Annotated in this window: 42 protein-coding genes and 2 riboswitches (2 of these 44 only partly in view); of the genes, 20 read left to right on the top strand and 22 right to left on the bottom strand. The window is 67.0% G+C overall.

Going from position 1 to position 57,671, the window contains the following annotated elements; genetic code table 11:
- From BN3560_RS11000 to BN3560_RS10970, 7 genes are all read right to left on the bottom strand, one after another.
- Window positions 1–217, bottom strand: partial view of an energy-coupling factor transporter transmembrane component T family protein gene (locus BN3560_RS11000; protein ID WP_087191470.1) — the start only. Its footprint begins 665 nt before the window's first position; 217 of the gene's 882 nt are visible here — the first part of the coding sequence; the start codon lies at window positions 215–217; the stop codon falls past the left edge of the window.
- A gap of 15 nt (window positions 218–232) precedes the next feature.
- Window positions 233–1,126: a DUF4430 domain-containing protein gene (locus tag BN3560_RS10995; protein WP_096228079.1), complete on the bottom strand. Its 894-nt coding sequence runs from the start codon at window positions 1,124–1,126 to the stop codon at window positions 233–235.
- A gap of 2 nt (window positions 1,127–1,128) precedes the next feature.
- The gene (locus BN3560_RS10990) at window positions 1,129–6,672 is read right to left on the bottom strand and encodes a DUF4430 domain-containing protein (RefSeq protein WP_161959453.1); all 5,544 of its coding nucleotides are present in this window, start codon (window positions 6,670–6,672) and stop codon (window positions 1,129–1,131) included.
- A gap of 72 nt (window positions 6,673–6,744) precedes the next feature.
- Window positions 6,745–6,834, bottom strand: a riboswitch (adenosylcobalamin-variant (AdoCbl-variant) riboswitch).
- Between the two features lie 197 nt (window positions 6,835–7,031).
- Complete coding sequence (locus tag BN3560_RS10985; protein WP_096228077.1) at window positions 7,032–7,769, bottom strand: DUF1847 domain-containing protein; 738 nt, start codon at window positions 7,767–7,769, stop codon at window positions 7,032–7,034.
- Window positions 7,770–7,862: 93 nt separating this feature from the next.
- Window positions 7,863–9,056, bottom strand: coding sequence for an ABC transporter permease (locus BN3560_RS10980; protein ID WP_096228076.1), 1,194 nt, complete (start codon window positions 9,054–9,056; stop codon window positions 7,863–7,865).
- Window positions 9,053–9,739, bottom strand: a complete 687-nt coding sequence (locus BN3560_RS10975) for an ABC transporter ATP-binding protein (RefSeq protein ID WP_096228075.1) — start codon at window positions 9,737–9,739, stop codon at window positions 9,053–9,055. The genes BN3560_RS10980 and BN3560_RS10975 overlap by 4 nt, the downstream gene beginning before the upstream one ends.
- A 4-nt stretch (window positions 9,740–9,743) precedes the next feature.
- Window positions 9,744–11,393: an efflux RND transporter periplasmic adaptor subunit gene (locus BN3560_RS10970; RefSeq protein ID WP_231897386.1), complete on the bottom strand. Its 1,650-nt coding sequence runs from the start codon at window positions 11,391–11,393 to the stop codon at window positions 9,744–9,746.
- Window positions 11,394–11,634: 241 nt separating this feature from the next.
- On the opposite strand from BN3560_RS10970, the gene BN3560_RS10965 reads away from it, so the two are divergent.
- Window positions 11,635–12,036, top strand: coding sequence for an MGMT family protein (locus BN3560_RS10965; RefSeq protein ID WP_096228074.1), 402 nt, complete (start codon window positions 11,635–11,637; stop codon window positions 12,034–12,036).
- 142 nt (window positions 12,037–12,178) lie between these two features.
- Complete coding sequence (locus BN3560_RS10960; protein WP_096228073.1) at window positions 12,179–12,706, top strand: cob(I)yrinic acid a,c-diamide adenosyltransferase; 528 nt, start codon at window positions 12,179–12,181, stop codon at window positions 12,704–12,706.
- On the opposite strand, the gene BN3560_RS10955 is transcribed toward BN3560_RS10960, so the two are convergent.
- The 6 genes from BN3560_RS10955 to BN3560_RS10930 form a co-directional block, all read right to left on the bottom strand.
- Entirely contained in the window at window positions 12,703–14,565 is a 1,863-nt protein-coding gene (locus tag BN3560_RS10955; RefSeq protein WP_096228072.1) for an NAD(P)/FAD-dependent oxidoreductase, read from the bottom strand. The genes BN3560_RS10960 and BN3560_RS10955 overlap by 4 nt on opposite strands.
- 11 nt (window positions 14,566–14,576) lie before the next feature.
- Complete coding sequence (locus BN3560_RS10950; RefSeq protein WP_096228071.1) at window positions 14,577–15,827, bottom strand: aminoacetone oxidase family FAD-binding enzyme; 1,251 nt, start codon at window positions 15,825–15,827, stop codon at window positions 14,577–14,579.
- A gap of 177 nt (window positions 15,828–16,004) precedes the next feature.
- Window positions 16,005–18,491: an HAD-IC family P-type ATPase gene (locus tag BN3560_RS10945; protein ID WP_227115191.1), complete on the bottom strand. Its 2,487-nt coding sequence runs from the start codon at window positions 18,489–18,491 to the stop codon at window positions 16,005–16,007.
- 327 nt (window positions 18,492–18,818) lie between these two features.
- Window positions 18,819–19,232, bottom strand: a complete 414-nt coding sequence (locus BN3560_RS10940; protein WP_087191293.1) for a hypothetical protein — start codon at window positions 19,230–19,232, stop codon at window positions 18,819–18,821.
- Between the two features lie 213 nt (window positions 19,233–19,445).
- Window positions 19,446–20,861 carry an alanine/glycine:cation symporter family protein gene (locus BN3560_RS10935; protein ID WP_096228070.1) on the bottom strand — a complete coding sequence of 472 codons (1,416 nt, stop codon included), beginning with the start codon at window positions 20,859–20,861 and terminating at the stop codon, window positions 19,446–19,448.
- 271 nt (window positions 20,862–21,132) lie between these two features.
- Complete coding sequence (locus BN3560_RS10930) at window positions 21,133–21,423, bottom strand: hypothetical protein (RefSeq protein ID WP_087191295.1); 291 nt, start codon at window positions 21,421–21,423, stop codon at window positions 21,133–21,135.
- A 103-nt stretch (window positions 21,424–21,526) separates the two neighbouring features.
- Here BN3560_RS10930 and BN3560_RS10925 point away from each other — a divergent pair, with 103 nt between their 5' ends.
- Both BN3560_RS10925 and BN3560_RS10920 read left to right on the top strand, forming a co-directional pair.
- A complete protein-coding gene (locus tag BN3560_RS10925; RefSeq protein WP_096228069.1) occupies window positions 21,527–21,973 on the top strand; it encodes a hypothetical protein in 447 nt (148 codons plus the stop codon).
- Window positions 21,963–22,292: a helix-turn-helix transcriptional regulator gene (locus BN3560_RS10920; RefSeq protein WP_087191297.1), complete on the top strand. Its 330-nt coding sequence runs from the start codon at window positions 21,963–21,965 to the stop codon at window positions 22,290–22,292. The genes BN3560_RS10925 and BN3560_RS10920 overlap by 11 nt, the downstream gene beginning before the upstream one ends.
- 25 nt (window positions 22,293–22,317) lie before the next feature.
- Here BN3560_RS10920 and BN3560_RS10915 read toward each other — a convergent pair whose 3' ends face one another.
- Window positions 22,318–23,739 (bottom strand): alanine/glycine:cation symporter family protein, encoded by a 1,422-nt coding sequence (locus tag BN3560_RS10915; protein ID WP_096228068.1) that lies wholly within the window; start codon window positions 23,737–23,739, stop codon window positions 22,318–22,320.
- Between the two features lie 178 nt (window positions 23,740–23,917).
- Window positions 23,918–24,103, top strand: a riboswitch (FMN riboswitch).
- A gap of 156 nt (window positions 24,104–24,259) precedes the next feature.
- Between BN3560_RS10915 and BN3560_RS10910 the strand changes: the two genes are divergently transcribed.
- The 4 genes from BN3560_RS10910 to BN3560_RS10895 all read left to right on the top strand — a co-directional run bounded on the left by BN3560_RS10910 (window position 24,260) and on the right by BN3560_RS10895 (window position 28,321).
- Complete coding sequence (locus tag BN3560_RS10910; protein WP_087191299.1) at window positions 24,260–24,856, top strand: ECF transporter S component; 597 nt, start codon at window positions 24,260–24,262, stop codon at window positions 24,854–24,856.
- 65 nt (window positions 24,857–24,921) lie between these two features.
- A complete protein-coding gene (locus BN3560_RS10905) occupies window positions 24,922–26,970 on the top strand; it encodes an energy-coupling factor transporter ATPase (RefSeq protein WP_096228067.1) in 2,049 nt (682 codons plus the stop codon).
- A complete protein-coding gene (locus tag BN3560_RS10900; RefSeq protein ID WP_096228066.1) occupies window positions 26,967–27,764 on the top strand; it encodes an energy-coupling factor transporter transmembrane component T family protein in 798 nt (265 codons plus the stop codon). Before BN3560_RS10905 ends, BN3560_RS10900 begins: the two co-directional genes overlap by 4 nt.
- Before the next feature lie 146 nt (window positions 27,765–27,910).
- Entirely contained in the window at window positions 27,911–28,321 is a 411-nt protein-coding gene (locus BN3560_RS10895) for a pyridoxamine 5'-phosphate oxidase family protein (protein ID WP_015539951.1), read from the top strand.
- A 90-nt stretch (window positions 28,322–28,411) separates the two neighbouring features.
- Here BN3560_RS10895 and BN3560_RS10890 read toward each other — a convergent pair whose 3' ends face one another.
- A complete protein-coding gene (locus tag BN3560_RS10890; protein WP_041239536.1) occupies window positions 28,412–28,633 on the bottom strand; it encodes a helix-turn-helix domain-containing protein in 222 nt (73 codons plus the stop codon).
- A 138-nt stretch (window positions 28,634–28,771) separates the two neighbouring features.
- Between BN3560_RS10890 and BN3560_RS10885 the strand changes: the two genes are divergently transcribed.
- A complete protein-coding gene (locus BN3560_RS10885) occupies window positions 28,772–28,966 on the top strand; it encodes a hypothetical protein (protein WP_015539953.1) in 195 nt (64 codons plus the stop codon).
- A 126-nt stretch (window positions 28,967–29,092) separates the two neighbouring features.
- Here the strand turns inward: BN3560_RS10885 and BN3560_RS10880 are convergent, their stop codons facing one another.
- Entirely contained in the window at window positions 29,093–29,416 is a 324-nt protein-coding gene (locus BN3560_RS10880) for a DUF1292 domain-containing protein (RefSeq protein WP_087191305.1), read from the bottom strand.
- Window positions 29,417–29,829: 413 nt separating this feature from the next.
- On the bottom strand, window positions 29,830–30,744 hold the full coding sequence (locus tag BN3560_RS10875) for a LysR family transcriptional regulator (protein WP_161959458.1): 915 nt from the start codon (window positions 30,742–30,744) through the stop codon (window positions 29,830–29,832).
- Window positions 30,745–31,187: 443 nt separating this feature from the next.
- Between BN3560_RS10875 and BN3560_RS10870 the strand changes: the two genes are divergently transcribed.
- From BN3560_RS10870 to BN3560_RS10855, 4 genes are all read left to right on the top strand, one after another.
- On the top strand, window positions 31,188–32,423 hold the full coding sequence (locus BN3560_RS10870; protein WP_197702185.1) for an MFS transporter: 1,236 nt from the start codon (window positions 31,188–31,190) through the stop codon (window positions 32,421–32,423).
- 178 nt (window positions 32,424–32,601) lie between these two features.
- Window positions 32,602–33,498 carry a carbon-nitrogen hydrolase family protein gene (locus tag BN3560_RS10865; RefSeq protein WP_096228064.1) on the top strand — a complete coding sequence of 299 codons (897 nt, stop codon included), beginning with the start codon at window positions 32,602–32,604 and terminating at the stop codon, window positions 33,496–33,498.
- A gap of 322 nt (window positions 33,499–33,820) precedes the next feature.
- Complete coding sequence (locus tag BN3560_RS10860; protein WP_227115190.1) at window positions 33,821–34,108, top strand: GMP synthase; 288 nt, start codon at window positions 33,821–33,823, stop codon at window positions 34,106–34,108.
- A gap of 29 nt (window positions 34,109–34,137) precedes the next feature.
- Window positions 34,138–34,401: a DNA-directed RNA polymerase subunit beta gene (locus BN3560_RS10855; protein WP_227115189.1), complete on the top strand. Its 264-nt coding sequence runs from the start codon at window positions 34,138–34,140 to the stop codon at window positions 34,399–34,401.
- A gap of 497 nt (window positions 34,402–34,898) precedes the next feature.
- Here the strand turns inward: BN3560_RS10855 and BN3560_RS10850 are convergent, their stop codons facing one another.
- Complete coding sequence (locus tag BN3560_RS10850; RefSeq protein ID WP_096228062.1) at window positions 34,899–44,942, bottom strand: fibronectin type III domain-containing protein; 10,044 nt, start codon at window positions 44,940–44,942, stop codon at window positions 34,899–34,901.
- A 67-nt stretch (window positions 44,943–45,009) separates the two neighbouring features.
- Window positions 45,010–46,341: a hypothetical protein gene (locus BN3560_RS10845; RefSeq protein WP_096228061.1), complete on the bottom strand. Its 1,332-nt coding sequence runs from the start codon at window positions 46,339–46,341 to the stop codon at window positions 45,010–45,012.
- 342 nt (window positions 46,342–46,683) lie between these two features.
- Between BN3560_RS10845 and BN3560_RS10840 the strand changes: the two genes are divergently transcribed.
- The 3 genes from BN3560_RS10840 (at window position 46,684) to BN3560_RS10830 (ending at window position 50,558) form a co-directional block, all read left to right on the top strand.
- The gene (locus BN3560_RS10840) at window positions 46,684–48,117 is read left to right on the top strand and encodes an ATP-binding protein (protein ID WP_096228060.1); all 1,434 of its coding nucleotides are present in this window, start codon (window positions 46,684–46,686) and stop codon (window positions 48,115–48,117) included.
- A 284-nt stretch (window positions 48,118–48,401) separates the two neighbouring features.
- On the top strand, window positions 48,402–49,121 hold the full coding sequence (locus tag BN3560_RS10835) for a LytR/AlgR family response regulator transcription factor (RefSeq protein WP_096228059.1): 720 nt from the start codon (window positions 48,402–48,404) through the stop codon (window positions 49,119–49,121).
- A 6-nt stretch (window positions 49,122–49,127) separates the two neighbouring features.
- Window positions 49,128–50,558 (top strand): sensor histidine kinase, encoded by a 1,431-nt coding sequence (locus BN3560_RS10830; protein WP_096228058.1) that lies wholly within the window; start codon window positions 49,128–49,130, stop codon window positions 50,556–50,558.
- 180 nt (window positions 50,559–50,738) lie between these two features.
- On the opposite strand, the gene secD is transcribed toward BN3560_RS10830, so the two are convergent.
- The 3 genes from secD to BN3560_RS10815 form a co-directional block, all read right to left on the bottom strand.
- Window positions 50,739–53,516: a protein translocase subunit SecD gene (secD, locus tag BN3560_RS10825; RefSeq protein WP_096228057.1), complete on the bottom strand. Its 2,778-nt coding sequence runs from the start codon at window positions 53,514–53,516 to the stop codon at window positions 50,739–50,741.
- A 173-nt stretch (window positions 53,517–53,689) separates the two neighbouring features.
- Entirely contained in the window at window positions 53,690–54,835 is a 1,146-nt protein-coding gene (gene tgt, locus BN3560_RS10820; protein ID WP_096228056.1) for a tRNA guanosine(34) transglycosylase Tgt, read from the bottom strand.
- A 2-nt stretch (window positions 54,836–54,837) separates the two neighbouring features.
- Window positions 54,838–55,710 (bottom strand): HAD family hydrolase, encoded by an 873-nt coding sequence (locus BN3560_RS10815; RefSeq protein ID WP_167380496.1) that lies wholly within the window; start codon window positions 55,708–55,710, stop codon window positions 54,838–54,840.
- Between the two features lie 82 nt (window positions 55,711–55,792).
- Between BN3560_RS10815 and BN3560_RS10810 the strand changes: the two genes are divergently transcribed.
- The 4 genes from BN3560_RS10810 to queA all read left to right on the top strand — a co-directional run.
- Window positions 55,793–56,566, top strand: coding sequence for an epoxyqueuosine reductase QueH (locus tag BN3560_RS10810; RefSeq protein ID WP_096228054.1), 774 nt, complete (start codon window positions 55,793–55,795; stop codon window positions 56,564–56,566).
- A 119-nt stretch (window positions 56,567–56,685) separates the two neighbouring features.
- Window positions 56,686–56,919, top strand: a complete 234-nt coding sequence (locus tag BN3560_RS10805) for an antitoxin (protein WP_096228053.1) — start codon at window positions 56,686–56,688, stop codon at window positions 56,917–56,919.
- A gap of 9 nt (window positions 56,920–56,928) precedes the next feature.
- Window positions 56,929–57,378 (top strand): type II toxin-antitoxin system VapC family toxin, encoded by a 450-nt coding sequence (locus BN3560_RS10800; protein WP_096228052.1) that lies wholly within the window; start codon window positions 56,929–56,931, stop codon window positions 57,376–57,378.
- Between the two features lie 48 nt (window positions 57,379–57,426).
- Window positions 57,427–57,671, top strand: partial view of a tRNA preQ1(34) S-adenosylmethionine ribosyltransferase-isomerase QueA gene (queA, locus tag BN3560_RS10795; protein ID WP_096228051.1) — the start only. Its footprint extends 835 nt past the window's final position; only the first 245 of its 1,080 coding nucleotides appear in the window; it begins with the start codon at window positions 57,427–57,429; the stop codon falls past the right edge of the window.

Raw genomic sequence — 57,671 nt, 5'->3', positions numbered from 1 at the left:
CCAGGATGAGCGGCATCTGCCACAGCGCCGTGCGCAGCGTGGCGCGCACGCCCCGCAAAACGATGCTGTACGAGAGCGCCGCCGCGAGCGAGAGGGCGAGGTAGACCGGCTGCATCGCCGCCATGCCGAACGCGAGCACGCAGGCGAAGTAGCCAAACGCCACTGCCGGGTGGTACCGGTCGAACGCCGTGGGCTTCGCGCCCCCGCTGCCGAGCATCGCCGCACCCCCTTCCTATCGAGCGTAGAACCAGAGCACGACGTCGCCGTCCTGCAAAACGACGCTGTCGCAGGACCTCATGATAACCTCGCCGTTGACGGAATACTTCCACCCGCTCTCGCCGGGGTACTCCTTCTCCGCCAAACCTCCGATGGCGTTGACGTAGATACCGAGCGGCGTGCTGGACGCATTGACGGATAGGCCGCATGCCATGAGCGCATCGTAGACGGTGGCGCCCTGCTCGAACGTGGGGTTGGCGCCGCCCGACACGCGCCCGTCGGCGGCCGACGAGTCCACGGTCACGCTCACGGTTACGGTGGCCGGCCGCGCGGATGCGCTCGACGAGGCGGATGCGGAGCCTTCCGACGCCGCTCCGTCGCCCGCCGCGCCGTTGGGCAGCGGCGCGGGCGCACCGGCTGCAGGTGCCGACGCGTCCGCACCTGCGGAGTCTCCGGCCGTTGCCCCGTCTGCTCCGTCCGCCCCATCCTGCTCCTCCGCCTGCTGCTGCTCGTCCGCAGCGGCAGGCTCGTCCGCCTGGTCCGCAAGGCCAGCCTCCTGCGTGGTGGCGAGCAGGTCGCCGGCCTGGGACCCCTCGACCGCCGGAGCGGCGACGAAGTACGCCGACACGGCGATGAGGGCGACGGAGAGCGCGGCCGCCACGCCGACGCCCACCTTCTGCGCAGCGCTCAGCGGGGCGCGCTTCGCCCGCGGGGCCTCGGCAGCGTGCTCGCCGGCGCCATCGAGGCAGGGGCGCACAGCCTCATCCTCGCGCGGAGGAGCCGCCTCCTCCGCTTCGCCGCTATGGGCGAGGGGCTTATCGTCCCGCACCTCAAGGGGCGCAGCCGCCTCGCCCGCCGTGCGCGGGGCTCGCGGGGCAATGCGGTCGTCCGGCTTCCTGTCTTCGGCCATGGCTAGCTCCTTCCCTTCCCCTGCGGCGCGGAAGCGCTCACCCTCCGGCGTCCCAGCACGGCGTACGCGACGGCGCCCGCCAAGCCGGCGGCGCCCACGGCGATGCCCCCGACGGCCCACGGGTTCACGCCGCCGGGCACGCCGGGCGTCGAGGGTCCGTCGTCGGCAGCGAAGCCTCCCGCAGCCGACGAGGCCCCGGCGCGCGTCGACGCCTTCGCCGCTCCCGCGTCTGCCTTCTCCTCCGCCTTGGCGGTGGCCTCCTGCACAAGCGGGGCATGCGCGGCCGCCGGCGCACCGCCGAGCGGCGTGCGTTGGCCGGGTGCCCCGCCCGACGAGGTCTCGCCATCCGTCGAACCTTCCTGCTGGCCCGATTGCTTCTCCCACTTGGCGTACAGCGTGAGAGCCGACCCGACCGGCGTCGCGAAGTCCCACGCCGCCGTGCACGCCTCGTCGGAGAACCAGCCCGCGAACGTGTAACCGCTGCGCACCGGATCGGACGGGCGCAGCACCGGCTTGCCCAGCGCCACGAAGACCGACGGCACGAACGAGCCGCCCTGCGCGTCGAACGTCACCCGCACGCCGTCCAGCCCCTTCAGGGCGAACAGCCGGCCCGCGTCGTTCGTATAGTACAGGTTGCCAGCGCCGTCGGCCACGACGGAAGCGAAGCAGTAGTTCTGCTCGCCGGCGTCAGGCGTGAACAGCGTGTAGGCCGCCTCATCGCCCAGCCGGTAGCCGTACACCCCGCCGGGCAACCCGTTGCAGGTGAAGTACGCGTACGTGCCGTCGCCCTGCACCGACACGAGCGGTGACGACTGCGCCTCGCCCTTTCCGCCGCGCACCGTGCGCTCCACGGAAAGCGACGCCAGGTCGATGACCGAGAGCGTGCCGTACCCCTGGTCGTCGGCACCGCATACGAACGCCTTGCCACCCGACACGGCCGGCGTGGAGGTGGACTTGCCGGCGAACCTCACGGAACCCGCCTCGGCCAGATGGTCGCCCTCGCGGGCGACGAGATGCAGCACGCCGTCGCTCGACACCACGGCGAACCGGTCGCCCGCGCCGGCCCGCGCCGTCTCGGGAAGGGCGACGACGCCCGCGCGGATCGGGGCGCCCACGTCGACCGTCGCCTTCACCGCGCCCGTCTCGCCGTCCACCAGCTGCACGAGCCCCGCGTCGTTGCCCACGACGAGGTCGGCCCCCGACACGGCGGCGCCGGCCCAGTAGTAGCCGGCCGCGCCGCCCTGCTCGGCCGGCTCGTCCCGCTGCAGCCACCTCACCGATCCGTCGCGCACGTCCACGCACAGGCGCACGCCGCCCGTGCCCACGCTGCCGGCGCCGACCGTCGTGAAGGCGGCAAACACGTACGATCCATTCACCGTCAGCGACGAGAGCGACTGGTAGCCCTGCGCGCCGTCCGCCTCGAGCGGCTTCGTCTTCCACACGCACACTAGCTCGTCGGCCGTGAAGGCGGCGAGGCTCCCGTCATCGGACGGAACGATGACCACGCCCTCCGTGTAGACCGGACGGTTGCAGTAGGCGCTCCTTCCCCCGACGTTCGCGCGCAGCTCCCTCCCGTCGCGGTTCTTCTTGACCGTCCCGGTGGCCGCGTCGATCACCCGCAGCTCCCCGTTCACCACGAGGTACACGTCACCGTTCACGATAAGCGGCTCCGACACGCCCACGTCGCCGCTCGCGCCCTCGCGGAAATCGTAGGACCACGCCTGCTCCGCCGATTGCGTGGGCGTGGGCGCTTCCACCGCGCCGTCCCCGCCGAAGCCGGGCCAGGCGGCATCGTAGCTTGGACGCGGGGCATCGGGGTCGGTGACGACGGCGTCCAGGTCGGGAAGGCTCGCACCGTATTCGGAGTAGAACCACGATACCTCGTCGCCCGGTTGCAGCACGATCAAGCCAGCGCCAAAATCCGTGGGCTTGCCGTTCACGAAGAGCTGCCAGTAACGGTACGGGGGTGCGGATTCCATCGCCAGCGTGAGCGACGGATCGAAAGGCGAGGTGATGGAGTCGAGGAACCAGCCGTACGTACCGTTGGGATCGTAGTCCGCCTCGATGCGCTGTGCTGCGAACACCTGCTCCGTGAGATCGGCCGCCGTGGCGCCTTCCACCATCGTATAGGTTGCGGGGGCGGCCCACCGCTGCGCGTTGCCGTTCGCGTCGAGGCCGACGATCTCGCAGGAGGCCGCCACCTGGCCAGGCAGCGTGCCGTCAGAGCCATAGCACCAGACAACCTCGTCTCCCGCCTCGAGCACGTGGCCTCCGGCGCCTACCTTCGCCAGCTCCCCGTTCACGAACAGCTGCCAGTACGACCACACGCCCGGGGACGTCTCGACGCTTCCCAATTGCTCGCCGGTGTACGGTGAGGCGATGGAATCGAGGAACCAGCCGTATTGGCCCACACCCGTCTGGGCGGACAGACCCGCCTGCTCGAACAGCGCCTCGGAGAGGTCGGCGGCCGTCGCGCCCTCGTCCAGGGCGAACGACGTCGCGGAGGCCCACGTCTGCGCGGCCCCGTCGGCGTCCGCGCCGATGACCTCGCACGTCACCGACAGCTTGTCGGTGGGAGCCGGGTCATCCCAGGCGCCGTAACGCCAGATGACGCGGTCGCCCGGCTGGAGCACGCACTTGTCCGCTCCCTCGCCGAGGTCCTGGCCGTTCACGTAGAACATCCAGCCCAAGCCCTGGAACGTGCCCCACTTGAGCGTCAGCCCGGCGTCGAAAGGCGAGGTGATGGAGTTGAGCGACCATCCCCATGCGCCGATGCCGAAGTCAGCCGTCATCCCGGTTCTCGCGAACAGCGCCTCGGCCAGATCGGCCACCGTGGCTCCCGCGTCGAGCGTGTACGGCTCGGCCGCCGCCCAGGTCTGCGCCGCGCCGTCCTTGTCCATGCCGATCACCGAGCACGTGGCCGTGACGTAGGGGTCCTCCTGCCCGCTCGTGCCCTCGACCGTGAACTCGGCGGCCACGGTGCGTCCGGCCAGCTTCTGGAAGACGGGGTCGTCCGGATAGCGCTCCGCATAGCGCGCGTACTTCTCGCTGGCCAGGCGCGACTCGACGGTGACTTTCGCGCTGTATGCGGGCTGGGTCACCAGCAGGTTCTCATGGGACACGACAGAGGGGTTGCTCGACTTGAACAGGCGCCAGCCGGCCGAGCCCAGGGGATCGTAGCCCTCGAGGTCCACCGGCACGATGCCGCTGCCCGCAGCGTCGGCCGCCTCATGGTCGTACGCCCAGGCCAGATTGCCGTCCGCGTCGAGGTACGCCTTCTGGAACGCGTGCAGGTCGCCCGTGACCGCGCCGGCGTCCTGGCCTTTCGCAAGCGCGGCGGCATAGCCGACCACGGCCTGCTCCATGAGCGCGGCCTCGCGGTCGAGGTCGGCCTGATCCATGGGGGAAACCGTGAACGAGAGCGTCTTGGAGGCGCTGATCTCGGCGTTCGCCTTGTCGGTCACGGTAAGCGTGATATCCACCTGCGCCGGAGCCTCGCCGGGCAGCGGGCGGTACACCTTGCCGGCCCACCCGTTCGGCACCACCGCGTCGGTCGAGGCCGTGTACTTCACCTCGTAGTACTTGCCGTCTACGCCGATCGTAGCCGGCTTCGGCAGGCTCACGTCGCCCGTCAGCGCGCTCGCGCCGACAGGCTCCCCCGTCTCGGCCAGCGTGATGCTGTCGCAGGTGAAGTTCTCCCCCACCTTCTGCTCGAGCGCCGCCCTCTCCGCCGCCACCTTGTCCGGGTCGCCCTTCACGGTGACTTCGAACGTCTTCTCGATAGTCGTCTCCGGGCCGCCGGACGTTACGATACCAACGGCGGCTGTCAGCTGCACTGTGCGGTCGGCAGCGCTGCGCACTACCGTGCCCGTGTAGTTTGACCAGCTGTATCCGCTGACTTTCACCACCGAGGGGTCGGACGACGTCCACGACACCTCGGACCACGGTTTCCCCTCCAGCTTGTTCGGCAGCGTCAGATTCTGCGTGACGGCGTCGGTCTCATCATCCAAGGCGAAGCCCACCACAAGGGATGCAGCCTTCTCCCCCAGCATGCGCTCGACCCGGCCCTCGTCCCATGCGAGCGCCGTGGGCTTGCTCGGCGCGTAGGTATTGGACGCATCGCCGCAGGCGAGCGAGAACTCCAGGTCGAGGCGGCGGATGACGCTGTAGTCGAGTGCGCCCTTCTCGTCGGGGGAGACATAGAAGTACGTGATGTCGCCGTTGGAGGAGCCGCTCGACGTATCGATACCGCCGGTCTGCTTGGGGTCAGGACTCTCGAACGTGGCCGAGGAAACCTGCGAGGTTACATCGGAGAATCCAAGCTTTGCGAGCTCCGCCTCCATCACGACGTTGAGGTTGGTATCGCTTCCGTACACGGGGTTGGGACACCAGCCGCTGAAGCCGTCGTTTTTCAGCGCCTCGACGGCCGCGGCGAGGCGCGCCTCGTTTTCCGGCGATCCTGCCGCAACAACGGGCCCGACTGCAGCCTCAACCGCATTCGAGGAGGTGGCAACCACCTTCAGGTAGCTGCCCGCATCCTCTGCCGTCACTTCGTAAACTGCACCCGTCGCGTCCTCGATGAGGGTGAACTCGCCGTCTTCGGCCGCGCTGCGCAGCCACTGGTATGTCACCCCAGCCGTGACCGGTTCGGGGTCTTGCCAACTGTACTGCGGCTCGCCGTAGGCCGTGGCAACGAGCGTCTGGCCCGTCTTCGCCTTACCGGCCACCCCAACCGATGCCAGCTTCGTCTTGCCGTCCGTCACCTGGGATGTCGAGGCCTTCGACCAGAACTCGCTTCCTCCCGGCAGCGTCACTTTAACTGCGAGGTAAGAGCCCTGGTCGGGTTCACTTGCCTGGTAGGTTTGGAACGTCGCTCCGTCGATGAGGACGTAGTCGCGATAGCTAGAAGTGCCGGAGGCATAGGTTACCTTCTTCGCACCTCGATACCACTGGAACGTCGCACCGGTGTAGTCGTCTATCTCCACCTCTTCGGTATCCCAGCCCCAGTCGTCCTCTTCTTCGATGAACGCCCAAGCATAGAGCGATTGTCCCACGCCGATCTTGCTCGGCAGGTCAGCTGTCGCCGATGCCTTGATACGCACACCATCGAGGGAAGCCGGGGCTGCGAGCAGGGACGGCGACGCCCCGGGAACGGAAGTGACCTCCGCGCCAATCGGGGTGCCGGCAGACTCCTCGTCGAGCTGCTGCCGGCCAGCCTCCTCCTCAAGTGCCTGCTCGGTAGAGGCGCCCGGTTCGGCACCCTCGCTGGGGGCGCCCGGTTCGGCGTCCTCATCGGGAGTGGTCGCATCTGGCAGGGCGATATTCGCCGGCTCCTCCGTTGGAACGGCGGCCGGCTCCTCTTCGAGCGCTTCGTCCCGCCCGGCGACTCCGGCAGGTGCGGAGGGCTCGGAGGCCGCGTCCGCCGCCCAGGCGGCGCTCGGCACGAGCGAGAACGCCAGCACCATAGCCATGAGCAGGGAGAGTAGTTTCTTGGGTAGTTCCGCACCGTCCGAACCGGAGCGCGCAGATTGAGAACCGATGGTCATCGGAACCTCACTTTCCAGGGCTTCGAGGTGTGATGGACAGGTAGTCCGACTTTGCCTCATCTGAGACGGGCGATGCTGCGGGGCATCGCGGGTTCCGCTCATCGGCGTTTACGGTTACTGGTATAGCGCGGGATTCTCACCCGCATTCCCCTCGGGCAGCCTCGTCGGCGGCCCGGCGCCGCGCCCGGCGCGCTCCATCCTAGCCAATTTCTATTGCTGACGCATTCTAGCACCAAACCGACGCCGCGGGGACGGCGCGGAAAGACTCGCGGACAAATAAGGTCTGGCGGGTTACGCCCCGGGCAGCGAGCGCAGCGGCGCAGACGCCCCCTCACGGACGGCGGCTTCCCGCGCGCCGGCTACTCGACCTGGGCGGCGTCCCCCGGCGTCGGAGTACCGCCTTCCTTCCCTGCACGCGGGCGCGGCTCGGGAAGGTCGGGCGACAGGAGGCGCTTGTAGTACGAGCCCTTCGTGTAGAGCGCGGCTGCGGGGTTGTGGGCGAGCACGCGGTCCTTCACCACCAGGTAGGTCACGGGAGCTTCCGCATGCTTCATGAACAGCGTGTCGTGGCCCACGCACAGGCCCACGATCACGTTCAGGTCGCAGCCGGCTTCGTTCAAGATGCGCGCCTGCATGATAGGGTTGCACGTGGGTTCGAAGCAGCCGGGATGCACCTTCACGTCGTCGGCGATGCCCGCACGCTCCTTCGCCACGGCACCTACCTTGCAGGCCACGGCGCACACGTCTTCGAATCCCTTGGCGCGCAGGATGCGGGCGAACGCCTGGGCCTCGTCGATGAGCCCCATGCACGTGGCGATGCCGATCTTGCGCGCGCCTATGCGCCGGGCGAACACCATGACCTCCTCCACGCGCGTGAGCTGGCTGTAGAAGAGGCCCTCCACCTCGGCGGCTGCTTGGAAGATGCGCGCCGTCTCGGGGTCGTCCCGATAGAGGGCGGCCGCGTCTTCGAACTCCTCGTCGGGCGTGCGCTGCGTCAGGCAGAACGAGGGATAGGCCCGCGCGGCCCCCTCGGCGCTACGGTCGTCGCAAGCCCGCACGGCGCAGTTGGCGCAGCTGCGCGGATCGTCGTTTTCCATATGCTCCCTTTCCAAGCCTTCCAGCCCTGCGTTTGCGGCGCACCGGGGTGCGGCGCGCGTTGCCGAACGCAACGGGTCGAGCTTTTCCTTCCGCTACTGGTAGCGCAGCGACTCCACCGGGTCGAGCTTGGCGGCGCGGCGGGCCGGGTAGTAGCCGAACACGACGCCGATGAGCACGCACACGGCCACGGCGCCGAACACCACGCCCGGCGCGAGCACCGGCGTGACGGTCATGCCCGCCTGCACCGCCCCGATCACCTGGCCCAAGCCCCACGCGGCCAAGAAGCCGAACACGATGCCGAACGCGCCGCCGGCCACGCACAGCATGATGGCCTCGAGCAAGAACTGCTTCGTGATGTCGCGACGACGCGCGCCGAGCGACTTGCGCAGACCTATCTCGCGTATGCGCTCGGTGACGTTCGTCAGCATCATGTTCATGATGCCGATGCCGCCCACGAACAGCGAGATCGACGCTACCGATCCCATGAGCAGCGAAAACGACGTCATCATCGTCTCCATCTGCTTGATGACGGCATCGAGCGACGACACGTACACGTTTTCGGGCTCCAGGTTGAAGTATTGCGCCACGAAGGTTTGAGTCGTCTCGACGAGACGATCCATGTCGGTGCCCTCGCGCGCGAAGCCGACGATCTGCTGGATGCCCCCGGTATTGCCGATGCGCGTCTCCACCGTGGTGTAGGGCGCGTAGAACGTCCCGCCCCCGCCCATGAACGTCGATGTCTCCAGCACGCCGATCACCGTGTAGTCGTCGTTGCCGAGGCGCACCGTCTTGCCCACCGCCTCGGTGTCGGGAACGCCGAGCATCTGCACGGCCATCTCGCAGCCGCCCATCACCACGAGCCGCGCGGCGTTCTGCTCTTCGCTCTCGGTGAAGAAGCGGCCCTCCTTGAGCTTCGTCCCGTTCGCCGTGAAGTACTCGGGGCGGGCACCGATGATGCTCGTGTAGTTCTTCTGCCCGTCGGCCGTCGAGACCTCGGCCGATGCGTACGACGCGCCGGTGATGACCTCGTACTCCGGCATGCCCTGCGCGAGCTTGTCCAGGTCGTCGAACGTGATGCCCTGCGGCGAGTAGGCGCTGATGGACACCTGGCGCGCCTGGGAAAGCCCCATCTCGCCCATGAGCATGTTCTGCACGCCCGCGATGAGCGAGGTCATGGCGATGACGGCCGCGATGCCGATGACGATGCCGAGGATGGTGAGCAGCGAGCGGCCCTTGTTCGCGGACAGCGCGTGCCAGGTTTCGTAGAACAGGTCTCCGATCCTCATGCGCGCTCCCCTTCGTACAATCGCCCGTCGCGAATGTGCACCACGCGGTCGGCATGGGCGGCTACGTCGGGCTCGTGCGTGATGAGCACGATGGTCTTGCCCGCATCCCGCAGACGCTTGAACGTGTTCAGCACCATGTCGCCCGTGGCGGTGTCGAGGTTGCCGGTGGGCTCGTCGGCCAGGATGAGCGCCGGGTCGTTCACGAGGGCGCGCGCGATGGCGACGCGCTGCATCTGGCCGCCGGACAGCTCGTTGCTGCGGTGGTCGTACAGCCGCTCGTCGAGCGACACGCTGCGCAGCGCCGCATGGGCGCGCAGCTCGCGCTCCTTGCGCGGGCAGGCCGTGTAGATGAGCGGCAGCACCACGTTGCGCAGCACGGTGGCGCGCGGCAGCAGGTTGAACGACTGGAACACGAAGCCGAGGCGCGTGGCGCGGATCTCGGCGAGCTCGTCGTCGCGATAGTCGGCCACGTCGATGCCCTCGAGGAGGTAGCGCCCGCGCGTGGGCGTGTCGAGGCAGCCCAGCAGGTTCATGAGCGTGGACTTGCCCGAGCCCGACGGGCCCATGATGGCGAGGAACTCGCCCTGCGCCACCGTCAGCGACACGCCGCGCAGGGCGTGCGTGTAGCCCGAAGCGCTCTCGTAGATGCGGTGCAGGTCGACGGCTTCAACCACGTTGGCCATGACGCTACCCCACCATGACGCTGCCGGCGGAGTCGGCCGCGGCCATGCCGCCGGCCTCCATGCCCATGTCGCCCGGCGCGCCGCCCGCGCCTCCGCTCACAACCACCTCGTCGCCGGCCTTCACCTGGCCCTTCACGACAGACGTGAGACCGTCCGACGCGACGACCTCCACCTCGCGCATGTCCATCTCCTGCGTCTCGGGGTCGGTGAGCACCATCACGAAGCTGCCGCCCGCGCCGTCGGACTGCACGGCCGAGATGGGCACCATGAGCGCGTTGTCGATGGTGGTCGTGGTGATGGTGGCCTTGGCGGTCATGCCGGGCTTGAGGCGCGGGTCGGGCTCGGCGATGAGCAGTTTCACCGCGTACGTGACGGCGCCGCCCATGCCGCCGTACATGGCGCCGCCCGACGGGTCGCCGGAGCCGGCCGACGTGGTGGCGATGCTCACCACGGTGGCGGGCAGCGTGAGGTCGGGGGCGGCGGTGAACGTGACTTCGGCGGTCTGGTCGGCGCTGATCTTGAGGATGTCGATCTCGTTCACGTTGATGGAGACGGTCATCTGCGACAGGTCGGCGATCTGCACGGGCGAGGTCGCGGCGCTCGCCGTGGCCCCGAGCGCCTTGCCGGGCTCGATGTTCACCGCGACGACGCTGCCGGCGATGGAGGCGGTCACCGTGCGCTTGGCGGCGCGCGCGACGGCCTCGTCGTAAGCGCTCTGCGCGTTCTGCAGCGCGAGGTTCGCGTTGCTCAAGGCGAGTTCGGCCGACCTGATGGCGGAATCCGCGCTGGACTCGTCGAAGGACGCCTGCTCGCCGGCGAACGATTCGACCGCAGCTCCCCCGGCCTCCTTGGCTGCCGCCGCGGCGGCTTGCGCTTGGGCTTGCGCGGTCGCGGCCGCCTGCTGGCCGGCGGACTTGGCGTGGTAGGCGTCGTTCACGGCGTTCTGGGCTTGGGCCACGCCGTTCTTTGCCTCCTCGATCCCCTGGGCCGCCTGGTTCACCGCTTTGTCCAATTCGTCGTTGACCACGGTGAACAGTGTCTGGCCCTCTTCCACCGCATCGCCTTCGGCCACGAGCACCTCGCCCACGATGCCGTCCACCTCGGGCGTGGCGCTCACCGACGCGACGGGTTGCAGGTTGTCGGAGGCCGACACCGTCTCGACGAAGGTGCCCTGCTCCACGAAGCCGGTCTGCGGGGCCATGTTCTGCAACGCCTTGGCCGCCTGGTCGGCCGTGTACCATGCGAACGCGCCGCCCGCGACGGCGAGCACCGCCACGGTCGATGCGACGCCGATGATGATCTTGCGCTTGCGCTGCTTCTTGCGCTTCGCCTTGAGGTCGTTGAACGCCCGCATGTCGGCGAGCGCCTCGGCGTCGACCAGGTCCGCGGGACCCAACGGGTCGGTTGAGCCGGGGACGTTAGCATGCGGGATGCCGGCGAGCGCGGCGGTCGCGCCGGGGGCCGCCTGCGGCGCGGGCTCGGCGGCGGGCATCGCGGGGGCGGCGGGCGCCGCAGGAACGATGCGCGCGGAGGCGTCCTCGCCCGCCGCTGCACCGATGGGATGCGCAGACACCGGCGCCGTCGCCCCGCCGTCGCTCCAGGATGCGCGCTCGTCCGCGCCGTCTCCCCGCCGGTTGCGTCGCAGTGCCATCATGAACCTCCCGTGTGAAGAAGCGATCAGTCCCCAAGGCATCGAGCATAAGCCTCTCCGTTTCAGCATAGGGTGCGGAAGAGGAAAAGGGAAGCCGAATTGGGCGGGTATGCACCGAGCCGTCGAAACCACATATTCCTCAAACTGCGGTTGAGGCGAGCGGGCGGGCTACCCTTTGCGCGGCCGCGGGCAATGCGATACCCTAGCAGGGAAAGGCGCGGGGCGCGGGCGGAAGGATGGTGTCATGGGCGATTTCTCGGAGCGGGTGTTCGCGGTGGTGCGGCAGGTGCCGCACGGCAAAGTGGCATCGTACGGGCAGGTGGCGCGCCTGATAGGCGCTCCGCGGTCGGCCCGCTACGTGGGCTACGCGCTGCACGCGAACACCGACCCGGGCGCCGAGGTGAACCACATCCCCTGCCATCGCATCGTGTTCAAGGACGGAGGCCTGTGCCGCGGCTACGCCTTCGGCGGCCCCGACGTGCAGCGCGAGATGCTGGAAGAGGAGGGCGTCACGTTCTCCGATGACGAGCACGTGGACATGGGCGCCTGCCAATGGGACGGCCGGCTGGACTCCGACGGAGGCGATGGGAACGTGCCGCTGGCGCCTCCCCCCGACTTCGACTGGGAACGCGAGCTGGGCGACTGACGGAGCAGGCACCGCGCCGATTGGGCCCGTCAGCGTGACGCGCGGGCGTCGACGGCACGCGGGCGGGAACGCGCGACGCGCGCCCTCGAGCGCGGCAGGCGAACGGGAGCGCCCGGAACGGACGCTCCGCGAAAGGAGCGGCATGGAGCAGGGCAAGGTGCAGGTGTACACGGGCGACGGCAAGGGCAAGACCACGGCCGCCGCCGGGCTGGCCCTGCGCGCGGCGGGCGAGGGCCTGCGCGTGTACTTCGGGCAGTTCATGAAGCACGGCGAGACCGGCGAGGTCAGCGCGTTCAGGGCGATGCCCCTGCCGGGCGCGCCGGTGACGACCGAGCAGTTCGGCACGGGCGACGAGCTGTCCGCCCCCGACCCGCTGCGCGACGCGCAGGCGGCCTGCGACGGCCTAGCCCGCACAATCAAGGCCATGAACAGCGGAAACTACGATGTCGTGGTTCTCGACGAGGCGAACGTGGCCGATTCGCTCGGCTACTTCGAACCGGGCGCCCTGCTGGACGCCATCCGCGAGAAGCCCGAGGGGGTCGAGCTCGTCGTCACGGGCCGCGGCGCCAGCGACGAGGTCATGGCCGCAGCCGACCTCGTGACCGAGATGCGCGAGGTGAAGCACTATTACCATGACGGCGTTCCCGCGCGGCGCGGCATCGAGTTCTAGCAGGCGACGTCGCCCGCCACCGCCTGGGCCACGCGCAGGCCGTCGCAGGCGGCGCTCATGATGCCGCCGGCATAGCCGGCACCCTCGCCGCAGGGGTAGAGGCCGCTGCCGCAGGGCTCGCCGGCGACGGACGGGCGCGAACCGGAAGCCGCATCGCCGGCCGTGCGCCGGGCGCTTGCAGCCCCGACGCCGCCGCGTTGCGCAGCCGCGGCCCCGCTGCCCGCCATCACGGCCTGCAGACCCTCGTCGCGCACGATGCGCACGGGGCTGGAGCTACGCGTCTCCACGCCGGTCATGACGGCGTCGGCATCGGCGAAGCCGTGCATCCTTGCGTCGAGAAGCGGCAGCGCCTCGGCCAGCGCGTCGGCCACGAACGGCGGCAGGCAGTCCCGCAGGTCGCACCACGCCACGCCACGCGCGTACGTGGGGCGCACCGCGGCGCTCGGACCGCCCGCACGGCCGGCCAGGAAGTCGCCCACCGTCTGCGCGGGGGCCTGGTACGGCGCGCCGCCGGCCGCCACGGCCGCCTCGTAGGCCGCCCGCTCCATGCGGCGCTGCAGCTCCACGCCCGCCAGCGGGTGGTCGCTCCCGAAGTCCTCCGGCCCCACGCCCACCAGCAGCGCGCTGTTCGCGTTCTCGCCGTCGCGCGCGAAGCGGCTCATGCCGTTCACCACCACGCCGCCCGCCTCGCTGGCCGCGCACACCACCTGCCCGCCCGGGCACATGCAGAACGTGTACACGCCGCGGCCCTCGCCGCCTGCGCCGCCGCCGCGGCTCCTGCCGAAGCCGCCGTCGGACCCTGCGTCCTCGCCCCCTCGCGCGGGCAGGTGCACCGCCAGCTTGTAGTCGGCCGCGCCGAGCGCCGGGTGCGCGGCGGCCGCTCCGTACTGGGCCTCGTCCACGGAGCGCTGGAGGTGCTCGATGCGCACGCCCACCGAGAACGGCTTCTGCTCCAGCGCCAAGCCCGCCTCGTGCACGAGCTCGAACGTGTCGCGCGCGGAGTGCCCGCATGCCAGCACGACGCGCCGCGCCGGCATGCGCTCTGTGCGGCCCGTGCGCACGTCCCGCGCCTCCGCCTCGACAAGCGCGCCGTCCTCGAACCGCAGGCCCGCGAGCTGCGCGTTGAACCGCACCTCGCCGCCCGCCGCGATTATCTGGCCGCGCAGCCGCCGCACCACGTCAACCAGCAGGTCGGTCCCGATGTGGGGCTTTGCCTGCCAGAGTATCTCCTCGGGCGCGCCTGCGTCCACGAACCACCGCAGCACGTGCGGCGCGAGCGGGTTCTTGATGTTCGTGGTGAGCTTGCCGTCCGAGAACGTGCCGGCCCCGCCCTCGCCGAACTGGATGTTCGTGTGCGGGTCCAGGTCGCCGCCCGCATCGAACGCGGCCACGGCGGCCAAGCGCTCGTCCACGTCGCTGCCGCGCTCCAGCACGAGCGGTCGCAGCCCGGCCCGCGCCAGGTAGAGCGCGCAGAACAGCCCCGCCGGCCCCGCTCCCACCACCACCGGGCGCGGCTCCGCCCCGGCGGCGGCCCCCGCGCGCGGCACCGCGAGCGGCTCGTAGGGGACGCGGCGCTTGACGTGCGTGCCCTTCGCGGCGCCCGCCCCACCGCGGGCCTGCGCCGCCGCGAGCGCACGGTCCTCGGCCGCCGCGTCCGCCAGCTCCACGCCAAGGGCGGCCACGAAGCGCACGTCGCGCTTCTTGCGCGCGTCCACGCTGCGCTTGAGCACGCGCACTGCCGCCACCTCGGCCGCCGGCACGCCCAGCGCCTGGGCTGCCGCCTCGCGCACGAGCCGTTCGCCCGCCGCACCCGGCAGCCCTGCGTCGAGCGGCAGCCTCATGTTGGACACCTCGAGCATGCGCTACCCCCCTATCGTCCCTCGCCCTGCGCCACGTCATCGGAGCCCATCAGCCGCGCGGCGGCAGCGCGCCCTGCCAGGATGCCGCTCGCCCAGGCCCAGTGCAGGTTGTAGCCGCCGCAGGGGGCATCGACGTCCAGCGCCTCGCCGACCACGTGCAGCCCGGGCACGGCGCGGGCCTCCAGCGTGCGCGGGTCGAACGCGGCCACGTCCGCGCCGCCGCGCCGCACCTGGCATTGGCGCTCGTCGCCTATGCCGCGCACCTCCAGCGGGAACGCCTTGAGCGCGGCGGCCAGCGCCGGCACATCGCGCTTGGCGAGGGGCGCCCCGGGCGCAAGCCCTGCTTCCTCCAGCACGGCGCGCGCCACCGCCGACAGCAGCATGCCGCGCAGGAACGCCTCGCGCGAAAGCGGGCGGCCGTCGGCCGAAAGGCGCCTGCGGCGCGCATGCAGGAAACCCGCGCAGTCTCCTTCGGGCATCTGCGGCAGCAGGTCCACGAGCAGCCGGTCGCCCGGCTCGGCAAAGCGCGACAGGTTGAACACCGCGATGCCCGACACGCCGTAGTCGCGGAACAGCAGCTCGCCCGCCTCGCGCGCCTTGGGCGCGCCGTCGGGCCCCGCAAGCGTCACGGCGCAGCGCACGCGCAGGTTGTTCAGGTGCCTCACCACGTCGGTGGCGGTGCGCAGCGGGCCGAGCACCGGGCGCGCGGCGGCAAAGCCGATGCCCTCCGGCAGCAGCTCGCGCGCCGTCCGGCCGCCGGTGGCGAGCACCACGGCGTCGGCATGCCCCACCGTCCCGTCGGCGAAGCGGATGTGAAAGCGACCGCCCGGACGATCGGGCACGTCAAGCCGCACGGCGCGCCGCCCGCACGCCTCCCGCACGCCGAAGTCCGCCGCAGCCGCCCGCAGCACGTCGAGCACGCTCGTCGCCTTGTTGGCCAGCGGGTAGAGCCTCCCTTCGCCCTCCTCGCGCCACACGAGCCCCAGGTCGGCGAAGAACGCATGCACCGGGTCCGAGCCGGCCGTCAACGCACCGAGCGCCGAGCCCACGAACGCCGCGTTGCGGTAGGCTCCTGCATCGATGCGCGCGTTCGAGAAGTTGCACCGCCCATTGCCCGTGGCCAGGATGGAGCGCCCCACCCGCTCGTCGGCCTCGTACACCGCCACGTCGCCGGGAACGCCGAGCATGCGCAGCTCGCAGGCAGCCGTCACGGCCGCCGCCAGCCCCGCCGCCCCGCCGCCAATGATCGCCAACCGGCCCATGAGCCCACCGCCTCCCTTCCTCGCTTCCTTCGCCCGCCATCATACCGCAACGCCGCAGCAGGAAGAACGCCGCTCACGCCGTCGCCACATGAGGCGCCGGCAGGAAGCAGCGCAGGGCCTCGGCGTTTCCGGCCGTCGGAGCACCGGTCTGCGCCGTTCCGCCCAGCAGGGCACCGTTTACGCCCAGCGGGCGAGCCTGGCCTCGTGCCAGCGGCCGAACACGCCGTACAGCCAGTGGAACAGCGCCGACGCCGCAACGGCGCAGACGGCGAGCAGCACGGCCATAGGCACGGTGAACGGCTCGATGCCGAACAGCCCGTGCAGCAGCGTGGCGCCCAGCACGGTGCCACCCACCACCACGACCAGAAGCGCGGTGCGGATGGGCGTGAACGGCACGGACAGCCGGATGATGAGCATGACGCCCACCCAGGCCGTGAGCAGCACGCACAGCGTTGACACCTGGCCGTAGTCCAGCCCCAGCGCCAGGCGGCCCACCGCGTTCACGGCCAGCACGCCCAGCACCGCGCACACGGCGCCGGGGATGGACTTCACGATGACGTTCTCCAGGAAGCGGCCGCGTATGCGCTCCTTGTTGGGCTCGAGCGCCAGCACGAACGACGGGATGCCGATGGTGAACGCGCTGATGAGCGTCATCTGGATGGGCTGGAACGGGTACTGCCACGGCAGCAGCACGAACAGCACCGCCAGCGTCATGGACAAAAGCGTCTTCACCAAGAACAGCGACGCCGAGCGCTGGAGGTTGTTGATGGAGCGCCGCCCCTCGGCCACCACCTTGGGCATGCTGGCGAAGTCGTTGTCCACGAGCACGAGCTGGGCCACGTTGCGCGCCGCGTCCGAGCCGGCCGCCATGGCGACCGAGCAGTCGGCCTGCTTGAGGGCCAGCGTGTCGTTCACGCCGTCGCCGGTCATGGCCACCACATGGCCCTGCTCCTGCAACGCCACGACGAACTGCTTCTTCTGCTCGGGCTTCACGCGGCCGAAAACGTGGTAGCGACGCAAGGCGTCGGCCACCTGCTCGGGAGTCTCGAGCGTCGTGGCGTCCACGTACTCTTCCGCGCCCTCGACGCCCACCTGGGCCGCAATGCCCGCCACCGTGCGCGGGTCGTCGCCGGAGATGACGTTCACGGAAACGCCCTGGTCCTTGAAATAGCCGATCGTCTGGGCGGCCGTGGCGCGTATCTGGTCGTGGATGCACACGAACCCGAGCAGCGCCGGCGCGCCCACGATGGCGCCGTCGGGGTCGAAGCCCTCCACGCGCGCCACGGCGAGCACGCGCGCCGTGGCGGCCAGCTCGCCCGCCTGCTCCTCGAACGCGTCGAACGCGTCTCCCATCACGAACCTGCCGGCACCCATGACGTAGGCGCGGCCTTCGAAGGCCGCGCCCGACCACTTCTTATCGGAGGAGAACGGCACCGTGCGCATGGGCGCGAGCGGGCGCACGGCGGGGCGCGCAGCATAGTACGCGGCGACGGCCTGCGCCGTCTCGTTCGGGTCGTCGTCCGCCGCGGCGAGCGAGGCCAGCGCCACGTCGAGTTCGGCCGCGTATCCGGCACTCCGCGGCGAGGCGGGAACCGCCCCCACGCCGCCGCCCCCCGACGCCGCCATGTCCGCCGCGGCACCCCCGGACGCGCCATCGCCCGGAGCACCGTCCGCGCCCGCCCTCTTCACGCCAGCATCCGCCGCACCCGCGCCTGCAACCGGCACCACGGCCGCCACCTCCATGGCCCCCGTGGTGATGGTGCCCGTCTTGTCCAGGCAGAGCGTGTCCACGCGCGCAAGCGTCTCGATGCAGTAGAGCTGCTGCACCAGCACCTTGCTCTTGGCCAGGCGCACCACGGCCACCGCCAGCACCGTGGACGTGAGCAGGATGAGCCCCTCGGGGATCATGCCCACGAGCGCCGCCGCCGTTGACAGGATGGCCTGGTTCAGCGCCACCTCCTCGCCGCTGAAGAACATGCGCGCGAACAGCAACGCTCCCACGGGGAAGATGACGCAGCTCACGAACTTGATGATGCCGTTCAAGCTGTTCATGATCTCGGAGTTGACCTTCTTGTGCTGCTTGGCCTCGGCGCTGATCTTCGCCGCGTAGTTCTCGTGGCCCACGTGCACCACCCGGGCGCACACGGTGCCGGCATTCACGAACGAACCGCTCATGAGCTCGGCGCCGGAAGCCTTCTTTATGAGGTTGCTCTCGCCGGTGAGCAGGCTCTCGTTCACGTCGGCCTCGCCGGATACCACCACGGCGTCGGCCGGCACCTGGTCACCGCGGCCGAGCACCACCACGTCGTCGCGCACGATGTCATGCAACGCCACCTGGGTGCGCGCGCCGTCGCGGATGACCGTGGCGTGCGAGCCCGCCACGATGCTCAAACGGTCGGTGGTGATCTTCGAGCGGATCTCCTGCACGATGCCTATCACGACATTGCACACGATGACGATCATGAACAGCATGTTCTTGTACGAACCGGTGAGCAGCACGAACGCCGCTAAGATCACGTTGATGGCGTTGAACAGCGTGCAGACGTTCTCCCGCACGATCTGGCCCACGGAGCGCGTCTTCACGTCCACGTCGGCGTTCACGTCGCCGCGCGCCATGCGCTCGGCCACCTCCGCGGCGGTCAGTCCCCAGGGTTCGTCGGCCATGTTCTGCTCCTGCTTTCTTGCTCGTCCAGCAGACGGCCCGTTCGGGAAGCCGCCCGCCTGCTTGCGCCCATTCTACGGCACCTCCACGCGAAACGGCCTCCGCTTCGCTGGGAAGGGAGGCCGTTCATGCGAAACCCTCAAACGCCTGCGGCGCCTGCCGGAAGCAGGGGCGCCCGCAGATGCGCCCGACCGGCAGGGGCGCACGCTGCGCCGTGGGCCGGCAACCGCCCTCGCCGACGAGGCTGGCCGGCTGCCGCGCTCTCGGGCACCGGGCTCCCACGCCCCGCAGGCGCAGCAGCCCCGAGCCCCCGCCGCGTCGCGCGCCGCCTATGCCTGCTTCTTCACCTGCGCAGACAGGTACAGGCAGACGGCGATGATCACCAGGCTGACGAGCGACCACGGGTTGAACGAGCCCTGCGCGATGGACATGCCCAGGCTCACGAGCCCCAGCACGAGCCCTATGATGCACAGCACGAAGAACGGCCCCACCTTGCGCGGGTTCTTGGCGCCGCGCAGGCCCAGCAAGCCGATGATCAAGTCGATGACGCCGCCGGCGATGGTGCCGGCGCCCAGCGCCGCGGCCATGACGTTGGCCGCCTGCGCGGTGCCGTCCACATCGACGGTCTCGCCGACCAGAAACGAGCCGCCCGCCACCATGAAGATGCCGAAGGCCGCCATGGCCACGGCATAGATGATAAGGAGGACGGAAACGACCTTCAAGGCCTTCTGAGAACCGGACATGCTGGACTTCCTTTCCGAAACGCGAGTAGGGTTCCCTGTCCCGGAATGGCGCGACGGTCGGCCGGGGGGCAGGGCGCGCGACGTCCCCTCTCGGCCGGCGCGCTGCAAAGCGCTTCGATTATAAGATGAGGGAGGACGACCGCTCGCCCTCCCTCCGTGATTCAGCATATCATTGAACGTGCCGGCCCGACGGCCCGCGACCTGCGCCGCAGGCTACTTCGATTCCAGCACGGGGATGGGCGTCTCGTCCACCTCGTCCAGGTTCTTGTCCCACACGTAATGCTTCGTCTCCCGGGCGATCAGGCCCGACAGCATGAGCACCACGATGATGTTAGGCACTGCCATGAGCGCGTTCGTGATGTCCGAGATGGTCCACACCAAGTCGCCGATGCCGATGGCGCCCAGGAACGCCACGATGACATAGAGCACCTGGTAGGGGCGCACGGCATGCTTGCCGAACAGGTACGCGGCGCAACGGTTGCCGTAGTACGACCAGCCGAGGATCGTGGAGTACGCGAACAGGATCATGCCGATGACCAGGATGGGCGTGCCCACGTAGGGAATGGACGCGAAGGCGGCGCTCGTCAGGTCGGCGCCGGCTTTGATCTGCCCGGACTCCAGGATGCCGGGATTCGCGATGAGCGTGGACACCAGCACGATGCCCGTGAGCGCGCAGATGACCACGGTGTCCCAGAACGTGCCGGTCATGGACACGAGCGCCTGGCGCGCCGGGTTGCGCGTGGATGCCGCCGAGGCCACGATGGGCGCCGAGCCCAGGCCCGACTCGTTGGAGAACAGGCCGCGCGCGCAGCCGAACTGCAGGGCCATCATGATGCCGCTGCCCACCGCGCCCCCGAACGCCGCCTTCGGCGTGAAGGCGCACTCGAAGATGAGGCAGATGGCGGGCCATACGTACTCCCAGTTCATGCCGATGATGACGATGCAACCCCACGCGTAGGCGATGGCCATGAAAGGCACGAGCTTCTCGCACACCTTCGAGATGACCTTCACGCCGCCGAAGATGACGATGGACACCATGATGACGATGGCCAGGCCGATGCCCCATGCGGGAATGCCCGGGAAGTTCGACGTGATGATGCCCGTCATGGCGCTGGACTGCACGGCCGAGCCGATGCCGAACGACGCGACGGTGGCGAACAGCGCGAACGCGCCGGCGCCCAGCAGGCCCCACCACGGCGTCTTGCCGTCCTTCTCGAAGGCGCGGCGCCACGCGTACATCGCGCCGCCGAGCATGTTGCCGTTGTGGTCCTTCACGCGGTACTTCACCGCGGCGAACGTCTCGGAGTACTTCGTGGCCATGCCGAACACGCCGGTTAGCCACATCCACAGCACGGCGCCGGGCCCGCCCGCCAGGATGGCGGTGGCCACGCCCACGATGTTGCCCGTGCCGATGGTGGCCGACAGCGCCGTGCACAGCGCGCCGAACTGGCTGATGTCGCCCGGGGCGTCCGGGTCCTTCGTCACCGACAGCTTGATGGCCGTGGGCAGCTTGCGCTGGATGAAGCCCGTGCGGAACGTCAGGAACAGGTGCGACCCCAGAAGGATCACGATCATCGGCGGACCCCACACGAACGCGTCGATGTCGGTGATGAGCTGGACGATGTCCATTGGCAACCTCTTTTCTGCTGGTGAATCCCCCTCGCGCAGTGCCGTTGCCGAAACAGATTCCGTCTCCGGGAAGCCCTGGCAATTCGATGAAGCCGTTTCGGCACGGGCGCTTTCGCGCACTAAAGTGGTTGGATTATAGGTGCAGGATCCGGCAGAACGCGCCGTAAACCGCGAAATTCCCAGCGAGCGGAGCCCCGCCGCCCGGCCGCGGCCGACGCGCGGGTGCGGGGAGCGGCAAAGCCCCTCGCGGACACGCCCGGCACCACGGCGTTCAGAAGGCCACGAGCATGACCTCGATGCCGTTGCGCTTGAACAGCGGCTTCATGTATTCCGGGTCGCGCAGCTCGGGCAGCACCTGCTGCAACGCGAAGAACACATCGGCCGAGGGCGCGCGGCTCGCATCCTCGAGCGTGTAGATGGCCCGCTCCGATATCCGCATCCCCGTCTTCTCCTCCACCGCGTCGGAGAGCGCCCGCCCCCGCGTGTATCCGTTCGCCAACCGGGCCGCCTTCAGCAGCACCCCGTACGCCTCCCAATCGATCACGCCGTCTTCCCGAGGCATCTTCTCCGCCCTTCCATTGCACTATCGTGCGAATACGTGTTAGTATCATTTTTGCATTATAGTGCAACTTTGGCGCTTGCCATGGGGAAAAGGGCGTGATAGTATGAGTTCACTTAAAAATGAACTAAAGAATGGATCGGGAAGGAGGCTCATCAAGCGTCGACTGGATGACGGCGTATTCTATTATGTCCTATCCGACGGAAGCGGCACGAGCAGCTTTCTTGACGATTGGCTGAACGACCCACGATCGAGGGGCAAGGCGAAGCGCCTCCTCTCGACGGTGCAGAAAATCACGACAAACGGGCTCGAATGGGCAACGGCCGCCAGGCGCATCCGCCGCATCTCGCCGGAGCTGTACGAGATCAAGAACTTTTCCGGAGCGGCCAGGGTTATGGCGCATATCCGCACGGTTGAGGCAATCGTGATACTCCGGCCGTTTCAAGGGCACAGTGGAACCGGGAGCGTTCCGGCCACTCTTATTGCAAGCGCAACCCGGCAACAGCGCCTTGTCGTCGAGTTGCTTGAACAGGAGGAATACGATGGCGATTGAGGAACGCGACGATCGCGCCTTCATGCGGGACTTCCACACGCCGGGCACGCGCGCCTATGACCATGCGCTCGACATCAGCGTCATGATCTGGGAGCTCATGCAGGAGCAGGGGCTCTCGAAGACCGAGCTGGCGCGCCGTATGGGCATATCGAAGTCGCACCTGTCCAACCTGCTGAACACCCAGCCGAACATGACGCTGGAGACCATCGCGAAGTTCGAGCTGGCGCTCGGCGTGGAGTTTAAGTTCAGCTTCGTCCCGGCCCCCGCCCCCCTTGCCGAGGCAGCCGTGGAGGACGCCCCGGCATCGAAGCGCGCATAACCGCCGGCATGCGGGGCGGGTGCCGCTACTTGCTCTCCACGACGGGGATGGGGTCCTCGTCCACCTCGTCGAGGCAGCCGTCGTAGACGTAGTGGCGGGTACCGCGGGCCACGAGGCCCGACAGCAGCAGGATGGCCACGATGTTCGGGATGGCCATGAGCGCGTTGCCGATGTCCGAGACCGTCCACATGACATCGCCCACGCCGATGGCCCCCAAGAACGCCACGGCCACGTACAGCACCTGGTACGGCCTGATGGCGCGCTTGCCGAACAGGTACGTGACGCAGCGGTTGCCGTAGTACGACCAGCCCAGGATCGTGGAGTACGAGAACGCCACCATGCCCAGCACCAGGATGGGCGTGCCGATGTAGGGGATCTTCGAGAACGCGGCGCTGGCCAGCTCGGCGCCCGAGAACAGCGTGGGGTTCGCCAGGACGTCGGCCTGGATGCCGGGGTTCGCTATCATGGTGGACACGAGCACGATGCCCGTGAGCGCGCAGATGACCACGGTGGACCAGAACGTGCCGGTCATGGCGATGAGCGCCTGCTCGGCCGGGTTGCGCGTCTTCGCGGCGGCCGCGATGATGGGCGCCGAGCCCAGGCCCGACTCGTTGGAGAACAGGCCGCGCGCGCAGCCGAACTGCAGCGCCATCATGATGCCGCTGCCCACCGCGCCCCCGAAGGCCGCCTTGCCCGTGAACGCGCACTGGAAGATGAGCGCCACGGCCTCCCCCACCACCGGGGCGTTGAGCGCCAGGATGACCAGGCAGCCGCCCGCGTACGCCACGGCCATGACGGGCACCAGCTTCTCGCACACGTTCGAGATGGTGCGCACGCCGCCGAAGATCACCACCGACACCAGCACGACGATGCCGATGCCGATGGCCCAGGCGGGCACCGGCACGCTCGACGCGATGATGCCCGTCATGGCGGACGCCTGCACGGCCGACCCCGTGCCGATGGTGGCCACGGTGGCGAACGCGGCGAACGCCACGGCGCCCAGCTTCGCCCACCAGGGGGTGCGGCCGTCCTCCTTCTTGAACGCGCGCTCCCACACGTACATGGCGCCGCCGAGCATGTTGCCGGCATGGTCGCGCACGCGGTACTTCACCGAGGCGTACACCTCCACGTACTTCGTGGCGATGCCGAACACGCCGGTGATCCACATCCAGAACACCGCACCCGGCCCGCCCGCCAGGATGGCGGTGGCCACGCCCACGATGGAGCCCGTGCCGATGGTGGCCGCCAGCGCCGTGGCCAGCGCGCCGAAGTTGGAGATGTCGCCCTTGCCCTGGGGGTCCTTGCGGAACGACAGGCGGATGGCCTGCGGCAGCTTGCGCTGGATGAAGCCGGTCTTGAAGGTGAGGAAGACATGCGTGCCCAGAAGGAGCACGATCATGGCCGGCCCCCAGACGAACGCGTCGATACTGTTCAGTATTTCAAGCATACGGCGCGGTATTGTACCCGATCGGCGAGCACCGAGCGCAAAACTGTAGCCGACGCACACATATGGGAAGCCTCATGCCGGCGTGCCCGCGTTTCTGACCACTTCGACGTTTCTGTCCGGTCTTTCAGGCACGCTGGTTGCGCAGGGCCGTCGGGGCCGCTACAATGGGCCGCGATGGATTCTGTTTCAGGGCGAGGTGAAATTCCTCACTGGCGGTAATCGGACAGCCAGCGCAAGCCGCGCCAAGCCGAGAGTCCGCGACCCTGCGACGGCGCACGCCGGCCCCAGCCGAGCGCGCCCGGGCAGGCTGACACCGGTGAGATTCCGGGACCAACGGTTAAAGTCCGGATGGAAGAGGCAGATATCGCGTCGGCTGCGACCGTTTTGCCGTAAAGGCCGGCCGCGTCCTTGCGAATCACAAGCCCGTATGGCAGGAGTGGAATTCATACGGGCTTGCTTCTTCTCTGCGAGGCGGGAGGCGGACCCGAACAGCCGACGCCCCGCGGAAAGAAGGTCGATCATGGCCGAGAAGGCGCGCAGCGCGCAGAACCTCGAATTCACGAACACGAACAAGTGGGATACCCGCCAGCTGGTGACGATGGCCCTCATGTGCGCTATCGCGGCGTTGCTGTCGTTCATCCAGATCCCGCTCATCCCCGGCGTCACGTTCCTCACCTACGACCCCTCGCTCATGCCGGCCATGGTGTGCGGCTTCGCCTTCGGGCCCGGTGCGGGCATCGCCGTGGGCGCCGTGGCAGCCGTCATCCACGGGCTCATCCTGGGCGAGTGGGTGGGCTCGCTCATGAACATCGTGGCCACGCTGTGCTTCGTGTGGCCGGCGGCCGCCCTCTACCGCCGCAAGCGCACCTTCAAGCGGGGCGTGATCGGCCTGGCTGCGAGCGTGCTGGCGGCCACGGCGGGCGCCATCGCGGCGAACCTGACCATCGGCGTGCTGTTCTGGTACGGCAGCGTGGACGTCATCCTGCCCATGCTGCTGCCCGCCATCGTCCCGTTCAACCTGGTGAAGGGCACGGTGAACGCCGTGCTCACGCTCATCGTGTACAAGGCCGTCTCCAACCTGATAACGCCGAAGAAGTCGCAGGTCAAAGGACATTAGGCCGCATCGTCAACCCGGCCCCCCACGGCACCCAACCGGCCCGTAGGGTCGCAGTAAGGAAGCATATGATTCACTGCACCGACATCGAGTTCACCTACGACGGCGAGCGCTTGGCGCTGGCCGGGGTCGACCTGCACGTGGCGCCCGGCGAGTTCGTCTGCATCTTGGGCGGCAACGGCAGCGGCAAGAGCACCCTGGCGAAGCACCTGAACGCGCTCCTGCTGCCCGACCGGGGCGCCGTGACCGTCGATGGCTACGACACGGCCGAGCCGCGCGACGTCTACCGCATACGCTCCACAGCGGGCATGGTGTTCCAGAACCCCGACGACCAGCTGGTGGCCTCCCTCGTGGAAGACGACGTGGCGTTCGGCCCCGAGAACCTGGGCGTTGAAACGGCCGAGCTGCACCGGCGCGTGCGCGACGCGCTCAAGCAGGTGGGCCTCGTGGGCTTCGAGAAGCACGAGACGAACGCCCTGTCCGGCGGCCAGAAGCAGCGCGTGGCCATCGCGGGGGTGCTCGGCATGCAGCCGAAGATCCTCATACTGGACGAGGCGTCGGCTATGCTCGACCCGCGGGGACGCAAGGGCCTCATGCGCGTGTGCCGCGAGCTGAACGGGCGCGGCATGACCGTGGTCATGATCACCCACTTCATGGAGGAGGCCGCCGCGGCCGACCGCGTGGTGGTGCTCGACCGCGGCAAGGTGGCGTGCAACGGCGCCCCGCGCGACGTGCTCGTGCGCACCGACGTGCTGGCCGGCTTGAACCTGGAGGTCCCCTTCGCCTGCAACCTGTCGCTCAAGCTGCGGGAAGCGGGCGTGGACGTGCCCGTGTGCGTGGAGGAGGCACCGCTCGTGGATGCCGTCGCCGCCGCGCTGCGCGAGGGTCTCCTAACGGAAGGGCCCGCGGGCCCTGCGGCGGACCCGGAGAGCGGGGACGGGGCACCGAACGACGACGCCCTCGGTGCCGCCGAAGAACCCGGGGCAGAGCATCCCCGGGCCGCACTCCAAGACGACGGAGAAGGGCGCCCGCAGCGCTCCGGCCGAAACGGCAAGGGCGCGGGCGCCATCGTAGCGTTCGAGAACGTCTCTTTCACCTACAACCCCGCCAAGGGCAAGCGCAAGCGCGCCGGCAAGGGGAAGGGCTCCCGGGGGCCGCATCCAGACTGGGGCAACGACCCGGACGCCGTATGGGCGCTGCGCGACGTGAGCTTCGCCATCGCGCCGGGCGAGTTCTTCGGCATCGCCGGGCACACGGGCTCCGGCAAGTCCACCCTCATCCAGCACATGAACGGCATCCTGCATCCCACGTGCGGGCGCGTGCTGGTGGAGGGCCGCGACGTGGCCGACAAGGCGCAGGCCGCCCGCGTGCGCGCCGACGTGGGCGTGGTGTTCCAGTACCCCGAGCACCAGCTGTTCGCCGACACGGTCTACCACGACGTGGCGTTCGGGCCGCGCAACCTGAAGCTCTCCGACGAGGAGGTGGACGCCCGCGTGCGCGAGTCGCTCGCGCTCGTGAACCTGGACTTCGACGAGTTCGGGGACGTGAGCCCCTTCGAGTTGTCGGGCGGCCAGCAGCGCCGCGTGGCGTTCGCGGGCGTGCTGGCCATGCGCCCCCGCATCCTCGTGCTCGACGAGCCCGTGGCCGGCCTGGACCCGGCGGCGCGCCGCGACTTCCTGGCGCTCATCGCCGGCCTGCGCGCCCAGGGCCGCACCGTGATAATGATCTCGCACAGCATGGACGACTTGGCCGCGCTCTGCGACCGCGTGCTCGTGCTGAACGAGGGCCGCACGTTCGAGGTTGGCACCCCCGGCGACGTGTTCCTGCGCGCCGGCGAGCTCAACGGCATCGGGCTCGGCGTCCCCGCCGCCCAGCGCATGGCGAACGCCCTGCGCGAGCGGGGCCTGCCCCTGCCGGCAGGCGTCCTGTTCGACAGTGCGTCGCTGGCCGACGCGCTGGCCGGGATCGCCGGCAAGGACGCGTGCGGGGGCGCCGACGACGGCATGCGGTCCGGCGGATCCGCCGACGGGAACGCAGGCGGGCGGTCCGACGAGGGCGCCGGGCTGCAGGGCAGGGCGGCGCAGCCGCACCCCGGCAGGGCGGGCGGCGCACGATGAACGTGTTCTCCTTCGGCAGCTACTACCCCGGCGAGAGCCCGCTGCACCGCCTGGACCCGCGCGCGAAGCTGCTTTTGGGCTGCGCCTTCATCGTCATCGCGCTCTGCGCCCGCAACGTGGCCGCGCTCGGGGCGGTAGCGGTGTTCGTGGCGGCGCTCTACCTGGCCTCGCGCATTCCGCTCGGCTACGCGGCGCGGTCGCTCGCGCCGCTACTGTTCATCGTAGTGGTGGCGTCCCTTCTGAACCTGTTCGTAAACCAGGAGGGCGCCGTGCTCGTGGAGTGGGCGTTCGTCCGCATCACCGCAGGAGGCGTGGGCGCGTGCCTGTTCATCGCCGCGCGTCTCGTGCTCATCCTGCTGGGCATGAGCCTCATCACCATGACCACCCCCACCCTCGATTTGACCGAGGCACTGGAGAAGTTGCTGTCGCCCTTCGCCCGCTTCGGGCTTCCCGCTCACGAGCTGGGCATGATCATGGGCATCGCCCTGCGGTTCCTGCCGCAGTTCGCCACCGAGCTCGTGACCGTCTACCACGCCCAGATCAGCCGCGGAGCCGGGCTGGACAGCAGCCCCGTGCGCGGCATGCGCATGCTCTCTTCGCTCATGATACCCCTGCTCACCAGCGCGTTCCGCCATGCGGAAACGCTCTCGGCCGCCATGGACGCACGGTGCTACCACGGCGGCGAGGGACGAACCCGCCTGCACCCGCTCAAGCTGTCCGCCCGCGACGGCGTGGCCGCCGGGATGCTGGCGGCGCTGGCCGTGTGCGTGGGCTTGGCGAACATGCTGCCCTGACCGCCGCCGCGTCCGCGGCGCGGCCCCTCCCTGATCGCCCCCAGACCCCCCGCAACCGACCGAACAACCACGATGCCGAAGACCGTGCCGGGCGACCGAGCCCGGAACGCAAAGACCGACCATCGACCATGAAAAAGGAGCACTCCATGACCGGAAACGAGACCGTCCTCCAGTACCTCACCAGCGTGCCCGCGTGGTACCTCGCCACGAGCGTGGACGACCAGCCGCACGTGCGCCCGTTCAGCTTCGCCGCCGAGCAGGACGGCAAGCTGTGGTTCTGCACGGCCACCACCAAGGACGTGTGGGAGGAGCTGCTGGCCAACCAGCGCTTCGAGGCCACGTCGTGGTGGCCCGGCCACGGCTGGCTCATCCTGCGCGGCATCGCAGGGCTTGACGACCGCGTGGGCGATGACATTCGCCAGGCGGGCTACGACCACCTCACCGGCCTGGGCGAGCACTACGACGGGCCCCACGACCCCACGCTCGTGTACTTCTCGGTGGAAGACCCGCAGGCCTGGATCTGCAACCACGACGAGTGGAAGCCGCTGGTTTTCTAGCCCCCTCGGCGCGAACGGGAAGGGCGGGCCGCAAGGCCCGCTTGGCACCGGTCGGCCCTCGTGAGCCTTCCGTCGCTCGGAGCCCCGCTTTCAGCCTTCGTCGCCGAACAGCGCGCTCACGCTCGTGCCCAGGCCGTCGGCGATGCGCTCCAGCACGTCAACCGTGGGGTTTGCGGCACCGCTCTCTATGTTGCCCAGGTAGAGCCTGCTCACCCCGATCATGAGCGCGAACGTAGTCTTGGACAGTCCGGCCCTCGTTCGCAGTTCCGCAATATTGGCACCGAGTTGGGCTTTCAGTGTAATATTCCCCATGCTCGAAAAGGCTAGTATCGGGCCGGAGAAATGTCGTAAACTATAGTTTACAGCACACGGATAAAACAACTGGTCACACGCTTATATATAAGCACCGGTGTAAGTGTCGCGACCGGACGCCGAGATACGGGGACAACGATGGAGCACGCAGAGTACGAACGGCAGATGGAGGCGATCAAGGCCGCAACTGCCCACATATTCGCCATGGCCGAAACCGAGGAGGAGGTCTGCCGCCTTGAGAAGGCCATAAACCACGAGGTCATGTACCTTGCGGCCATCGCCCAGTCCGAGCTGGTGAAGCCCGAGGGCGGTTGGGATCCGTTCGGGCGCTGACGTCCGGCGAACAGGGCCGCGAACCGGCCCCGGAACGATTGGGCCCCGCACTCGGGGGTGCCATTGCCGTGCAGGCCGCATCGTGCCCGGAAGGGCGCCGGTAAGCTCGCGCGAGCAGCCGCGCGGTCAGTCCGCGAAATCGTAGAGATCCTTGGTAGCCTGGCGAAAGTCAGCATACACCTCGGCCGCCACGCCCTCGTCCTCCACCAGCTCGAAGGCGGAGGGCTGGCCATCCTCGTCCAGCTCCGTCACCTCCAACAGCACGACCTCCCCCGACGAGCCGGCCGGCTCGTCCTCCGACACGGGAAAGAAGAACCCGTAGCGGCGCGCGCCGTGCAGCACGAGCCCGAGGAACTCCAACGTCACGGCATCGCCTCTCTCGTCGACGAATTCGAGCGTCACGCCCTCCTCGACCGGCGGACAGAAATTCGGGGCGCTCCCTTGGCGCATGCGCAGCTCCTTACCTCTCGCGGCCCCGCCCTCCTGCGCGGCAAGGCCCTGTTTGATCCCAGCAGCATAGCATACCGCGCCCGTGCCCGTCCGCCCGCCGCCTCCCCCTCCACGAGATCGGCTTTCATCTGCAACCGCCGCCGACGACCCGCGGCCATCGGCACCTGCACGCTTGCAGCGCCGCAGCCATCCGATCACTCTAGGTTACCGCCGATGACATTCCGCAGGTCAGCCTCTGCTTTGCCACCCCGGGCGAGCAGAGCGGGTCGAAAGATCCCGCCGCGGAGTTGCCGGAACGCTTCTTGTTGCGTGAAAGACCCTTCCAAGGAGGCGCGTCGGCCCAAAACGGGATTCTCCGGCCTTTTCTGGAAAACCCCTCCAGGGCAAAGCCCCTCCTTCGCCGCCAAGCGCCCTCACGCGCCCGGCCACTGGAAGAGGTCGGCGCGGTGATCGGCCACCCAGGCGAGGGCGAAGTCGCAGAACTCCTGGGCCTGGGGCGACAGGTCGGCGCCGGCCTTGCGGACGATGAACGTCTCCCAGACGAACGAGCGGTCGGCGAAGGGCCGGATGACCGTATGCGCGCGTCTGCCGCCCCAGGCGGCGAAATCGAACGACACAGCGATGGCGTCGCCCTGCTCGGCCAGGCGGTGGCATAGGTCCAGCTCCGTGGCCTCCATGACGATGTCCACGTGCACGCCCGCGTTCGCCAGGCGGTTCACCACCAGGTGGTGCGAGGCGAACTCGCGGCTGACCATGGCGAGCGGCTGGCAGTCCAGGTCGGCGTAGTCGATGGCGGCCTTGCGCGCGAGCGGGTTCGCCTCGTTGACGACCAGGCATGGCCGATGGCTCGTGAACGGCACGGCGTGGAACACCGACAGGTCCACCGGCCCTCCCAGCACGCCGACCTCGGCAACGTTTTCGAGCGTGCGCTGCTTGGCGATGGCGTCGGGGCTTTCCATGATGCGCGGGCTGATATGCGGATGGCTCTCGGCGAAGTCGCGGATGAACGCGAGCGAGAGGTACTCGGACACGCCCTGCGTCGAGGCGATGGTCAGCGTGTACTTCAGCGCGCGGGCAGCCTCCACCTCATCCTTCACACCTTCGAGCAGGCGGATGACCATCTGAGCGCGACGGTACAGCGCATCGCCCTGCGGCGTGGGCTTCACACCGAAGTGGTTGCGGGCAAAGAGCGACGTGCCCAGCTCGGCCTCGATCTTCTGGACGATCTTGCTGCACCCCTGGGGGCTTAGGAACTGGTCCTTCGCTGCGCGGGTGATGCTCTTCGTCTCGTAGACGGCCACGAACACCTTCAAGTCGCGTGTGTCCATGGCCGCCTCCCTTCCCCGCCTCGTCTGCACCCGGCGCGCCGCCTCCCTCCGCCGGCGCGCCGGTCGCGTTTTCCGGCGCGCAAGCGCGCACCGCGCCCCCGTTGCCGTGCGCGCCATGCTTGGACAGGGGGCGTCCCGCCGTCTCACGCACCCGCTCCCGCCCCGCGGCCAAGCCTGCGCCCCGCTTCCGCAGCCCGGCCCGCATGCGCCCGCCTTCGGTTCCGCGCCTCCATTCTACGCAGCGGGGCGCGCGTTTTGAATCGGCCTCACGTGACTATTGATACCCCTCTCCATATCGTTCGTTCCGCCATAGGAAACCCCGCGCGTAAGCTGGGAGCAGTACGGGAGGTATGAGCGCGACCACCACCCACCTGCGGTTTCGGGGCAGGACGGGCCCGTGGTGCGCACGGAGGCGGCCAGACGGCCGCGAAAGGGGTGAAAACATGATGGAGCGGAAAAGGATCTCTCCCGGGCTCGTGCTGTTCATGATGCTCATGTCCATGACGGCGGGGGCCATGTGCCTGAACAAGGTGGCGCCCATCGTGCCGGTGCTCACGGAGAGCATGGGGCTTGCGGGGGCTGGGCAGGCCGGGCTGCTTATCTCGGTGTTCGTGTTCTCGGGCATATTCCTGGCCATTCCCAGCGGCGTCATCATCGCGAAGCTGGGGTACTACAAGACGGGCATCATCGCCCTGGCGGCCATCTTGGCCGGTTCGGTCGTGGGCGCGCTCGATGCGGGCTACGCCGTCATGCTGGGCAGCCGCATCGTGGAAGGCGTGGGGCTCATCATGCTCATGACGCTGGGGCCGGCGGCCGTGGCCAGCTCGTTCGACGACCGGCGCCGCGGCAGCGCCATGGGCCTGCTCATGTGCTTCATGGCGTTCGGCCAGATAGCCATGTTCAACCTGGCGCCGCGCATCGCCGAGGGCGGCGCTTGGGAGAACGTATGGTGGTTCACGGCCGTCTACGCCGGCGTGTTCCTCGTGGCATGGATCGTCGCGCTGCGCAACCTTGACGCATCGCTCGCGGCGGCGGCCGCGCCGGCCGCGGAAGCGCCGGGCACAGGGGCGCTTGACGGCGCACCGGCTGCGCCGAATGCGCCGACGAGGCTGTTCTCGAAGGACGTGTTCCTGAACCCGGGCGTGTGGCTCGTCGGCATCACGCTCATGGTGTACCTGATTGCCGAGCAGGGCGTGATCTCGTTTCTGCCCACGTACCTGGCCGAGGTGCGCGGCATGGACGCGGCGGCGGCCAGCTCCATCGTGAGCATCGCGCCGCTCGTGGGCATCCCCGTGGGCATCGTGGCCGGCATGGTGTCGGACAAGATGGGGTCGCGCAAGAAGCCGCTCGGCGTGCTCATGCTGGCCAGCGCCGTGACCTACGCGCTCATGCCCACCTGGCCCACCGGCGTGTTCATCGTGCTGGTGGTGCTGTTCGGCATCGCGGTCATGGGCATCGTAGGCCTGTGCTTCTCGGCCGTGGCCGAGCTGGTGCCGCCCGCGCAGGGCGACATGGCCGTAGCGCTGCTGAACACGTTCCAGTGGGTGGGCATCTTCCTGAGCTCCAGCCTGGTGGGCCTGCTCATCGAGGCGGTGGGCTGGGACATGGCGTTCTACCTCATGGTGCCGCTCACCGTGGTGGGCGCCGTGTGCACGTTCGTCACGCCGAAGCTGCGCTAACGGACGAGAAGAGCGCTCTGCAGCGGCCGGGACCGTCATGGCAGCACGGCAGGCCGAGGGCGAACTGCGCAGGCCCGGCCGCACCTCGGGGAAACCGAGCAGGCGGATGCGAGGGCGCGCAAAGCGCAAGACGAGAGGATGGCGCAAGGCACTGCGCCTTGCTGGAAAGGAGCTTTTCATGAAGGACATCATGAACGTCGCCGTGGTCACGTACGAGCCGCGCTGGGGCGACAAGGAGCGGAACCTGAACCGCATCACGGGCTATATCGAGTGCGCGGCGGCGCGCGGGGCGAACCTTGTGGTGCTGCCCGAGACGGCGCTCACCGGCTACGACGCCGATCTCGAACACGCCGGCGACGAGCGCATGCACCATCGGCTGGCCGAACCCATTCCCGGCCCGTCGACCGAGGCCGTGGCCGAGGTCACGCACCGCTTGGGCGTGTACGCCGTGTTCGGACTGGCCGAGCGCGCCGAGGACGGTACCGTCTACAACGCCGCGGTGGCCTGCGGACCCGACGGAGTGCTCGGCCGCTACCGCAAGATGCACCTGCCGGCCGCCGAGCCCACCTGGGCGGGACGGGGCGACGAGCCGTTCATGTTCGGCACCCCCTGGGGGCCGGTGGGCGTGAGCATCTGCTACGACACGTTCGTGTTCTCCGAGATCATGCGCTACTACCGCGCGAGCGGATGCCGCCTCATCGCGAACCCGTTCGCCGTGAACACGGGCGTGACCGCCCGCAACATCAAGGACTCGCTGGAGTACCTGGCTGCGAACAACGACGTGTACATCGCCTCGGCGAACTGCACGGGCTGCGCCCTCACCGACGACTTCGTGGGCGGCAGCAGCGTGATAGGCCCCGGCAAGAACGTGCCGGCCGTGCACTACTACGCCGGCGGGCCCTGCGGCGCCCCCGGATCCGACGAGCAGGAGCTGCACCTGGGCACCGTCGATCTGTCCTACGTAGACAAGCCCTTCCTGGCAAAGCAATGGGCCGACGAGGACCCGGACTTCCGCCCCGATGTCTACGCCCGCTGGTATGCCGAGCTGGCCGGGCAGGAGCGCTTCAAGCGGTAAGGGCGCATGCGGGTTGAAACCTGCCTGGTCAAAGAGGGGGCTGCCTGCGTACCGGGGGCAGCCTCCTCTGCATGCGGGATGACCTCCTTTCGCCCCGCCCCTCTTTAAGCGACATACATTCGCCATTCCCTCTTTACAAACATATGTTCCCTATGCTACGATAGCCTCATCGAAACGAGCCAATGCACGCGCTGCGCTGATGCGCAGTCCGAAGAGGCGAAGGCGTTCCCCTTCTGCCTGACGCAACGCTTGCAGGATCCTCGAAACCAGGGAACATTGGGAGTAGCCCGCGTTGGGTTGCGCCCGCATGGTAGGAGGATGCATGGGCTACATCGCATTCGAGCACACCCGCATCGTTGCCAGCGAAGGAGGTGAGAGCATGGCAGAGTTCCAGCCGGACCCGTTTCTGACCTCCCTCGGCCTGTCCATCGACGAGCAGCGCGCCTACGACGCGTACTGCGACGCGGTCGTGGACGCATCCGAGGCAGAGATCGCGCGCACGGGGATTACGTATACTTGGGAGGAAGTCCAAGCGAATGCCCAAGCGGAATGGGATCGCCTCAAGCGCGAATACCCCCGCGAAGATTGGGGGCGGCCATGTTCCCAGTAGAGTACGCACCCGAGTTCAACGAAACACATGTGGACATCGCGAGAAATCTCTTTTTCCACTACGATGACTATTCTGCACTTGAAGAGTTCGACAACGCGCTGCAGGCCGCCCTCGCCACGGTACGGCTGTTCCCCGAGGCATATCCACGCACGGGCAAGGCGCGGCGGCGCTTCACCTTCGAGTACCGCTCCATCCCCTACACGGTGATCTTCGCCTTCGACGGCGAGATCATCACGCTGCACGACCCTCACTTCGCACGGTCGGCACGTGCCGCGCACTGGCTTGAGGAGTAATCGGCAAATTCTCTGTCTGCGCTTAAGCGAAGGGGTTGTATCAAAAGCCTTCCTGTAGAAGGGCCGAAGCCTCGTGAAGGGCTTCGGCCCATTTCGCTGTCGGACGGAAGAGGGGGGCAGACCCCTACGCCCGCGCCGTCGCGGGTCGGGCCGGGGGTCGGCGGCAAGGGCGGAGCCCTTGCCCTACGGGACGATCCCACGACGAGCGCCGATTGCGGGACGTTTTTTTTGGGGGGGGGGGGGGCACCGTGCAACCGGGGCCGGGTCACAGGTTGCGGCAAGCACAGGGTGCCTGCCCTACGCAGGTTCTCGCACGCACCGGATGCCCCGGTTGTACGTAGGACACGGGCAGGGGGCGCGAGGGCGGTCGGCCTTGCTGTGCTGTGGGAAAAAGCGCCCCTGGTCGTTCGGGACAAGCGGGGGCGCTCACTGTACCTTTTTTGGGCACGGGGAGGCCCGGGGGCGCGGAGCGCCGACCGGGCCTTGGGTGGTGCTGGTTAGCGGCGGCGGCGCAGGCGAACCGCTGCAATCGCCGCAAACGCCGTGCAAACGGCTCCGAGGACGCCTGCGGTGCCCACGGCGTTGCCCAGCGGGTCGCCGGTAGGAGCCAGCGGCTTGGCGCCCGCGGCGCCGTCGGTGGCGCCGGTTCCACCGTTACCGCCGTTGTTGCCGTTGTTGCCGTCATTTGGCGGGGTCGGCGTCGGCTTGTCGGGCTTCGGGTCGTCGGGGCCAGGGCCGGGGTCGGCCGCGGCCACGGTGAACGTCGTCTCTGCCGTCCCGTCGGTGTACGTCGCGACCAGCGTATGCGTGCCCGCCGAAAGCGTGGCCAGGTAGTCGCTCGAAAGCGTGAGGATCGTGCTGCCCGAAGCCGCCGTGTAGTCCTTGCCGCGGACGAGCTGCGCGCCATCGACCGCCAGCGACACGAACTTGTCGAGGTCGCCGTTGATAGTGAACGCCAGACCTGCCTGCCCCGGCTTCCACGTGCTATTGGCGCCGGCCGTCACCTGGTAGGTTTTCATCGTTTGTGTGGTGAAGGAATCGCCGTACGCCCACGCCGTCTTCAAAGCGTCGTCGCCCTCTCCCACGACCGCCTGCACGCGCCACTCGTAGAGCGTCCCCGGCTCAAGGCCGCCCAGGTCGTACGAAGGCTCGGTCAAACCCGCGACCTCCGTCCAATCCTGGCTGCCGGCAACATGGTACGCCAGCGTGAACGTGACGCCGTCCACATCGGCGGCCGCCCACGAAAGCGCGGCGTTCGTGTAACCGACCGCGCCCACCGCAAGCCCGCTCGGCACGCTGGGCGTCACGCGCACGCGCGCCTGGTTGCTGATCGCGACCGGCGCCGGCGCCGCGAACGTCTCGGCAACCTCAGACACCTCAGATGTCGCGGACGCCTCGCCTGCCTCGTTCACTGCAGGCGTCTCGCTTGCCTCGGGACCGTCGTTCACCCCAAGCGTTTCGTTCGACGCGCCAGCCTCGGCCACGTCGGCCACGTCGGCTCCCTCGGGCGTCTCAGGCGTTTCAGCCGCCTCGGCAACCTCGGCAACTTCAGATACCTCGGCACCCTCGGCCGCCCCGGCGCTTGGAGCCGTCTGCGTGGCTACGCAGCGTACGTAGCCGGTGGTGTTGGCGGCGAGCGTCAAGACCTTATCCGTCGCGTTCGGGATAGTCTCCCACGAACCGTCGGCATCATCGGAATCGAGCGCGCGGCGCTGCCACTCGTACGAAACGCCCTCGGCATCCCCGAGGTTCGTGAATACCGTGAACTTCGCTTGCTCGCCCTTCCCAAGCACCACGTCGGGCGGCCATATGCGCGCGACCTTGAGCGACCCGCCCGACAGCGTGACGAACCCGCTGCCGGCCCATTCGCTCGCCTGGCCGCCTTGCACGGCTTGCACCTGCCACTCGTAGGACGTGCCGGGCGCAAGACCGCTCAGCGGGCAGGTCATGTTCACGGCGTCGATAGCGGCGGCATCGGCAAGCTGCCACTCCGAAGCGCCTTCCTCGCGGTACTGGACGTTGAACGACTCGACCGCACCCGGCCCCGTCCACGTCCACGCAAGCGTCGCCGCATCCCTCGTCACCTCTCGCACGTCAAGGCCGCTCGGCGTTGCCGGCGACAGCACCAGCGTCACCGCGTTGCTCTCGACCGTCTTCGTCTTGCCGCCCGGCGCAGTCGCCGTCACGAGGCAGCGCACGGAGTGCTCGCCCGCTTCCAAGGTGGCAACCGACAGATGGGTGCGCTCGCCCGTCTCGCCGGGCAGGTTTGTCCACCCGCCGGACAGCAGGACCTGCCACTGGTACGCCAGCGACTGGCCCTCGGCGGCACCGGTAACCGTGGCGAAGAAGTCCTCGACCAGCGCGCTATCGCCCGCCACCGCTTCCGCACGCTCGGGAGCCACGACTACGCTGCCGAGCACGCCGTCCGGCGACGTCGTGGCGAACGCAGGACCGTCAACCCATTCGGAGGCCACCCCGTCGGCCGACACCGAGCACATGCGCCACTCGTATGTCGTGCCGGGAGCAAGGCCTTCTACGGTATAGGGCGATGCGGTGAGCTTCGACACCGTGGTCCATCCGTCCTCGCCAGCCGGCCGGTACAGCAGCGTGAAGGAGCCGCCGGTTGGCAGCGTGCCGTCCCATGCGAGCGTCGCCGCCGTGTCGCCGATATCCTTCACTTCCAGGCCGGTCGGAACAGCATCGGCACCAGGCTGCACGCGCACGGACACCTCGTTGCTGACAACCGGGTCGCCCACGGCAGAGCCGTTGACTGTATACGTCACCGTGCAACGCACGTAGCCGCTCGTTATAACGGAAGACGTCACGCTGCTGCCCGTTTGGCCCGTGATCTCCACCCACGCATTAGGATCGTTGGGTTTGGAATCGAGCGCACGCTTCTCCCATGCATACGTAAGCTCGCCCGGATCCACCATCCCGTCCAGGTTCGTGGTCGCCGTCACCGTGGCCTGCGCCTCCGGCTTCACCGTCTGGTCGCTCGGATCCACCAGCACCGACTCCAGCTTCAAGGCAGGATGCTCCGACGCCGTGACGAACAGACTCGAGGACGACGGCAGCGACTCCACGTCGTTCTGCACGGCCCGCACGCGCCACTCGTAGATCGTCTCGGGCTTCAAGTCCTTGAGCACAAGCTCGCAGGCACCGCCTGCAGCCGTGGCGGTCTTCCACTCCTTCGCACCGCTTTCGCGATAGAGAACCTTGAACTCGTCGGCCTTCTGCAAGCCTCCCTTCTCCCACGTCCAGGAAAGCGTGGCTTCGCCGGACGTGATATCCGACGCCGTCAAGTTGGCCGGAGCGGCGGGCGCAAGCGTGCAGGTGACCTCGTTGCTTGTCGTATCGACACGACTGTACTCACCGTCGCCCAACGTCACCATGCAGCGATACCTGCTCGCTCCAGCCGTGGCCGCCTTGTTCGCCTCGATGCTGAGCGTCTCGCTCGTTGCGCCCGGCACAGACACCCAGTCCTTGCCCTCATAACGCTCCCACTGGTACGTCTTCTCGCGCGTGCTGCTCGTTATGGGGGCATTGGGCATGGCCGTGAACGTCAGGGTGCGGCCGTTGCCGATAACCGCCGCCGCCCTCGTCGGGGTGACCTCGACCTTCGGCATGGTGAACACGGGGCCGTCCACCCACTCGGAATGCGGGCCGCCCTTATCCACCGTAGGATTATAACCTCCCTCCCCTTTCATATTATTGCTCAATATCGTACGCACGCGCCACTCGTACGTTGCATCCAACTCCAAAACCTGGGAAGTCAGAGGGCAGTTCGTTTCGTTGCAAATCTTTTCAGACCACTCGCTTTCACCGACCTTGCGATAGTTCACCTCATAGCCGATGACCGTTTTCTGCGCATTGTCTTTTGCACGCGGGTCATCACACTTCCAGCTCAGGCTGGCACACGAGGTAGAGTCGTAAGTGCCGACACGGGCCGCTTTCGCGGAAGTGTCCTTCGGTGCCATGGGCTCGGTGCGCACGCGTGCCGGGTTGCTGGACACGGTCTTGGTCGTCCCGTCAACAGTCTGCGTCACCGTGCAGCGCACGTAGCGGTTCCTTTCATCCCCGGAAAGCGTTATCTCCTTCGATGCTTTGCCGTCCATTGGCGTCCAAACGGTTTCGCTTTTGCGCGGATCCTCCGTTGTAAGCTCGCACCATTCCCACGTGTACGTGAGAGCGGAGTCATCAGTCACGTTCGTGGATGCCGTGAGGGTGACAGCAGTCGTCTCATTGACCAAGCTGTCAGAGGGCGTAACCTGAACGGAGCTGAGCACCCCGGACGGCTCGTCCTGCGCAGTGATGAACGTGTCGATCTCCGACCACGGCGATGTCACGCCGTTCTGCACGACCCGTACGCGCCACTGGTACGTGATATTCCTCGCTTCCAGCACAGCCCGACACGTCCTGGTCGCGTTGTCTATCGCAAGACCCGCGGACAGCCACTCGTCATTGATGGCACCAGCTCCTGCGAGCTTTCGGTAGCTCACCTCGAACCGAGCGCCCTCCGGCAAAGCGCCGTTGCCCCACGTCCAGCTGAGCGTGGCCTTCACCTGGCCGCTAGGCTTATCAGGGTCAACATACGGAAAATCATCATCGACGGTAAGATCGGTCGGCGCAGCGGGCATCGCCGTCACGACGGACTCGTTGCTGTCGAACGTCTTTGCGAGGCTGCCGCGCGTGGCCGTGACCTCGCAGCGGTAGACGTGCCCGCCGACCGACAGGTCCTTCGCGGAAACCTGCAGCGTGGCAGCCTTCGCACCCTCCACGGACTTCCATTCGGAGCCGTCGGAGCGCTGCCACTGGTAGGTCAGCTGCTCGTGGTCGGCATCGGCGTCGGTATTCGCCGTCAGCGTGACGGCACGGTCGGCGCCGGCCAGAACGCTCGTCGCGCTCGGCGTGACCCAGGCCCGCGAGAACACGATCTCTTCCGGATCCGTGGTGAACAGAGGACCCGCCACCCAGTCGCTGCACAACGGATCGCTGCTTGTACCGTAGGCAACGGAGCGCACGTTCCACTCGTACGTCGCGCCCGGCTTCAAGTCGTTCAAATTGGCGGAGGCCGAATTCAATCCTGATTGGACGATCCACTCGCTCGAACCAACCACGCGATACACGAGGTCGGATGCAGCCCCGTTCGCGTCGCCCGTCCAGCTGACTTTGGCGGTCGTTTGACCGAAGTCGGCGGCCTTCAGGTCAGCGGGCGCTGCGGGCATAACGCGCACGCGCCCTTCGTTGGTGCTGGTAACCGTGGCATTGGCCAGCGGCGGCACCAGCCCGCCGGCAGGCGGCGTATACGTCACCGTGCAGCGCACGTAGCCGGCCGCGCCCGGATCAAGCTCTATCTCGCGCGTCGTCTTGCCCGCGAGCGTCGTCCATGCACCGGGGTTGGCGGGATCCGATCCCAGATCCCGCTTCTCCCACGTGTAAGCCCTTGTCGCGTCCGGCATGTCGTCCACGTTCGTGTACGCCGTGAATCTTGCCTGCCCGGTCGCACTGGAGGTTTGGTCAGCCGGGCCCACCACCACGCGCGTGAGCTGGGGGATCGGCGACAACGATTGCGTCACGAACAGCGACGTGGCCGAGCGCACCGACGGCTCGCCGTGGTCCATCACCTTCACGTACCACTCGTAGGTGGTGGCGGGCATGAGGCTGTTCAGCGTGTACGTAGCTTCCGCCAGGTCGGATGTGCTGGCCCACTCATCGGTTCCCGATGCGCGCCAGAACACGCGGTAGGACATCCCTTCAACAAGGGAGCCCGTCCACGACAGATCCGCGGTGGCTGCCGTGATGTTCTGCGCCAGCAACGAGGTGGGGGGCTCTACCGTGGTCTCGAAGCTGACCGACTCGCTGGTTATGGTTTTCAGCTCCTCGCCGTTTTTGCTGGCCGTCACGGCACAGCGGTACTGGCACGAGCGCGGTGCCGCATCCGCCGTATCGGCTACGTACGTTGCGCCCGTTGCGCCTGGCACATCGCCCCACTCGTCACCGGTCGCGCTTTCCTGCCACTGATAGGACAGCGTTTCGCCATTGAGGGCGTTGTCGATATTCGTCGTCGCCGTGTACGCGATGTCCTTGTCGCTGCCCGCCACGGCCACTCCCCAGCGCGGCGTCACCGACACCGCGGCCAGCGCGCTGGGCTCTTCAAGCGTGGTGAACGTATCGGCCGAAGCCCACTCGGACTGCAGCTGGTCGCGCACCACCGCCTGAACGCGCCACGAGTACACCGTGTTCGCCTTCAAGCCTTCCACGTCGCACGACGTGCTGGAACCCACGTTGTCGACGGTTTGCCAAGCGTCGTCGCTCGGCGTGGGGCCCTCCGCGTACTGCACCTGGTAGGTGACGTCGCGCGGGTCGTCGCTTGCCCACGTCAGGTGCACCGAGGTAGTGCCCAGCTCGGCCGCAAGCTGCACGGGCGGCGCCACGGGAACGCTCGTCAGCAGCAAGCCGACGGAACTGGTCACGCTCTTCGTGTCGGTTCCTACGCCAGGCGTCGTCCTGGTGGACGTCACGACGCAGCGATAGCCGTCGACCGATCCGCCCTCGGGCGCCGTGACGGAAAGCGTCTTCTTCGCACCGTCTTCGCCATCGACGTCGAACCAAGACTCGCCGAACGCGTTGCGCTGCCACCGGTACTCCAGCTGCTCCGACGAGTCGACCTCGTTCGTCGCAACCTCGAACGTCACCGTTTCGCCGGGTTCCACCAGCTGCTTGTCCGGGTTCACCGTGGCCGTTTCGAGCGTGCTTGCAAGCGGCGTATCGAGCGATGCGTTAGCCGCCTCCGACCGGAAGCCGGCTTGCGGCGCGGCGTACACCGTCACCCCGTAGCTTGCCCCGGGCAGCAGCCCGTCGAGTTGACAGCTGCCTTGCGCTGCGACGTCGGAGATGGTAACGATCCTGGAGTATTCGGACCCCTTGGAACCGTTCCCATCGGTTTGCTGCCACGTCACCACGAAGCGACGCACGATGCCGTTCGCCGTCCAGGTAACCTCGCCCGCGGTCGCGCTGGTTGCCCGCGCTTCCGCGTTCGTGGGCGCAACGGGAGTCACGGTCAGGTAGGCCGCCGCGCTGGCGGCGTTCGCCGTCTGGTTCTCTTTGGTGCTCGTCGCCACGCAGCGGAACGCCGCACCCACGTCGCCCGCGCCCACGTTCTTCACCGTGAGCGTCGCCACGCCGTCTTTCTCGCTCATGACGTACTTGTCGCCCGCCGCAAGGGGGGCGAAGTCCTGCTCGCCTGCGCCCTTGCGCTGCCAGGCGTACGCAATCGTGCCGCCGTCGCTCACGCTGGCCTGCGCCGTGAACGTCGCAGCCTCGCCAGCTTCCACCCAGGTCGTCTTGGGCACCTGCGAGAATGCGGGCGTCTCGATGGTGGGCTCTGCCAACGTCATCGCGTCGAGCGCGGTCGAGAAGTCGCTGGTCACGCCGTGCGTGAACGCGGCAACGCTCACCTGGTAGGGCGTGCTCGGCTCAAGGCCCAGCACCTCATAGCACAGCTTGCCGTCGGCGTCCGGCGTCAAGCTGCTCGCAGCCACCGAATACGTGGTCGCGCTCACCGGATTGCCGTCGGCATCCAGCTTCGCGCACTTGATCTGGTACCCCTCCGCAGCCTCAACCGGCGTCCACGAAACCGGGAGGCTCGTGGGCGTCGACGTGCCGAACGCGACGTCCGTCGGCGTGGGCGGCGTGATGGCCACCGTCACGACGTTCGAGCTGTCCGTGACCGACTCGTCGGGCGAGGTCGCCTTCACGCCCAGCTTCCACTGCCGCCCGTAATCTTCGGAGGCCACCGTGTGCTTCAGGGTCGTCGTGTAATCCTGACTGGCATCGCCAAGCGTAACCGGGTCGCCCTCAGGCCGCCAATCCTTGTCGCCCTCGCGCCAAGAGTACCATTGCAGCTCGGCAGCCTTCGGGAACTTCCCGCTGTTCGCCGCATAGGAGGCCGAAAGCGTGATCTCGTCGCCCTGCTTGGCGTCGCTCGGGTTGGCCGTGGCCGTCCAGGTGCCCACCTCGGGGCTGGGCAGCGTCGTGTCATTCTTGATCCACGTATAAGAGCCCGTGTAGGTCGGTATGCGCGAATCGGTGGTGCCGATACCCGCATCACACCAGGTATCGCTGGGTAGGCCGTCGACCTTCAGCTCGAAATGGCCATCCTTTGCCTGCTCCGACGGGACGATCCAGATGCGGTCGTCCACTTCAACCTCGTATTCGCGCACCAGGCCCTCCGCAGGCGCATCCCAGCATATCGTCATGCTGTGCGACCCGACATCCTTCGTGCTCGGGCTCAGCGTCTCGGAGGTGCGGTGCACCACGGGAAGGGCCGATGTACGCGCGATGGTTTCAGTGATGCCATACGTCGGGTTGCCCTTCTCGTCAAGGTTGTACACCTCGGCCTCCAACCACACCCACCACGCGTCCATCGGATCGCACAGTGTCTCCGGATGGGCGCTCTCGTCATAGGCTTTCCGGAAGTCCTCCGGGAAGCTCGCGGTGTCAGATTCCGTGGTGAAGAACTTCTGGTACGCTGTTTCGGCGTACTTCTCCGTACTGAGATGCCACGTGTACAGGGCGACGTGTTTGCCGTCTTTGTAGCTCGCCCAATCGTAATCCACGGAAATTTTGTCGTTCTTATTTTCCGAGGGGAGGTAGGCCGTGCAGTAGGTATCGTCCCACGCAAGCACCGTCGTGCCGGACGTGGAAAACTCCTTTTGCACTGATGAGCTTTGAAGACCTTCCGTGTCGGCTCGCACAGACACGCGATATTTTTGCTGAGGATCGAGGGTTGCATCGTAGGTGTACGTATACACCCGACCGCGGTTCACCTCCACCCAATTTTCTTCCCCCGAGCTTGACGAGTCGTCGCGTTCGATGCTCACGTAGTAGCCATCGCTCGGCAACTTGTTCCCCGCGGCATCTTCCCACTCCCACGTAACGCTCACATGTGTGTCGTTCGTCACCTTCAAGTCCGTTATCTTCGGCTGGGGAACAGACAGGTTCAGGGCTTTCTTCGACTGAGCGCTTGCCGTGTCGACGGACGCCGGCGGCGTGGACAGCTTCACCCGGAAGTACGCCTCATCAAGCTTCGCCTGGGCGTTCAGCGTGGCATACAAACGCGCGCTCTTGCGGTCATCGCTCCACGCAATGCCGCGAACCGGCTTGCCCTTCTCGTCTTGAGCGAACAGCTCGTCGGGCACGTCGGTCCAACCGCTAGAGCCTATGCAATACTGCCACTGGGCAGACACCTCGCGGCCGTCGGTCTGCGCCTGCGTGTACTGCACATCCGAGGCTAGGTTGAACGTTCCGTTGACTAACACGTTATAGTCGGTATCAAAGTCGAGTGCCTTGCCATTTTGCACCACGGGTTCTTCCGTCACCTGCACCGCCGTGATGCTGGCCGCCACGCTGTCTGCGTAGGGCACCACGAACGGCACACGGTACGGCTCGCTTTCGCCCGTGTAGCGTCCGAGTAGATAATAGTTGTCCATCACGCGAGACACGCATAGCGTGTAGGTTTGCCCCTCCCTCAAATTCTGGTCCGCCAACGTGAAGCCGCGCACGTCGTCAACGTACAGTTTTGCCGTGTTGGTGGTAGCCGGCAAGATGCCGCCAAGACCGCCCTCAATCCACGCCATATGGGCGAAGTTCCCCGGAACGGACTCGTCTATGAGCGATGGGAGGTCGCCCAGTATGCTCCCGTTCACGTTGTAGGAGTGCGTTCCCAAAACCTCGTCGATTTCACTATCCTCCTCCAAGGTGATGCTGCTGACTTTCGCTTCCGACTGCGGAATGTCCAGCACGATGTTCGCAGAACTGGTGTAGAGCGTGCCTAACGGTTCGAGGAAATCGTAGTACTCTATCTTGATGCGGTAGTCCCCCATGGCTTCCGTTGAGGACTCAAGGTAGAAATGGAACTGGTCTGCCATGGCGGCGTGGGGGACGTCGAGGTCTTTATAGCTACTGCTCCCCTCCTTCTTGAACTGCAGCGTCGCAGAATAGTAGTCGTACGTGGTGTAGAAATCGAACCAAACCTCATGATTTACGCCTTCGGCAACGGCGGAAACCAAGCAGTCTTCGGGTTGGCGGAGAATCTCGAACGGCACGCTCGTATCGGCCCACTGCGCATACAGTGTGATGGTATGGGAATCGTCTCGGAAATCGTACAGGTTGTCGGAGTTTTCGCTTATCCATTCCGCTTTCGGGTCGTTTCCATCTTTCTTGGTCGCCCAGCCCAAAAACGCCCGGGTATCTTTTTTGTCGTTAGGGTTGACGCAGGTAGCCGTGGGCAGCGCACCTACCGGCTCGCCTTTCATGAAGGTCTTGGTCGCGTCTTTCGGATCCAATGAGCAGGTATAACCGCCGGTGGGTTCGTTCAGGTCGAACTTCACGGTAGCCGAAGAGGGCACGCAGTAGGCGTAGAAAACGGGCTCGCCGCCGTAGACACGATCGTGTATATCGTCGGAGTCGGCCTTGTATTCCTTGGGCGGCTCGCTCCACGTGCCGTTCGCGTCGAGCGCTTCGCGCGTCCAATAGAGCACACGGTAGCCCTCCGGCGGATAACTGTCTCCACCGTGGAAAGTCTTGCTCCAACCGACTTGCTCGTAGTCATACTTGTTGGATAGGGGGGGTTATCACCGTCACTTTGATGCTCTTGCCGACACCGACGCCCTCAAGTACCTGTTTACTGGTATACCCGTGGCCATAGGCCATATTAATCTTGCTGACAATGCTGCCGTTGTTCGTGCCGCTGACGGCGTCCGCCGGCACGCTGCCTTCTAAGGTCTGGCAGCCGTTAGGATTATTTACATGGTACAACGTGAACCCGAAGAGGCCGCCGGCATGCCCGGCTTCTGCGGCGTTGGTCTTGATAGTACCTGAGTTGTAGCAATACGAAATAGTATGCTGATCATAGGTAGTGGTATCGGAGAATCCCACCAAACCGCCGGAGTATCCGATGCCGCTCGCGCTATAGATTTCCCCTTGGTTGTAGTCGTGACCAATGACAAAATGGGTAGATTTATACGACGAATACCCCACTAGGCCTCCGGCGCATCCCCCGATTGTTTCTGGCTTGTCTTTTTCATAAACGTCATAGAACGTGGAGAAGCTGCCGCCCATCGACTTGATCGCGCCGTTGTTCGAGCAGTACTCCAAACTACTTCTGTGAGAAGAGGCCAGAAATTCACTGCTGTACTCCACAAGGCTGCCCACCAGGCCGCCGGCGTGCCCCTGCGAGGACAGGATATCGCCGAAGTTCGAGCAGCGCTCGATGTCGATACTGCCTTCGCCAGACTCATTGTCGTAATACGAGCCTATGAAGCCGCCGGCGCTCGGGCCGCCCTCCACGTTCGCCTGGTTCGTGCAATCCGTTATCTCGATCCGGCGGTTTTCGGAAGGGTTGCCCTCCTCGCCGATGCTCCCGAACAGCGTGCCCGCGCTGCTGCCGTGACTCACCGAGCCGATGACGTGGAGGTCCTTGATCGTTGTAACGCCCGTGTCGTCAGGCTTGCCGCCGGTTTGGAAGAGGGCGCTGCTGCCGGTAAGCTGGAGCTCGATCAAATGACCGTTGCCGTCGAACTCGGTCACTTGCAAGTCGGGGTGGTTCATGGCGGCGATGACATCGTTGGTGACGGCGCCGCCGTATTCCGTGCCGTCGATACCAGGGACGGTGAGGTCGTTCATGAGGCGCGCGTGCTGCTGGCGCTCTTGGTCCTGGCCCATCTCGTTCAGCTTGTTGCACCACGCGATGAGGTCGCCGGTGTTGTAGATGAGCATGGGGTCTTCGGCCGTGCCCGTGCCTTGCAGCTCGCCCGCGTAGGCGGGCGAGGGAGCCGCGAGGCCAGCGAGCACGAGGATCGCGACGAGCATGCCCGTCGTGAGCAGCGCGGCGAACGCCGACCGCTCGCTTTCATGTTCACGCCTCAGTATCCGGCCCATACCGTACTCCGTTCTCGCAGGAAAGCACACTTCAAGTGAAGTTTACCGAGGCGCAAGATCGAAAACCGTTTTCTGGCACGAAACGAACCTCCCTGGCACGAAACGCACCCCCGCAACCCCCGAGCGGCGGGAGGAGGTCGGGGGAGATGACGAAAGGGGCACTCGTTCGCAGGCGCGTCGCACGCTTGCCTCGGTCTGCCTGCACATCTGAAAAACCGTGTCTCTCTATTGGACAAGCGATTTTCATCTTCAATGCCTCAGCTCTCACCGCATGATGCGGCAGCGGACTTTGTTCCTGCTAGAATGTCGATAGGATTATGACGAGATACGAAAAGAGCCGTCATGGACGATAAGAGCTTGTTGCGGGAAATAGACGACGGGGAAACGAAAACCCTCGAACTAAAGGAAACCCTTCCTCCAAAGAGCGAGAAATACGTCAAGACCCTCATCGCATTTGCTAATTCTGCTGGCGGCAAGCTCATCGTCGGCGTACGCAATGAAGACAGGAAGATCGTTGGCATAGCCAACGCTTCGCAGGTTGCAGATACAATCGCAAATGCGCTCTCCGATTTATGCGAGCCTCTTCTGGCTCCCCGTATTCGAGTTGCTCAATTCGAAGATCGTGAGATTGTAATAGCAGAGGTCCAGCCGGGCCCATCAGTGCCGTATCACTTCAAGGGCAAAGACGTTGGTAAAGGGACTTATGTGCGCGTCGGAGCAACGACCCGCATGGCAGACGAGACGGCTCTCAAAGAGCTCTTGCTTCGAGGGTCGTCTCAATCATATGATGAGCAGGTTTGTCCAGAGGAGCCGTTCCTCGAAAAGGAAGCACAGCTTCTTTGCGACGAGATAAACCGGCGTCGCACGGATGACGGCAGACGCGAAGCGACTATTCGCAATCTTGAGAATTGGGGGCTTGTCAAATTGATCGACGGCAAGAGGGCTCCCGCACGGGCCTTGATTCTACTCACCCGCAATTCATATCGCTTTGCCCGGATACAGTGCGCTCAGTTCAAGGGCACCGACCGCGTGGTTTTTCTTGATCGTCGCGAGTACGGCGGACCGCTCTATGAACAAGTCGACGAGGCGGTTCAGTTTGTGCTGCGCAATATACGGCTCGGTGCCGAGATCAAAGGTCTCTATCGAAAAGACGAATACGAGTTACCGCTGGAGGCCATTCGAGAGGCCATCGTCAACGCCGTGGTGCATCGAAACCTACAATCGAATTCGTGCGTACAGGTGGCGTTGTTCGACGACCGACTTGAGGTGACTTCTCCCGGCGCACTTTTTGGCGGCATAACCATAGAGCAGGCACTCGAAGGTGCCACTGCGCTAAGGAATCCCTTGATCGCTGAAGTCTTCATGCAGATGGATCTATTTGAAAGCTGGGGGACCGGACTCAGGCGAATCAAAGACGCCTGCGAGGAAGCCGGCCTCCCGGAACCCGAGTTCCGCGAAATCGGCAATATGTTTCGAGTGAACATTTTCAGGCGAGCACAAGAAGGGGCTATGGATGAAGATGTTTTGTCCCATGGCAAGGGACAAGCTGTGCCCCTCGAAACGTTTGCAAAGCTGAACGACAACGAGAGGCTCGCTCTTCGGCTCGCTGCGGAGGAGGGTCGGGTGACCTCGGCAAGCCTCGTTGAAAAGGCGGGAGTGTCCAAGCCAACGGCATCTCGCGTGTTGAAGAACTTGGTTGACGAAGGACTGCTCGTCTGGCATGGCAAAAACAAAACCGATCCTTTTCAATACTACGGTCCTCCTGCCAAGCTGTAAAGAGCTGTAAAGAGCTGTAAAGAGCTGTAAAGAGTGTTGGGCTGGCTCTTAGTCTTCCGGGGCAGCGCGTTGCATTATACTGTTCGCAAGACGATCCGCCCGCACGTGGGCGATTTTCGTCCCTGCACAGCCTGGCACGAAACGCGCCGATCTGGCACGAAAACATCCGTCGCTTTTCGACGATACCGCCAAAATGGAATGGAGGTTCCATGACGCGTCGCATAACCGATATGCGCCGTTCAGGCGAACCCCTCCCTGCCGGCATGTATCGAAGAAAGAGACCGATGAGAATCGCCATCGTTGATGACTGCGCACCCGATGCCAAAACCCTCGAAGACGCGATCCGCTCCCACCTGGACAAGCGAGGACGCACCTGCGAGATATGCCGCTTCCGCGGCGGCGACGACCTGTTCGAGACAGCCGACGCGCTCGCCTTCGACCTCGTGTTCCTGGATGTGTTCCTGGACGGCGCCAACGGCATCGACATCGCCGAACGGCTGCGGCGCGAGAACTACCCCGGCCTCATCATCTTCACCACCGTGTCCAGCGAACACGCCGTGGACGGGTTCCGTGTGCGCGCGTTCCACTACCTGACCAAACCGTTCACGCCCGACGACATCGCCGCCGCTCTGGACGAGGCCATCGAGCGCCTCGCCGGAGACGAGACCATGCTGCGCATCCACGACGGATCGGCCGTGATCAATGTGCCGCTGTCGCAGGTGCGCTCCATCACCGCCGACGGGCACTACTTGAACCTCAACACCGCGAACGGGCCGCTGCGCTGGCGTCAGTCGTTCGGCCGGCTCGCGGACATGGTGGCGCCGTATCCGCAGCTGTTCGCCTGCAACCGCGGCATCATGGTGAACCTCGCCCATGTGGACGACCTCACCGACGACGGCTGCTTTCTCATGAACGACGGCTCGAAGCTGCCCGTGCGCCGCTCGTCGCGCGCCGAGGCGCGCAGCCGCTATTTCGATTACCTGTTCGCCCACGTACGGAGGTAGGCTTCCATGGGAGAGGACGTCGCCGGAGGGGTTCTGTGGTACGTCGTGCGCAACGCGCCCACGTTCCTGGCGATGTTCTTCCTCATGCTGCTGTCCGTGCGCGGCCGGCTGCGCTTTTCTCTCAAGGCCACCGTAGGCATCGCGCTGGGCATCGTCGCCGCCGTCAGCCTGGCCTGCGGCATCGGCGTAGCAGCCTTCGCCGGCGAGGAAGGGGTCTGGGCGACGGTTCCCGTGCTGGCCGTGTCGCTGCTGTCGCTGGCCGCGCTGACGAAGCTGCCGTGGGGCAAGCGCCTGTTCGTTTTCTTCAGCGCCGCGACCGCCGCCGCCATCGCCATCCTCGCCTACGACGTACTGCTGCGCACGGTAGCGCTGGAATGGAACTTCGGGGCGCGGCGCGTGCTGGATGCCGTCGTGTGCTCCGCGGGCCCGCTCGTGCTGACGCCGTTGTTCGCGCGAACCATCCGCTGGGGCGTCGATCAGGTGGACGACCCCGCGCTCTGGCGACGCCTGGCCGCCGTGCCCGCAGGGTTCTTCGTCGCAGCGAACGCACTGTACCTGTTCGCATACGCGGTGGAATTCCTATCGTTCGGCTCGGATGTGCTGTACGCGCTGGCGGTGAGCGTCCTGGCGTTCCTGATGGTAGCGTCGTACATCATGCTGTTCTCGGCCCTGCGCACCGTCATGGAGAACGCGCGCCTGCGCGAGACGGCTCAGTTGGAAGAGCTGCAGCATGAGCGCTACGAGAACCTGCGCCGCACCCTGCGCGACACCGCCAAGGCGCGCCACGACTTTCGCCACCAGATGCTGGTCATTCGATCGTTTGTCGACGAGGACGACGTACGGGGCCTGCGCGCGTACCTCGACGAACACGGAGCCGGCCAGGCGCAACACGAGCCGGGCGCTTACGCGCTCAACTTCGCTTTGGACTCCGTGGCCGCGCATTTCGCCGAGCGGGCGCGAGCCTTCGGTGCCGATGTCTCGCTTGCCTTCGCACTGCCCGAACGCCTGCCGCTGCCCGAAGCAGATTTCTGCATGGCGATGGCGAACCTGCTGGAGAACGCCGTGGAAGCCTGTGAGCGTGCGACGGCTGAGGATGCACAGGTTGCGGGGAGCGCGCAGGCGGGGACAGACGGCCGATCGGCGGCGCCGGACGGGGCGCGCCCGCTCTTTGTGGACGCCGAAGCGCGGATCGAGGGCAACGCCGTGCTGGTTTCCGTGCGCAACAGCTGCACGTCCGCCGATGCCCGCGCGCTGGCCGCCGCGGCGCCGGAAGGCGTGCTGTCGAGCGGCGCACGCTCGGCCAAGCGGAAAGGCGACGGCATCGGGCTGACCTCGGTAGCGACCCTGGCGAAGCGCTACCGAGGCGAGGTGCAGGTTGAAGCCGACGAGCACGCGGCGACGGTTCGCGTGCTGCTGCGCCCGAGCGGCGCTCGCTAGCATCCCAGGGCGTGTCAGGGCGCGGCCGTTTCAAAAGCGATGCCGTCCCACCTTCTACGCCCAACGGCCGCCGTCGGCTCCCCTGTTCACCACTTCGGCAGCGGATACCCGCAAGACAACCGCATTTCGGCTTTCGTAATTACCAATAGAAACGCCCCGCACCATCCCATACCAAGAAGGCTATTTCTTGTTGGATCGCTTCTTGCGCTTCGCCTTCGGCGGCTTGGAACCGGCTTTGGAGGCACTGGCACCGTGGGGCTGCACAGTGCTCGACGGACTGGTTCCCGCAGAAGGTTCTGCCGATCCGTTGGATGCAGTGCCCTTCTTGGCGGCAGCCGTCGTCTCCACGGCCGCCTTCGATGCCGGCTTCACGGCAGACGCGCCTTTGGACGGCTTGCCCGCGGCCGCCTTCGCCGGCTTCGCCGACGCGGCCGCCATGGCGCCCGGGTTCGCGAACTCGAAGCGGCCCACCTCCGTGCCGTACTTCTTCACGAGCTTCGCGTTCCTCGGCTCGCGCGTCTTCCACATGGCGTACAGCGGCGTGGCCACGGCCACCGACGAGTACGAACCGCAGATCAGGCCGATGGCCATGGCGAACGCGAAGTCCTTCAGCGTCTCGCCGCCGAAGAACAGCATGGCCAGCACCGGGATGAGCGACGTGAGCGTGGTGTTGATGGTGCGCACGAGCACCTGGTTGATGGAGTGGTTCGCCATCGTCATGAACGTGCATTTGATGTCGTCGCCCTGCATGTTGTCGTTGATGCGGTGGAACACGACCACCGTGTCGTAGAGCGAATAGCCCAGGATGGTGAGCAGCGCGGCGATAGTGTTCGGGTTCACCTCGCGTCCCACCAGCGCGTAGATGCCCATGACCAGCACCAGGTCGTGCAGGAGCGCCACGATGGCGGTGATGCCCATCTTATAGTCGAAGCGGATGGCGATGTAGATGATGATGAGCACGATGGACACGAGGAACGCGATAAGCGATGACTGGATGACGCTCGCGCCCCAGTCGGGCCCGATGGTGGTCACCTCGAAGCTGTCGGTGGACAGTCCCAGGTCGCCCGCCACCTGGTTCGCGCGCGCCGTGGCATCCTCGGCGCTCGTGGTGGTGGTGCGTACGAGGAAGCCCTCCTGGCCGTCCGCGTTCGTCGTCTGGATGACGGCGTCGGGCTCGCCGGCCGCATCGAACGAGGCGCGCAGCTGTTCGGTGGTCACGTCGCCCGTGTTGTGGAACGCCACCGAGGTGCCGCCCACGAACTCGATGCCGAAGTTCAGCCCCTTCACGCCCACGACGGCGAACGACGCGCACACGAGCACGGCCGCCACCGTGAGGAAGATGCGGCGGTAGCCCAGGAAGTTGATGTCGCGCTTGATGAAGCGCCCGCGCGGCTTGCGCGCCGCCTTCGCGGCGGCCTCGCCGGCGGCGCCCGCATGCTTCTCGGCCACGCGCTCGCTCTCGGCGGCGTTCAGAGCCTCGCCCGCCTCGGCCGCAGCCGTGCTCGTGCCCTCGGCCAGCGCCAGCGCCTCGTAGTCCTTCGCGGCGGCCTCGGCGTCCGAAACGCCCCAGAAGCCGGGATGGCCCGCGATGACCTTCGGCGCCAGCAGGCGGATGAGCGGGGCCTTGAACAGCAGCATCATGACGATGTCGCACACGATGCCCAGCGCCAGCGTCAGGCCGAAGCCCTTGACGGAGGCCGTGGCCAGGAAGAACAGAGACAGCGCCGACACGAGCGTCACCAGGTCGGCGTCCACCGACGTGACGATGGCGTGCCGCACGCCCGTGATGGACGCGGCGCGCACGCTGCGGCCCATGCGGATCTCCTCGCGGAAGCGCTCCATGGTGAGGATGGACGAGTCGGCCGCCATGCCGATGGTCAGCACGATGCCCGCGATGCCCGCGAGCGAGAGGCTGAACAGCCCGAACGCCGAGAGCGTGGCCAGGATGCCCAGGTACAGCACGGCGAAGATGCCCATGGCCGCCGCCGTGATGAGGCCAAGGCCGCGGTAGAAGAACAGCAGGTACAGCATGACCACGGCCAGGCCGATGAGCGCCACCAGCACGCCGGACGCCAGCGCGTCCTGGCCGAGCGTCGGGCCCACGGTCTGGCTCTGCGCGTACTCGAAGCTCACGGGCAAAGACCCGCTCTCCAGCACGGTCTGCAGCGACTTGGCTTCGTCGAGCGAGTAACCGCCCGTGATGGACACGTCGCCGTTCGGGATCTCGGACTGCACTGCCGGCGCGGACTGCACCTCGTTGTCCAATATGATGACGATCTTGCCTTTCGTCGGCGCAAGCTCTTTCGTAGCCTCGGCGAACGCCTTCGTGCCCTCGCCGTCCAGCTTCACGTTCACCGCATAGTCGGCGGAGGCCTCTTTCTCCTTGCCGATGGAAACGTTCGTGATGTTTGCGCCGGAAACGAGGGGCGTGTAGGTGCCGTCCTCCACCTTGAGGTGCTCGGTCTTGCCCGAGGGCAGCGAGTTGCCCAGCTCGTCGGTGATGGTGGCCTCGTTGCCGTACTGGCCGTTCTCTATCTTGGTCTTCACGTCCTGGTCGGTGAACGAGTCGAGGCGCGCGAACTCCAGCTTGCCGGTCTTGCCGATGGTGTCGAGCGCGTCCTCGGTGTTCGTGAGGCCGGGGATCTGCACGAGGATCTGGTCGGTGCCCTGCACCTGCACCACGGCCTCCGAGGCGCCGAGCGCGTTCACGCGGCTCTCGATGATGGCGCGGCTCTTCTCCATGTCCTCGGTCGACACGGCCTGGCCGTTCTCGCCTTTCGCCGTGAGCACGACCGACAGGCCGCCCTGGATGTCCAGGCCCTGGTTGATCTTCTCCTGCGGGGGCGCGAACATGAAGATCGAACCCACCACCAGCAAGGTGGTGGCTATGAGGAGCCAGACGTTGCGCCGGTCGACCGAACGGCCGGGCTTCTTCTTCGATTTCTGGGCTGTCGCCATGGAGAGCTCTCCCTCGTTGATTCTTTCCATTCAAAGGCGCGCGGAGCGGCTCCGCCACGTCAACTGTCCTATTGTGCCACAAATCGACCGCCGGGAACACTTCCCTGCGGTTAAACTATACTTGTCCGGAAATATTCGGCGATTTCCGAAAAAGAGCAGCTCGAGGGCCCTGCCTAGTAGTCCTTCGCCGCCGGGCTGGCCATCCACGCCGCGTAGAACTCCTCGTAGGCGCCGGCCAGCACCGCCTCGCGGGCGCGGCGCATGAGGTCGATGAGGTAGTGCAGGTTGTGGATGGACAAGAGGATGCCGCCGAGCATCTCGCTCTGCTTCACGAGGTGGCGGATGTAGGCGCGGCTGTGGTTTTGGCACGTCGGGCACGTGCAGGCGGCGTCGAGCGGGCCGAAGTCGCGCGCGAACTTCGCGTTGCGCATGTTCATGCGGCCCGTGGACGAGAACGCCGTGCCCATGCGGGCCGTACGGGTGGGCAGCACGCAGTCGAACATGTCCACGCCCTCGCGCACCGCGCGCACGAGCGTGGTGGGGTTGCCCACCCCCATGAGGTAGCGCGGGCGGTCCTCCGGGCACGCGCGCGCCACGGGACCCAGCGTCTCGAACATCACCTCGTGGTCCTCGCCCACCGAGTAGCCCCCGATGCCGAAGCCGCCGAAACGCCGCGCGCCGCGCGCCAGGCTCTCGTCCTCGATCTCGCGCAGGCGGCGGATGGATTCCAGCCGCAGGTCCAGCTCCATGCCGCCCTGCACGATGCCGAAGAGCGTCTGGTCGGGCCGGACGTGCGCGGCCAGGCAGCGGCGCGCCCAGTTGGCCGACAGATCCACGGCCTTCGCCACGAACGCGCGCTCGGCCGGGTACGGCGTGCACTGGTCGAGCTGCATGGCGATATCGGCGCCGAGCTGCTCCTGGATGGCCATGTTGGACTCGGGCGTCCAGCGGATCTTCGAGCCGTCGTAGATGGAGCGGAACGTGAGGCCGTCGTCGTCGAGCTTGAGCGTGTCGGCCAAGCTGAACACCTGGAACCCGCCCGAGTCGGTGAGCATGGGGCCATCGTAGTTCATGAAGCGGTGCACCCCGCCGGCCTCGGCCACCACGTCGGCGCCGGGGCGCAGCGACAGGTGGTAGGTGTTCGCGAGCACCACCTGGGAGTTCAGATCGCGCAGCTGGCCTGCGGTGACGCCCTTCACTGTGGCGCTCGTGCCCACGGGCATGAACATGGGCGTATGGAACGTCCCGTGGGCTGTTTCGTAGGAAAGCGCGCGGGCGTGGCCGCTCGTCGCCTCGCAGGCGCAATCGAAAAGGGCCACGGCTAGCCCTCGATCCCGTTGATGGTGAAGCCCGCGCCGGGAGCCGCAGGGGCGTCGCCCGCGAGGTTCTCCGCGAGCACGCGCTCGCACGCGGCGGCATCCACCAGGCCGGCGTCGATGCCGGTTGCGTGCTCTGCGCAGGCAGGCAGCGCCTCGGCCCACGCGGCGAACTCCTCCATCGTGCCGTGCTTCACGGTTGCGAGATCGAAGCCCCCGTCCGTCGGATCGAGCAGGTGGTCGGTCACGAGGAACGCGTCGGCCCCGAGCGCCTGGATGCCCAGGTCCTCCACCGTGTTGTTCCCCACCATGAGCACGTCGGCGCCGCACAGGCCGGCCGCAGCCAGGTTCTCGGCGTAGTAGGAGGGCTTGGGCTTCACGCTCGTGGAGTTCGCGAAGTTCGTGAGGCGCGAGAACTTGTCCGGGTCGATGCCCGCCCACTCGAGGCGCCACCGCACGGCACGCTCGGGGAACATGGGCATCGTGGCGAGCACGAGCGGGTAGCCCTTGGACGCGAGCGCATCCACCGCACGCGCCGCCGCCGGGTTCGGCGCCACGCCCGCGCCGATCGCGCCGAACTCGACTTCGTAGAAGCGGTCGAGCTCCGCCGTCCAGTCGCACGCATCGGCATCGACGTGCGCGAACCAGCCTTCCCAGAACGCGTCGCTGTTCGGGCGGCCGTCGTCGTGGGCGGCCATGTTCTTGATGCCGGCCTTCATGCCGGCCATGAACGCCTCGGGCGCCACGCCGAAGCGGGCGACGTACGCGCCGAGCGCTTCGAAGTACGTGCGCATGAACTCGTCGATCTCCATGGGGAGCAAGGTCCCGTCCAAGTCGAAGAAGATGGCCCGGTAGGCCGGTGCGGTGCATTCGCTCATTGCGTCGTCCTTCTGTTCGTCGGCGTGCGTTTTGTCCGACATGGTAGTATAGGCGACGATGCGAAGGAGCGTGCGAAACCCGATGAAATTGCTACTTCATGCCTGCTGCGGACCGTGCTCGCTGGAGCCAACGCGTATCTTGCGCGCGGCCGGGCACGACCTGACCCTCTATTATGCGAACTCGAACATCGCGCCGGCCGAGGAGTATGCGCACCGGCTGGGCACGCTGCGCACGTGGGCCGGCGGCGAGGGGCTGCCGGTGGTGGAGGGCCCCTACGACCCTGCGGCCTGGGAGGCGACGGCCGGACGCGTGGGCGAGGCCGCGCTCGCGGCGGCGGACGGCGACGTGCTGCGCGTGGCGACGCACCCCGCGCTGCGCGAGGCGCGCTGCCGTGCGTGCTACCGCCTGCGCTTCGAGGAGGCCGCGCGCGTTGCCTCCGAGCGGCGCTTCGACGCCGTGGGCACCACGCTCTCGGTAAGCCCCTACCAGTTCACCGAGGTAATCCGCGAGGAGCTGGAACGCGCAGCGGCCGCCGCAGGCGTGCGCGCGCTCTTCGAGGACTACCGCCCCTTCTACGACGAGGCCACCCGCCGCAGCCGCGCGACGGGCATGTACCGCCAGAACTTCTGCGGCTGCCACTTCTCCGAGGCTGAGGCGGCGGCCGAGCGTGCCGAGCGCAAGCGGCAGCGGGCCGCCAAGCGCGAGGCCGAGGCCGCCGCGCATGCCGACGAGCGCGCCGCCCAGGAAGCCGCCCGCGCCGCCAAGCGAGCCGAACGAGCAGCCTACGCCGAGAAGCAGGCCCGCAAGCGCGCCGCCCTGCGCGCGCTGCGCGAGCAGGGGCGCGGCGAGCGGTAGCCCGGCCTTCGGCCAAAGCGCCTCGCAAGCCCTGCCGTCGCGTGCCAAAGCATGGGCTTGCTTTCCAAGGTTTTAGCAAGTATACTCACAAGTATATTTGCTACCGAAGGGAGGGTGACATGGCCCAGCTTTCGTTGTACGTGGACGATTCCACGATGGAAGATCTGCGTCGCGATGCCGCGCGCGAGGGGAAGACGCTCTCGAAGTACGCGGCGGGCGTGCTGCGCGGGCGCAAGGAACATAACGGCTGGCCGCCAGGGTTCTTCAATCTGTACGGAGCCTGCGACGACGACACGTTCGTAGTGCCTCCGGAGATTCCCTGGGAGCTCGACGCGCCTCGCAAGACGCTGTAGGCGGCGCGCATGTACCTCCTCGACGCCAACATTTGCATAGACTTCATGCACGGACACCTCCCCTACGCTTACGATCTGATGCGCAGCAGCGACCCTCGCCTGTTCAAAATTCCCGCCATCGTGGAGGGAGAGCTGAGGCTCGGCATAGTGAAAAGCAGGCAATCGGAAAAAACGCGATGGCTCGTCGATGAATTCATGCTTCCCTTCGAAGTCCTTCCGTTCGATTCCGAATGCGCGCACATTTATGCGCGCATAAGAGGGGAACTGGAAATGACGGGCAAGGTCATCGGACCAAACGACCTCCTCATCGCCGCCACGGCGCTCGCGAACAGCGCAGTCCTCGTCACGAACAACGTGGACGAGTTCAAGCGCGTGCCGGGGCTTTCCATCGAGTCGTGGTATGAGATGACGTGGGAGGAATTGGGAATGGGGCCCTTGGCGGAGCCGGAACGCCTATAATAGGCTCTTCGACGAACCGACCGCGAACCGCACGAAGGACCCGCCCGCATGAAGACCTCCGATTTCGACTACGACCTGCCCGAAGAGCTCATAGCCCAAGAGCCCGCCGCGGAACGCGACGGCTGCCGCTTGCTGGTCATGGACCGCGTGACCGGCGCGCTGGAGGACCGCGTATTCCGCGACATCGCGGAGTACCTGCGCCCCGGCGACCTTCTGGTGGCCAACGAGACGCGCGTCATGCCGGCGCGCCTTTTGGGCGCGAAACGCGGCACCGGCGGGGCGGCCGAGGTGTT

It is taken from the genome of Gordonibacter urolithinfaciens (genome assembly GCF_900199375.1).
GTDB lineage: Bacteria > Actinomycetota > Coriobacteriia > Coriobacteriales > Eggerthellaceae > Gordonibacter > Gordonibacter urolithinfaciens.
This window is presented reverse-complemented; position numbering and strand designations above follow the sequence as displayed.

What these genes read in the sequence shown, in the direction of transcription:
- BN3560_RS10995 (WP_096228079.1), bottom strand. Translation starts at nt 1,126, where the DNA reads ATGGCCGAAGACAGGAAGCCGGACGACCGCATTGCCCCGCGAGCCCCG.
- BN3560_RS10990 (WP_161959453.1), bottom strand. Translation starts at nt 6,672, where the DNA reads ATGACCATCGGTTCTCAATCTGCGCGCTCCGGTTCGGACGGTGCGGAA.
- BN3560_RS10985 (WP_096228077.1), bottom strand. Translation starts at nt 7,769, where the DNA reads ATGGAAAACGACGATCCGCGCAGCTGCGCCAACTGCGCCGTGCGGGCT.
- BN3560_RS10980 (WP_096228076.1), bottom strand. Translation starts at nt 9,056, where the DNA reads ATGAGGATCGGAGACCTGTTCTACGAAACCTGGCACGCGCTGTCCGCG.
- BN3560_RS10975 (WP_096228075.1), bottom strand. Translation starts at nt 9,739, where the DNA reads ATGGCCAACGTGGTTGAAGCCGTCGACCTGCACCGCATCTACGAGAGC.
- BN3560_RS10970 (WP_231897386.1), bottom strand. Translation starts at nt 11,393, where the DNA reads ATGATGGCACTGCGACGCAACCGGCGGGGAGACGGCGCGGACGAGCGC.
- BN3560_RS10965 (WP_096228074.1), top strand. Translation starts at nt 11,635, where the DNA reads ATGGGCGATTTCTCGGAGCGGGTGTTCGCGGTGGTGCGGCAGGTGCCG.
- BN3560_RS10960 (WP_096228073.1), top strand. Translation starts at nt 12,179, where the DNA reads ATGGAGCAGGGCAAGGTGCAGGTGTACACGGGCGACGGCAAGGGCAAG.
- BN3560_RS10955 (WP_096228072.1), bottom strand. Translation starts at nt 14,565, where the DNA reads ATGCTCGAGGTGTCCAACATGAGGCTGCCGCTCGACGCAGGGCTGCCG.
- BN3560_RS10950 (WP_096228071.1), bottom strand. Translation starts at nt 15,827, where the DNA reads ATGGGCCGGTTGGCGATCATTGGCGGCGGGGCGGCGGGGCTGGCGGCG.
- BN3560_RS10945 (WP_227115191.1), bottom strand. Translation starts at nt 18,491, where the DNA reads ATGGCCGACGAACCCTGGGGACTGACCGCCGCGGAGGTGGCCGAGCGC.
- BN3560_RS10940 (WP_087191293.1), bottom strand. Translation starts at nt 19,232, where the DNA reads ATGTCCGGTTCTCAGAAGGCCTTGAAGGTCGTTTCCGTCCTCCTTATC.
- BN3560_RS10935 (WP_096228070.1), bottom strand. Translation starts at nt 20,861, where the DNA reads ATGGACATCGTCCAGCTCATCACCGACATCGACGCGTTCGTGTGGGGT.
- BN3560_RS10930 (WP_087191295.1), bottom strand. Translation starts at nt 21,423, where the DNA reads ATGCCTCGGGAAGACGGCGTGATCGATTGGGAGGCGTACGGGGTGCTG.
- BN3560_RS10925 (WP_096228069.1), top strand. Translation starts at nt 21,527, where the DNA reads ATGAGTTCACTTAAAAATGAACTAAAGAATGGATCGGGAAGGAGGCTC.
- BN3560_RS10920 (WP_087191297.1), top strand. Translation starts at nt 21,963, where the DNA reads ATGGCGATTGAGGAACGCGACGATCGCGCCTTCATGCGGGACTTCCAC.
- BN3560_RS10915 (WP_096228068.1), bottom strand. Translation starts at nt 23,739, where the DNA reads ATGCTTGAAATACTGAACAGTATCGACGCGTTCGTCTGGGGGCCGGCC.
- BN3560_RS10910 (WP_087191299.1), top strand. Translation starts at nt 24,260, where the DNA reads ATGGCCGAGAAGGCGCGCAGCGCGCAGAACCTCGAATTCACGAACACG.
- BN3560_RS10905 (WP_096228067.1), top strand. Translation starts at nt 24,922, where the DNA reads ATGATTCACTGCACCGACATCGAGTTCACCTACGACGGCGAGCGCTTG.
- BN3560_RS10900 (WP_096228066.1), top strand. Translation starts at nt 26,967, where the DNA reads ATGAACGTGTTCTCCTTCGGCAGCTACTACCCCGGCGAGAGCCCGCTG.
- BN3560_RS10895 (WP_015539951.1), top strand. Translation starts at nt 27,911, where the DNA reads ATGACCGGAAACGAGACCGTCCTCCAGTACCTCACCAGCGTGCCCGCG.
- BN3560_RS10890 (WP_041239536.1), bottom strand. Translation starts at nt 28,633, where the DNA reads ATGGGGAATATTACACTGAAAGCCCAACTCGGTGCCAATATTGCGGAA.
- BN3560_RS10885 (WP_015539953.1), top strand. Translation starts at nt 28,772, where the DNA reads ATGGAGCACGCAGAGTACGAACGGCAGATGGAGGCGATCAAGGCCGCA.
- BN3560_RS10880 (WP_087191305.1), bottom strand. Translation starts at nt 29,416, where the DNA reads ATGCGCCAAGGGAGCGCCCCGAATTTCTGTCCGCCGGTCGAGGAGGGC.
- BN3560_RS10875 (WP_161959458.1), bottom strand. Translation starts at nt 30,744, where the DNA reads ATGGACACACGCGACTTGAAGGTGTTCGTGGCCGTCTACGAGACGAAG.
- BN3560_RS10870 (WP_197702185.1), top strand. Translation starts at nt 31,188, where the DNA reads ATGATGGAGCGGAAAAGGATCTCTCCCGGGCTCGTGCTGTTCATGATG.
- BN3560_RS10865 (WP_096228064.1), top strand. Translation starts at nt 32,602, where the DNA reads ATGAAGGACATCATGAACGTCGCCGTGGTCACGTACGAGCCGCGCTGG.
- BN3560_RS10860 (WP_227115190.1), top strand. Translation starts at nt 33,821, where the DNA reads ATGGGCTACATCGCATTCGAGCACACCCGCATCGTTGCCAGCGAAGGA.
- BN3560_RS10845 (WP_096228061.1), bottom strand. Translation starts at nt 46,341, where the DNA reads ATGGGCCGGATACTGAGGCGTGAACATGAAAGCGAGCGGTCGGCGTTC.
- BN3560_RS10840 (WP_096228060.1), top strand. Translation starts at nt 46,684, where the DNA reads ATGGACGATAAGAGCTTGTTGCGGGAAATAGACGACGGGGAAACGAAA.
- BN3560_RS10835 (WP_096228059.1), top strand. Translation starts at nt 48,402, where the DNA reads ATGAGAATCGCCATCGTTGATGACTGCGCACCCGATGCCAAAACCCTC.
- BN3560_RS10830 (WP_096228058.1), top strand. Translation starts at nt 49,128, where the DNA reads ATGGGAGAGGACGTCGCCGGAGGGGTTCTGTGGTACGTCGTGCGCAAC.
- secD (WP_096228057.1), bottom strand. Translation starts at nt 53,516, where the DNA reads ATGGCGACAGCCCAGAAATCGAAGAAGAAGCCCGGCCGTTCGGTCGAC.
- BN3560_RS10815 (WP_167380496.1), bottom strand. Translation starts at nt 55,710, where the DNA reads ATGAGCGAATGCACCGCACCGGCCTACCGGGCCATCTTCTTCGACTTG.
- BN3560_RS10810 (WP_096228054.1), top strand. Translation starts at nt 55,793, where the DNA reads ATGAAATTGCTACTTCATGCCTGCTGCGGACCGTGCTCGCTGGAGCCA.
- BN3560_RS10805 (WP_096228053.1), top strand. Translation starts at nt 56,686, where the DNA reads ATGGCCCAGCTTTCGTTGTACGTGGACGATTCCACGATGGAAGATCTG.
- BN3560_RS10800 (WP_096228052.1), top strand. Translation starts at nt 56,929, where the DNA reads ATGTACCTCCTCGACGCCAACATTTGCATAGACTTCATGCACGGACAC.